General features: G+C 72.0%; 42 protein-coding genes and 2 pseudogenes (1 of these 44 cut by a window edge). 26 read left to right on the forward strand and 18 right to left on the reverse strand.

Annotated elements, in window-relative coordinates:
* Positions 1-180 precede the first annotated feature (180 nt).
* From ACIA8K_RS35805 to mce, 4 genes are all read right to left on the reverse strand, one after another.
* The gene (locus ACIA8K_RS35805; protein ID WP_396067708.1) at positions 181-1,263 is read right to left on the reverse strand and encodes an AI-2E family transporter; all 1,083 of its coding nucleotides are present in this window, start codon (positions 1,261-1,263) and stop codon (positions 181-183) included.
* Between the two features lie 399 nt (positions 1,264-1,662).
* Positions 1,663-3,876 carry a hypothetical protein gene (locus tag ACIA8K_RS35810; protein WP_396067597.1) on the reverse strand — a complete coding sequence of 738 codons (2,214 nt, stop codon included), beginning with the start codon at positions 3,874-3,876 and terminating at the stop codon, positions 1,663-1,665.
* Between the two features lie 156 nt (positions 3,877-4,032).
* On the reverse strand, positions 4,033-5,343 hold the full coding sequence (locus tag ACIA8K_RS35815; protein WP_396067599.1) for a DivIVA domain-containing protein: 1,311 nt from the start codon (positions 5,341-5,343) through the stop codon (positions 4,033-4,035).
* Positions 5,344-5,777: 434 nt separating this feature from the next.
* Positions 5,778-6,239, reverse strand: a complete 462-nt coding sequence (gene mce, locus ACIA8K_RS35820) for a methylmalonyl-CoA epimerase (RefSeq protein WP_396067601.1) — start codon at positions 6,237-6,239, stop codon at positions 5,778-5,780.
* A 60-nt stretch (positions 6,240-6,299) separates the two neighbouring features.
* On the opposite strand from mce, the gene ACIA8K_RS35825 reads away from it, so the two are divergent.
* The 4 genes from ACIA8K_RS35825 (at position 6,300) to ACIA8K_RS35840 (ending at position 10,172) form a co-directional block, all read left to right on the forward strand.
* Complete coding sequence (locus tag ACIA8K_RS35825; RefSeq protein ID WP_396067603.1) at positions 6,300-7,478, forward strand: acetyl-CoA C-acetyltransferase; 1,179 nt, start codon at positions 6,300-6,302, stop codon at positions 7,476-7,478.
* A 253-nt stretch (positions 7,479-7,731) separates the two neighbouring features.
* Positions 7,732-8,697 carry a methylmalonyl Co-A mutase-associated GTPase MeaB gene (meaB, locus tag ACIA8K_RS35830; RefSeq protein WP_396067605.1) on the forward strand — a complete coding sequence of 322 codons (966 nt, stop codon included), beginning with the start codon at positions 7,732-7,734 and terminating at the stop codon, positions 8,695-8,697.
* Between the two features lie 34 nt (positions 8,698-8,731).
* Entirely contained in the window at positions 8,732-9,568 is an 837-nt protein-coding gene (locus ACIA8K_RS35835; protein ID WP_396067607.1) for a GNAT family N-acetyltransferase, read from the forward strand.
* A gap of 10 nt (positions 9,569-9,578) precedes the next feature.
* Positions 9,579-10,172 (forward strand): TetR/AcrR family transcriptional regulator, encoded by a 594-nt coding sequence (locus ACIA8K_RS35840; protein ID WP_396067609.1) that lies wholly within the window; start codon positions 9,579-9,581, stop codon positions 10,170-10,172.
* A gap of 76 nt (positions 10,173-10,248) precedes the next feature.
* On the opposite strand, the gene ACIA8K_RS35845 is transcribed toward ACIA8K_RS35840, so the two are convergent.
* Both ACIA8K_RS35845 and ACIA8K_RS35850 read right to left on the reverse strand, forming a co-directional pair.
* On the reverse strand, positions 10,249-11,619 hold the full coding sequence (locus ACIA8K_RS35845; protein WP_396067611.1) for a GH1 family beta-glucosidase: 1,371 nt from the start codon (positions 11,617-11,619) through the stop codon (positions 10,249-10,251).
* Positions 11,616-13,616: a hypothetical protein gene (locus ACIA8K_RS35850; protein ID WP_396067613.1), complete on the reverse strand. Its 2,001-nt coding sequence runs from the start codon at positions 13,614-13,616 to the stop codon at positions 11,616-11,618. The genes ACIA8K_RS35845 and ACIA8K_RS35850 overlap by 4 nt, the downstream gene beginning before the upstream one ends.
* 91 nt (positions 13,617-13,707) lie before the next feature.
* Between ACIA8K_RS35850 and ACIA8K_RS35855 the strand changes: the two genes are divergently transcribed.
* From ACIA8K_RS35855 to ACIA8K_RS35885, 7 genes and pseudogenes are all read left to right on the forward strand, one after another.
* The gene (locus ACIA8K_RS35855) at positions 13,708-14,361 is read left to right on the forward strand and encodes an ATP-binding cassette domain-containing protein (RefSeq protein ID WP_396067615.1); all 654 of its coding nucleotides are present in this window, start codon (positions 13,708-13,710) and stop codon (positions 14,359-14,361) included.
* Between the two features lie 32 nt (positions 14,362-14,393).
* A complete protein-coding gene (locus tag ACIA8K_RS35860) occupies positions 14,394-16,067 on the forward strand; it encodes a methylmalonyl-CoA mutase (RefSeq protein WP_396067617.1) in 1,674 nt (557 codons plus the stop codon).
* 85 nt (positions 16,068-16,152) lie between these two features.
* Positions 16,153-19,086, forward strand: coding sequence for a hypothetical protein (locus tag ACIA8K_RS35865; protein WP_396067619.1), 2,934 nt, complete (start codon positions 16,153-16,155; stop codon positions 19,084-19,086).
* Complete coding sequence (locus ACIA8K_RS35870) at positions 19,083-22,061, forward strand: hypothetical protein (RefSeq protein WP_396067621.1); 2,979 nt, start codon at positions 19,083-19,085, stop codon at positions 22,059-22,061. Before ACIA8K_RS35865 ends, ACIA8K_RS35870 begins: the two co-directional genes overlap by 4 nt.
* Positions 22,062-22,152: 91 nt before the next feature.
* Positions 22,153-23,031 carry an ABC transporter ATP-binding protein gene (locus tag ACIA8K_RS35875; protein WP_396067623.1) on the forward strand — a complete coding sequence of 293 codons (879 nt, stop codon included), beginning with the start codon at positions 22,153-22,155 and terminating at the stop codon, positions 23,029-23,031.
* 52 nt (positions 23,032-23,083) lie between these two features.
* Positions 23,084-24,001, forward strand: coding sequence for a tetratricopeptide repeat protein (locus tag ACIA8K_RS35880; RefSeq protein ID WP_396067625.1), 918 nt, complete (start codon positions 23,084-23,086; stop codon positions 23,999-24,001).
* A gap of 12 nt (positions 24,002-24,013) precedes the next feature.
* A pseudogene (locus ACIA8K_RS35885) lies at positions 24,014-24,890 on the forward strand (arginase family protein); the annotation flags it as partial.
* Positions 24,891-28,320: 3,430 nt separating this feature from the next.
* Here the strand turns inward: ACIA8K_RS35885 and ACIA8K_RS35890 are convergent.
* Complete coding sequence (locus ACIA8K_RS35890) at positions 28,321-30,216, reverse strand: penicillin-binding transpeptidase domain-containing protein (protein ID WP_396067627.1); 1,896 nt, start codon at positions 30,214-30,216, stop codon at positions 28,321-28,323.
* A gap of 367 nt (positions 30,217-30,583) precedes the next feature.
* On the opposite strand from ACIA8K_RS35890, the gene ACIA8K_RS35895 reads away from it, so the two are divergent.
* Both ACIA8K_RS35895 and ACIA8K_RS35900 read left to right on the forward strand, forming a co-directional pair.
* Complete coding sequence (locus ACIA8K_RS35895) at positions 30,584-35,449, forward strand: NAD-glutamate dehydrogenase (RefSeq protein ID WP_396067710.1); 4,866 nt, start codon at positions 30,584-30,586, stop codon at positions 35,447-35,449.
* A 957-nt stretch (positions 35,450-36,406) separates the two neighbouring features.
* Positions 36,407-37,072 carry a GNAT family N-acetyltransferase gene (locus ACIA8K_RS35900; protein ID WP_396067629.1) on the forward strand — a complete coding sequence of 222 codons (666 nt, stop codon included), beginning with the start codon at positions 36,407-36,409 and terminating at the stop codon, positions 37,070-37,072.
* A gap of 319 nt (positions 37,073-37,391) precedes the next feature.
* On the opposite strand, the gene ACIA8K_RS35905 is transcribed toward ACIA8K_RS35900, so the two are convergent.
* Entirely contained in the window at positions 37,392-37,880 is a 489-nt protein-coding gene (locus ACIA8K_RS35905; protein WP_396067631.1) for an ArsI/CadI family heavy metal resistance metalloenzyme, read from the reverse strand.
* Positions 37,881-37,955: 75 nt separating this feature from the next.
* Here ACIA8K_RS35905 and ACIA8K_RS35910 point away from each other — a divergent pair, with 75 nt between their 5' ends.
* The 3 genes from ACIA8K_RS35910 to ACIA8K_RS35920 all read left to right on the forward strand — a co-directional run bounded on the left by ACIA8K_RS35910 (position 37,956) and on the right by ACIA8K_RS35920 (position 39,577).
* A complete protein-coding gene (locus ACIA8K_RS35910; RefSeq protein WP_396067633.1) occupies positions 37,956-38,399 on the forward strand; it encodes an ArsR/SmtB family transcription factor in 444 nt (147 codons plus the stop codon).
* Between the two features lie 121 nt (positions 38,400-38,520).
* Positions 38,521-38,928, forward strand: a complete 408-nt coding sequence (locus ACIA8K_RS35915; RefSeq protein ID WP_396067635.1) for an arsenate reductase ArsC — start codon at positions 38,521-38,523, stop codon at positions 38,926-38,928.
* A gap of 256 nt (positions 38,929-39,184) precedes the next feature.
* A complete protein-coding gene (locus tag ACIA8K_RS35920; RefSeq protein WP_396067637.1) occupies positions 39,185-39,577 on the forward strand; it encodes an ester cyclase in 393 nt (130 codons plus the stop codon).
* Between the two features lie 96 nt (positions 39,578-39,673).
* On the opposite strand, the gene ACIA8K_RS35925 is transcribed toward ACIA8K_RS35920, so the two are convergent.
* Positions 39,674-41,131 (reverse strand): glycoside hydrolase family 3 N-terminal domain-containing protein, encoded by a 1,458-nt coding sequence (locus tag ACIA8K_RS35925; RefSeq protein WP_396067639.1) that lies wholly within the window; start codon positions 41,129-41,131, stop codon positions 39,674-39,676.
* A gap of 144 nt (positions 41,132-41,275) precedes the next feature.
* Between ACIA8K_RS35925 and ACIA8K_RS35930 the strand changes: the two genes are divergently transcribed.
* Positions 41,276-42,451 carry an ROK family protein gene (locus tag ACIA8K_RS35930; RefSeq protein WP_396067641.1) on the forward strand — a complete coding sequence of 392 codons (1,176 nt, stop codon included), beginning with the start codon at positions 41,276-41,278 and terminating at the stop codon, positions 42,449-42,451.
* A gap of 143 nt (positions 42,452-42,594) precedes the next feature.
* Here the strand turns inward: ACIA8K_RS35930 and ACIA8K_RS35935 are convergent, their stop codons facing one another.
* Together ACIA8K_RS35935 and ACIA8K_RS35940 are read right to left on the reverse strand one after the other, a co-directional pair.
* Entirely contained in the window at positions 42,595-44,208 is a 1,614-nt protein-coding gene (locus tag ACIA8K_RS35935) for an acetolactate synthase (protein WP_396067643.1), read from the reverse strand.
* Positions 44,209-44,238: 30 nt separating this feature from the next.
* Complete coding sequence (locus ACIA8K_RS35940) at positions 44,239-45,012, reverse strand: enoyl-CoA hydratase/isomerase family protein (protein ID WP_396067645.1); 774 nt, start codon at positions 45,010-45,012, stop codon at positions 44,239-44,241.
* Positions 45,013-45,076: 64 nt separating this feature from the next.
* Here ACIA8K_RS35940 and ACIA8K_RS35945 point away from each other — a divergent pair, with 64 nt between their 5' ends.
* Positions 45,077-45,634, forward strand: coding sequence for a DUF6232 family protein (locus ACIA8K_RS35945; protein ID WP_396067647.1), 558 nt, complete (start codon positions 45,077-45,079; stop codon positions 45,632-45,634).
* 25 nt (positions 45,635-45,659) lie between these two features.
* On the opposite strand, the pseudogene ACIA8K_RS35950 reads toward ACIA8K_RS35945, so the two are convergent.
* The 4 genes and pseudogenes from ACIA8K_RS35950 to ACIA8K_RS35965 all read right to left on the reverse strand — a co-directional run.
* Positions 45,660-45,878 (reverse strand): annotated as a pseudogene (locus ACIA8K_RS35950) (hypothetical protein); the annotation flags it as partial.
* A gap of 1 nt (position 45,879) precedes the next feature.
* Entirely contained in the window at positions 45,880-46,356 is a 477-nt protein-coding gene (locus ACIA8K_RS35955) for a DUF6232 family protein (RefSeq protein ID WP_396067649.1), read from the reverse strand.
* A 116-nt stretch (positions 46,357-46,472) separates the two neighbouring features.
* On the reverse strand, positions 46,473-47,366 hold the full coding sequence (locus ACIA8K_RS35960) for a ribokinase (protein ID WP_396067651.1): 894 nt from the start codon (positions 47,364-47,366) through the stop codon (positions 46,473-46,475).
* Between the two features lie 17 nt (positions 47,367-47,383).
* Entirely contained in the window at positions 47,384-48,181 is a 798-nt protein-coding gene (locus ACIA8K_RS35965; RefSeq protein ID WP_396067653.1) for an ABC transporter ATP-binding protein, read from the reverse strand.
* 139 nt (positions 48,182-48,320) lie between these two features.
* On the opposite strand from ACIA8K_RS35965, the gene ACIA8K_RS35970 reads away from it, so the two are divergent.
* The 3 genes from ACIA8K_RS35970 to ACIA8K_RS35980 all read left to right on the forward strand — a co-directional run bounded on the left by ACIA8K_RS35970 (position 48,321) and on the right by ACIA8K_RS35980 (position 50,860).
* On the forward strand, positions 48,321-49,301 hold the full coding sequence (locus ACIA8K_RS35970) for an ATP-binding cassette domain-containing protein (RefSeq protein ID WP_396067655.1): 981 nt from the start codon (positions 48,321-48,323) through the stop codon (positions 49,299-49,301).
* Positions 49,298-50,263, forward strand: coding sequence for an ABC transporter permease subunit (locus ACIA8K_RS35975; protein ID WP_396067657.1), 966 nt, complete (start codon positions 49,298-49,300; stop codon positions 50,261-50,263). The genes ACIA8K_RS35970 and ACIA8K_RS35975 overlap by 4 nt, the downstream gene beginning before the upstream one ends.
* 192 nt (positions 50,264-50,455) lie before the next feature.
* A complete protein-coding gene (locus tag ACIA8K_RS35980) occupies positions 50,456-50,860 on the forward strand; it encodes a hypothetical protein (protein WP_396067659.1) in 405 nt (134 codons plus the stop codon).
* A 56-nt stretch (positions 50,861-50,916) separates the two neighbouring features.
* On the opposite strand, the gene ACIA8K_RS35985 is transcribed toward ACIA8K_RS35980, so the two are convergent.
* Genes ACIA8K_RS35985 through ACIA8K_RS35995 form a run of 3 tightly spaced genes read right to left on the reverse strand, consistent with a single transcriptional unit; the run spans position 50,917 to position 52,036 of the window.
* Entirely contained in the window at positions 50,917-51,282 is a 366-nt protein-coding gene (locus ACIA8K_RS35985) for a PLD nuclease N-terminal domain-containing protein (protein ID WP_396067661.1), read from the reverse strand.
* 45 nt (positions 51,283-51,327) lie between these two features.
* Positions 51,328-51,642 carry a DUF202 domain-containing protein gene (locus ACIA8K_RS35990; RefSeq protein WP_396067663.1) on the reverse strand — a complete coding sequence of 105 codons (315 nt, stop codon included), beginning with the start codon at positions 51,640-51,642 and terminating at the stop codon, positions 51,328-51,330.
* A 16-nt stretch (positions 51,643-51,658) separates the two neighbouring features.
* Positions 51,659-52,036: a YidH family protein gene (locus ACIA8K_RS35995; protein ID WP_396067712.1), complete on the reverse strand. Its 378-nt coding sequence runs from the start codon at positions 52,034-52,036 to the stop codon at positions 51,659-51,661.
* A 64-nt stretch (positions 52,037-52,100) separates the two neighbouring features.
* Here ACIA8K_RS35995 and ACIA8K_RS36000 point away from each other — a divergent pair, with 64 nt between their 5' ends.
* The 5 genes from ACIA8K_RS36000 to mnmA form a co-directional block, all read left to right on the forward strand.
* Entirely contained in the window at positions 52,101-52,916 is an 816-nt protein-coding gene (locus tag ACIA8K_RS36000) for a GNAT family N-acetyltransferase (protein ID WP_396067665.1), read from the forward strand.
* Between the two features lie 587 nt (positions 52,917-53,503).
* Positions 53,504-54,283: an electron transfer flavoprotein subunit beta/FixA family protein gene (locus tag ACIA8K_RS36005; RefSeq protein ID WP_396067667.1), complete on the forward strand. Its 780-nt coding sequence runs from the start codon at positions 53,504-53,506 to the stop codon at positions 54,281-54,283.
* Positions 54,284-54,300: 17 nt separating this feature from the next.
* Positions 54,301-55,257 (forward strand): electron transfer flavoprotein subunit alpha/FixB family protein, encoded by a 957-nt coding sequence (locus ACIA8K_RS36010; RefSeq protein ID WP_396067669.1) that lies wholly within the window; start codon positions 54,301-54,303, stop codon positions 55,255-55,257.
* A gap of 483 nt (positions 55,258-55,740) precedes the next feature.
* Positions 55,741-56,919, forward strand: a complete 1,179-nt coding sequence (locus ACIA8K_RS36015; protein ID WP_396067671.1) for a cysteine desulfurase family protein — start codon at positions 55,741-55,743, stop codon at positions 56,917-56,919.
* A 61-nt stretch (positions 56,920-56,980) separates the two neighbouring features.
* Positions 56,981-57,671, forward strand: partial view of a tRNA 2-thiouridine(34) synthase MnmA gene (gene mnmA / locus ACIA8K_RS36020; RefSeq protein ID WP_396067673.1) — the 5' portion only. 389 nt of this gene lie beyond the right edge of the window; the window shows 691 of its 1,080 coding nt (coding positions 1-691); it begins with the start codon at positions 56,981-56,983; its stop codon lies off the right edge, out of view.

Below are 57,671 nucleotides of genomic sequence, written 5' to 3' on the forward strand. Positions count from 1 at the left end.
TCCGCTGGCGCTCCGCCCGCTCCGCTGGCGCTCCGCCCGCTCCGCTGGCGCTCCGCCCGCTCCGCTGGCGCTCCGCCCGCTCCGCTGGCGCTCCGCCCGCTCCGCTGGCGCTCCGCTCGTCGCTCGGAGCAGGTTCCGCCGTTGGTCAGCGGGCTCAGCGGCGGAACCGGCTCCGAGCGGCTAGCGGGCGGCCTGGCGGGGGATGACGACCTCGCGGATGATGATCTGCACGGCGGCGACCGCGGGAATCGCGACCAGTGCGCCGATCACGCCGAAGAGCGAGACGCCGAGCAGCGCGGCGACGATCGCGGCCACGTCGCTGACCTCGACCGAGCGGCGCATCACCTTCGGGTAGATCAGGTAGTTCTCGATCTGCTGGTAGAGGATGAAGAAGACGACGCAGGCGATGCCGACCGGCAGCGAGGTGGCGAAGCCGACCAGGCTCACCACGACCGCGCCGAGTGTCGCGCCGATCTGCGGGATCAGGTCAAAGATGGCCACCACGATGGCCAGCGCGAACGGGTAGGGCAGGTCGACCGTGAGCGCGAAGACGAACGTGGCCACGCCGCAGAGCAGCGCGACGCCGAGCGCGCCGACCAGGTACGCGCCGACCTTGGCCAGGATCTCGTCGCCGATCAGCTGGACGCGCTCGCGGCGGGAGGCCGGGACCAGCAGGTAGCCGGCCCGCTTCAGCCGCTCGAAGCCGGCCAGGAAGTAGATGGTCAGGATCAGCACGGTCAGCACGTTGAAGACCGTGCCGAAGACCAGGCGGGCGCCGCCGAACACGCCGCCGAAGACCCGGGACGCGTTCTCCGTGCTGACAAGCGTCTGCGCCTTCTCCACCAGGTCGTACTGCTGGATCAGCTCGCGCAGCGTGCGACTGCGCTGCAATGCCTCCACATAGGAGGGCAGCTGCTCGACGAAGCCGCCGACCTGGGTGACGACCGGCGGGACGAGCGCGGTGATGCCGCCGCCGATCAGGCCGACCACACCGAGCACGACAAGCGTCACGGCCAGACCGCGTGGTACGCGCCAGCGCTGCAACGCGACCACTGCGGGATGCAGGCCGACCGCGAGGAACAGCGCGATGAAGATGAGCACAAGCACGGACGAGGCGTTGCGGATGCCGAGGAACAGCGCATATGCCAGCGCGAGCCCGAGCCCGCCGAGGAACGCGGTCAGGAACGGGTTGCGGCGCAGCGGCCGGCCAGGCTGACCGAACTTCTTCGCACCGAACGCGGCGAGCGCATCGGCCCGGTTCATCACGTGGACCGACGCGGCCGCCCCGGTCTCGACGGCCCCGGCCTGTGCCTTGTCTGCTTCAACGGCCTCGGCTTGCGCCTGGTCTGGCGCGGCTTGCGCCTGGTCTGGCTCGGCCCGCGTCGGCTCTCCGGCCGTGGGGCGCACTGCCTGGTCAGCGTCGAAACGGGCCTCGCCGGCCTCGACCAGCGCCGGCTGCCCGGCCGTGGATTGCGCCTGCCCGGACGCGGATTGCGCCTCCGTGGCCTCGGTCTGAGCCTCGCCGCGGGGCTGCGGGACCTCGGTCTTCTCGCTCACCTGCGCACCTCCAGCGCGCAGCGTATCCGCCGCGATCCCGCCGTGCCAGACGGCGGAGGGGCGGCCGTGACCGGCCGCCCCTCCCGTGTCGAGATCCCGGATCCGTCAGACGGTCTTGAGCTCCTCGGCCGCCTTGCCGTCACGTGCGTCCGGCGCGGTGGCCCGCGCCGGCACGGTCGGCATGACCGCGGTCGGCGTGCCGGTCGCGTTGCTCAGCGACGAGGGCGGGCCGTCCGGCTGCTGCGGCATCGCGCTCTGCGCCTTGCGCGCGGCCTCGAGCGTTTCCGGAGTGATCACCTGGGTGGCGTCCGACTCGTTCTTCCCGGACGCCGGCTTCACCGTGGACATCACCTGGGTGGCGTCGGCCGCGGGGGCCTCGCTCCGGTCGGGCGACGGCTTCGTGACGACAGGCGTCTGGGCCCCCGAGCCGGAATTCGCCTCCCTGGCAGCGGCCGCGGCTGCCGCCATGTCCACCGCGGACACGACCTGCGTCTCGTCGGGAGACTTCGCGGCGTCCGGCACCGCCGGGCTGCCGGCCGCGGACTGGCCGTTGCCGGCCGCCGAGCTGCCAGCGCCTGCCTGGCTGCCCGCACCGGCCGTGCTACCCGCATCAGCGGAGCCGCCCGCACCGGCGGAGCCGCCCGCATCAGCGGAGCCGCCCGCACCAGCGGAGCCGCCCGCACCAGCGGAGCTACCCGTAGCGGCGGAGCCGCCAGTAGCCGCCGGGCCAGAAGCAGCCGGGCTGCCAGCCGCGACCGCGCTCTTGGAGCCAGCCGTGCTGTTGGAGCCAGCCGCGCTGTTGGCAGCCGCAGGCCGGCCCGGCGTGGCCGAGTTACCAGCAGCCGAGCTCTCAGAAACGGCCGCACCGTCGGCAGCGGCCGAGCTTGCGGACACAGCCGCACTGTCAGCAGCGGCCGCGCTCTCGGAAACGGCCGCGCTGTCAGCATCGGCCGAGCGTCCGGAACCAACCGCCTCCTTGGAAACGGCAGGAGCCTCGGCAGCAGCCGGCGTCGGCGCGTCCGCCGTGTCGTAGTCCCGGTCCTCCGGGCCCGCGGCCGCCGCGAGCACCGCCGCGGCCGCCAGCTCCGCGACCCGCTTCGCCTCGCGCTGCACCTGACGGCGCACGTCCGACGCGTGCCGCTCGGCCGCCTCGGCGGAACGTTGTGCGTCCGACAGCCGCTTCGTCTCCGTCGCCAGCTGCTTCTGCACCGTGCTCAGCTTCTGGGCGACCTTGTCCGACTCCTGCTGCGAGGTGAGCGACTGCTCGCGCAGCTCGGCCAGCGCGGACTCGGTGGTGGAGATCTCCTCGCGCAGCGCGTTGAGCTGCTTCTGCGTGGCGGTGACCTCCTGCTGGACCGCGGTGAGTCGCTGGTGCGCCTCGGCGGCCTGCTTGTCGGCCGTGCGCCGGGCCTCGTTCAGCTGACGCTCGGCGTCGGCGCGCTGGTCCGCAAGCTGCTTCTCCGCGTCGGCGCGGAGCTGACTCAGCTCCTGCGCGGCTGCGGTCTTGCGCTGGGAGACCTCGTGCTCGGCCGCGGTACGCAGCTCCGCCAGCTCCCGCTCCGCCGCGGCGTTGCGCTGGTTGATCTCCTGCTCGACGCTGCTGCGCCAGTGGCTGAGCTCCTGCTGCACCTGGGTGCGGGAGGACTGCACGTACGCCTCGGTCTCGGCGCGTGTCCGCTGCACGTACTGCTTGGTCTGCTCGGTGAGCTGGCGCGCCTCCTGCTGGGAACGCGCGAGCGCGGCCTGACCCTCGCTGCGGGCCTTGTCGGCCTCGTCGCGTGCGGCCGCGATCTCCGTCTCCGCGGTGGTCCGGCGCTGCGCGTCGACCTTGTCCTCCTCCGCGCGGCGGGAGGCGAGCGCGATCTCGAAGTCGCGGGCGGCCTCGTGCGCGCGGGTGCGGGCGTCGGCGACCATCCGGTCCGCGTCCTCGCGGGCCTCGTTGAGCACCCGGTCGGCCTCGTTGCGCCGGTCCGCGATGTCCTGGGTGGCCTCGGTGCGGATCGCCTCGGCCTGGTCCTCCGCGAGCGCGAGGATCTGCTCCACGCGCGGGCCGAGGTGCCGGTACGACACCCGCTCGGGCGTCGCCGCGCGGCGACGCTGGGTGGCGACCTCGCTCTTCAGCTGCTCGATCTCCCGAGCCATCTGCTGAATCTGGTCGAAAGCTCGTTGGCGCTCGGTAGCGAGCGCGGCGATCTCGTCCTCGGCGCGGGTGACGTACCGATCGACCTGCTTGCGGTCGTATCCCTTGAACTGTGACTCAAAGGTGGGCTCGGGAGCCACGTCGTCGCCGAGATCGAAGATTTGCCCGCCGTGTGACATGGTCTCATCCTCACACACGCTTCGTCCCGTCATGCACGGATACACACCGGCCTGACGGGACGTATGCGTCTCTCAGTCATTTGTCGCTTTTGCGATGGAGCGGTGCGGGTTCTGCCAAACCCGCGGGCCTACCGTATCAACGAGGTGCACCGGGCCTCAGTTGTTGGCCTTGGCCGGCACCTTCTCGTCGGCTCCGTCGCCCTTGTCGTCGGCGGCGTCGGCGTCGGGCTTTGCGGCGGCCGGGACGGCAGCGGCGGTGGGCGCCGGAGCGGCCGCGGCGGGGGCGGCAGCCGGCGTGGGGACGATGCCGGCGAGACCGGAGAGCATCTGGCCCAGCTGGGACGTGACGGCGTCCTTCTGGCGGGTCAGGTCCTCGACCTCGCGGCGAGCGGACTGCGTGGCGTGGTCGGCCTCGGTGCGGGCCTCGGTGACCAGACGGTGCGCCTCGGCGCGCGCCTCGTTTATGGTCTTGTCCGAGAGTGCCTTGGCCTTCTCTACCGTCTCGTTCGCGTTGCGCTCGGACTCGATGCGGCGGGCCTCGGCGCGCTGCTCGATCTCCTTGGCGCGGTCCTCGGCGGCGCGGGCGCGCTCCTCTGCCTCGGCGACCATCTTCTGCGTGGCGGCGACCTGGGCGGCGTGCCGCTGCGACTCCTCGCGCTCCGACTTCTCCCGGCGCTCGGCCAGCTCGAGCGCGAGGGCCTGCAGGTCCTTGTCGCGCTTGTCGCGGGCATCGGTGAGCATCTTCGTCGCCTCGGCGCGCTTCTCCTCAGCCTCGCGGGCCGCCTTCGCCCGGAGCTGGGTGATCTCCCGCTCGGCGGTGGCGCGCAGCGTGGAGACCTCGCGCTCGACAGTGGACTTCAGCTCCGCGACCTCGTGGGCGGTGACGGTGCGCAGCTGCTTGGTCTCACGGTCGGCGTCGGCGCGAAGCGTGTCCGCCTCGCGGCGGGCCTGCACGCGGACCTCGGCGGCCTCGCGCTCCGCGTGCGTGCGGACCTGGCCGGCCTCGCGCTCCGCGGTCGCCTTCATGGCGGCGGCCTCGGCGCGGGCCTTGTCGGTGATCTCCCGGGCCTCGAGGCGGGCGGCGGAGAGGATGCCCTCCGACTCGCGCTTGGCCTCGCTGCGGTGATCGTTCGCCTGCTCCTCGGCGAGGCGCAGGATCTGCTCGACCCGCGTGCCCAGACCGGAGAGCGTCGGGCGGTTGTTCTCTTCGAGCTGCTTGTTGGTGTCGGTCAGTTTCTGCTCGACCGAGCTGAGTCGCTGCTCAGCCTGGCGCAGCCGGCGCTGCGCGTCGTTCATCCGCTGCTCGGCCTCGGCCCGCGCCTGCTCCGATTGGTTCAGGGCGGCGACCAGCCGGCCCAGGTGCGCGTCCACCTGGCCGCGGTCGTAACCGCGGAGAACGACAGTGAAGTCGTGCTCGGATTTCGCGCTCTCGAAGAACGCGAGGGAAGAGTCCTGCTGCTGGGGCATTGGGACATACTGGCAGACGTACCCAGGTGCTTCGCAAGAGCGTGCGGGGCATGTCCCGCACCGCTTTCATGGTCAACTTCGCTGGTCACCGGCCCGGTGAGCCGTTCGGTCCAGTAGGGATCACCCGCTCGGCGAGGTGGGCCGACGGGGCACGTCGATGGCGTCAGATATCGGGCCTAAAGCGGCGCTAACGAGCAATTGCCCCGACTCGTTAAACTTTGTCCTAAAAAGCGGAAAACCGCAGACTGCAGAGCGAGGTGTTGCGCACGCTAGCACACCGTAAGGCAGCAGGTACACGGTGTTGAACCGGGACACTGGTTTATCTATAGGGCCCCGCGGCACCCCGATCCACCCCGAAAATCCCGAAGATCAAGGGCATGCCACGGTACGGCCGGGGCGCACACGCGCCCGGCCGTGTCCCCGCCGCCAGGTGTTCAGCGCGCCGGCTCCACCAACTCGACAAGCACGCCGCCCGCGTCCTTGGGATGCACGAAGTTGATTCGCGAGCCGGCCGTGCCGCGCCTCGGTTCCGGGTAGAGCAGCCGCAGGCCCCGCTCGCGCAGCACCGCGGCGGCGACGTCCACGTCCGCGACCGTGTAGGCGACCTGTTGCACGCCCGGCCCGTTGCGGTCCAGGAACGTCGCGATCGCGGACTCCGGCGTGAGCGGCGCCAGCAGTTGCAGCCGCCCGCCGTCCGGCTCCGGCCCGACCGCGAGCATCGCCTCGCGTACCCCCTGATCGTGGTTGGTCTCCTGGTGCACGCACCGCATGCCGAAGACGCGGGCATAGAACTCGATTGCCGCGTCCAGGTCCGCGACGGCGATGCCGACGTGGTCGATCCGCAGGATGCCGACGTCTCCCTGTGTGACGAATCCGGCATCGGGCTGTGAAGTCATGGGAGATAGTCTGACCTAAATTATCGTTAAGGTCAGCGGCGACCCACAGGGACGGTAGACATGGGCTCGGTAATCGTCGGCGGAGCGCGGACCCCGATGGGCCGCCTGCTCGGCACCCTCAAGGACTTCCCGGCCGTCAAGCTCGGCGGCGTGGCGATCAAGGCGGCGCTTGAGCGCGCTGGAGTCGACCCGGCGCTTGTGCAGTACGTGATCATGGGTCAGGTGCTGCAGGCCGGCACGGGACAGATCCCGGCGCGGCAGGCAGCGGTCGAGGCCGGCATTCCGATGTCCGTGCCCGCGCTCACCATCAACAAGGTCTGCCTCTCCGGCCTGGACGCGATCGCGCTCGCCGACCAGCTGATCCGCGCCGGCGAGTACGACATCGTGGTGGCCGGCGGCATGGAGTCGATGACCAACGCGCCGCACCTGCTGCTCGGTCAGCGGCAGGGCTACAAGTACGGCGACGTGATCATCAAGGACCACATGGCGCTTGACGGGCTCACCGACGCCTGGGACTGCTGCTCGATGGGCGAGTCCACCGAGAAGCACGGCGCCCGGCACGGCATCACGCGCGAGGAGCAGGACGCGTTCGCCGCGGCCAGCCACCAGCGGGCCGCTGCCGCGCAGAAGAACGGCCACTTCGCGGAGGAGATCGCGCCGGTCTCCATCCCGCAGCGCAAGGGCGACCCGATCGTGATCAGCGAGGACGAGGGCATCCGCCCGGACACCACTGCCGAGTCGCTCGCCCGGCTGCGGCCCGCGTTCGCGCCGGACGGCACGATCACCGCCGCCAGCGCCTCCCCGATCTCCGACGGCGCCGCCGCGGTCGTGGTGATGTCCAAGGCCAAGGCCGAGGAGCTGGGGCTCAGCTGGATCGCGGAGATCGGCGCGCACGGGAATGTGGCGGGCCCCGACAACTCGCTGCACTCCCAGCCGTCGAACGCGATCAACGCCGCGCTCGCCAAGGAGGGCCTGACCGCCGCCGACCTCGACCTGGTCGAGATCAACGAGGCGTTCGCGCAGGTCGGCATCCAGTCCACCCGCGAGCTCGGCATCAGCCCGGAGATCGTCAACGTCAACGGCGGCGCGATCGCGCTCGGCCACCCGATCGGCATGTCCGGCGCCCGGCTCGCGCTCACGCTCGCTCTGGAGCTGCGCCGTCGTGGCGGCGGTGTGGGCGCGGCCGCGCTCTGCGGCGGTGGCGGCCAGGGCGACGCCCTGATCATCCGCGTCCCGTGAACTTCCGGCGGGAGCTTCCGTGCTCCGCAGCGCCCGGCCGCCTCCGCATTCCGCGTGTGGTGGCCGGGCGATCGGGCGGCGCGCACCTTTCGCGGGCCGGCGCCGGGCCGGCGCGGAGGCATTGCGCCGGGCCGGTGCGGAGGCGTGGCGCCGGGCTGGCGCGGGGGCGTGGCGCTGGGCTGGTGCGGGGGCGTTGCGCCGGGACCGGCAGCGGTTCCGGCGCGTCAGGCCGTTTCATGGCAGGCTCGGCCGGGTGACCTCCCTGCGCCGCAGCCGCGACATCCCCCTGCTGGTCGGGCACGCCCGCGACGGTGACCCGCGTGCCGTGGCACGCCTGATCACGCTCGTCGAGACCGGTGACGAGTCGCTTCCGGAGATGGCCGTGGCGCTCGCCTCGCACGCGGGGCGGGCCCGGATCGTCGGCATCACCGGCTCGCCGGGCGTCGGCAAGTCCACCACCACGAACGAGCTGGTCCGCGCGCTTCGTAAGCGGGATCAGCGGGTCGGCGTGCTGGCGATCGACCCGTCCAGCCCGTTCAGCGGCGGCGCGATCCTCGGTGACCGGGTCCGGATGCAGGACCATGCCACAGATCCCGGCGTCTACATCAGGTCGATGTCCAACCGCGGCCACCTCGGCGGGCTGTCCGCCGCGACGCCGCAGGCCGTGCGCGTGCTGGAGGGTGCGGGCTGCGACGTGGTGCTTGTCGAGACGGTCGGCGTCGGCCAGGCCGAGGTCGAGGTGGCGTCGCTTGCGGACACCACGATGGTGCTGCTGGCCCCCGGCATGGGCGACGCCATCCAGGCGGTGAAGGCCGGCATCCTGGAGATCGCGGACGTGTTCGTGGTCAACAAGGCCGACCGGGACGGCGCGGACGCCACCTACCGCGACATCCAGGGCATGATCGCACTCGGCGAGCGAGCGGCCGGCAGGTGGCGCCCGCAGGTGGTCCGCGCGGTCGCGTCCCGCGCCGAGGGCATCGAGGAAACGCTCGACGCGCTTGACAGGCATCACGACTGGCTGCGGGCCCACGGCGAGCTCGACCGCCGCCGGGCCGCCCGCGCCGCAGCGGAGGTCGAGGCGATCGCGCTCGGCACGCTCCGCTCCCGCCTTGCGGCCCTGCGTGGCGGCACCGCCCTCACCGACCTGGCCGCCGACGTCGCCGCCGGCCGCCGCGACCCCTACTCCGCCGCCGCGTCGCTGCTTGATCTGCTTGCCTGATCGAACCTTCGGCGTGATCGGCCGTTACTAAGGCATGGATCGTTTCGCCGCGGGGTGGGCCGAGAGGGCCGAGGCCGAGTTCATGTACCGGTACGCATCCGGCGCGCCGGATGCGGATCGGGAGACGCTCGGGATGAGCGCGCACCGGGTCGCCGGCGGCGTGGTGGTGTCGGCGCGCCACGATCCGACGCGGTACTGGAACAAGGCGCTGGGGTTCGGATACGCGGAGCCGGTCACCGGGGACCTCGTCGCCCGGATCCTCGAGGTCTACCGCGGGGAGCGCAACACCGATGCCACGCTGCAGATCGCGCCGGAGGCGCTGCCGCCGGACTGGGACGAGATCGTCCGGAAGTACGGGCTGACGCCCGGTGCCCGGGTCGCCAAGTGGGCCGCGCCTGTCGACAACATCGAGGCCGGCGACGTGTCCGCGCTCCGCGTCGCGCCTGTCGAGCCGGAGCACGCGGTCCGGTGGGCGGAGGCGGTCCTGGACGGCCTGGGCAAGCCGCACGCCGGCTTCGTGGGCATGCTTGTCGCGGCGGCGGCGAGCCCGGCAGCGCACGCGTTCGCGGCATGGAGCGGCGACACGGTTGTCGGCGGCGGTCTGCTGCACGTCCACGGTGACGTCGGGTCGCTCAACCACGGCGCGGTGCTTGCCCCCTACCGCCGTCAGGGTGGGCAGGCCGCGCTGATCGCCGCCCGGGTCGCGGTCGCGCGGGAGCTCGGCTGCCGATGGATCGTGACCGAGACGTTCCAGCCGGACGAGGGCGAGTCGAATTCGTCGCTCAACAACATGCGCCGGGCCGGCCTGACGAAGCTCTACGTCCGCCGCAACTTCCTCTGGCGCGGTGACGACGTGGGAGACGGGCTCTAGGATTCGGGCCGTGCCGAAGCTTGTTGATCACGCGCAGCGCCGGGCCGAGCTGCTTGCGGCGACCTGGCGCGTGGTGCGGGCGCGCGGCGTGGACGGGCTCACCACCAGGGCGATCGCGGACGAGGCCGGGTGCTCGCTGAGCGCGCTTGCGCATTTCCTTGGCGGCCGGGACGACATCCTGGTGGCGGCGCAGACCGCGATGTACGACCGGATCGTGGCCCGCGCGTTCCGGCTGGGCGGTGCTCTGCGCGGGCTGGCGGCGTTGCGGGCGGCGCTGGAGGCCGCGCTGCCGTTCGACGAGGAGCGGGCCGCGGACGCGCACGTGAACGTGGCGTTCGCCGGCGCGGCACTGTCCCATCCTCGGCTGGCCGCGTCGCGGCGGGCCTCGCACCTGGGGATCCGCGCGCACCTGGGGGTGTGCCTGCGGGAGGCGCGCGAGCTGGACGAGATGGCGTCCATCGTGGACGCCGAGGCCGTGATCGACGACTTCATCATCCTGGTGGAGGGCAGCGCGCTGCTCAGTCTGGTCGACGGCTGGGCCGAGGAGGGCCGCGCGGACCGCCTGGCCCGGATCGCCACCTCCTTCGTGGACCGTCTGCGCTGATCCGACACTCAGACGCGGCTGATCGCACTCTCAGTAGAAGACCTGACCCCGGCCTCAGGACCAGCTGATCAGACGCTCACGACGAGGGCTGGGCGGCGATCACCGAACGGAACCAGTGCCAGGAATCCTTGCGGGTACGGGCCAGCGTCTCCCGGTCCACATGGATGAGCCCGAACCGCTCGTCGTACCCGGCCGCCCACTCGAAGTTGTCGAGCGCGGACCACACGTAGTACCCGCGCACGTCCACCCCGGCCGAGATCGCGGAGAGCACCGCCCGCAGGTGCGCGTCCAGGTACGCGATCCGCCGCGCGTCGTGGACCGGCTCCCGGAACGACGCGCCGTTCTCCGTGACGACCACCTGAGGCAGCGCCGGATAGCGCTTACGAAGCGTCGTCAGGATCTCGGTAAGCCCGTCGGGCACCACCGCCCAGCCGAAGTCGGTCCGCTCGACGGCAGGCACCGGCACAGGTGAGAACGGCATCCCCTCCGGAATGTCGACCTCGAGCACGCCGCCGTAGTCCTTGCCCGGCCGTGGCGCCTCGATCCGGGTCGGCTCGTAGTAGTTGACGCCGTAGAAGTCGAGCGGCGCGCTGATCAGCTCCAGGTCGCCGTCGTGCACAGGCAGCAGCCCGGCCAGCGACTCCGGGTACGCGCCACGAAGGATCGGGTCGGAGAACAGCCAGTTGGTAAGCGTCGCGAAGATCTCCGCGGCCTCCCGGTCGGCCGGATCTTCCGACGCGGCCGCGACCGGGAAGTGCTGTGCCGCCACACCGACGGTTGCCGCACCGGCCGCGCGCAGCGCCCGCACGGCCAGACCGTGTGCGAGCAGCTGGTGGTGTGCGGCAGGGAGCGCGCCGAACCCCAGACCGCGACCGGGCGCGTGCGAGGTGAGCGCGTACCCGTAGAGGGTCTGGACGCTCATCTCGTTGAGCGTGATCCAGTCGTGCACCCGGTCGCCGAGCCGGTCGGCAAGGACCGTGGCCAGGTCGGCGAGCGCGTACGAGGTGTCCCGGGACAGCCAGCCGCCCGCGTCCTCAAGCGCCTGCGGCAGGTCCCAGTGGTAGAGCGTCGGAACCGGGCGGACGCCCGCGGCGAGCAGCGAGTCGACAAGCCGGTCGTAGAAGTCCAGGCCGGCCTTGTTGACCTGGCCGGTGCCGGTCGGCAGCACGCGCGGCCAGGAGAACGAGAAGCGGTAGTCGTGAGTGCCTGCCGCGGCGATGTGCGCGACGTCCTCCGCGTACCTGTGGTAGTGGTCGATCGCGACGCGCCCGTCCTCACCGTGCCGGATCGCACCGGGCCGGGCCGCGAACGTGTCCCAGATGCTCGGCCCTTTGCCGTCACTGTCGAAGGCGCCCTCGATCTGGTACGCCGACGTCGCCATCCCGAACCGGAAGCCGGGTGGGAACACCGGAAGGCCCGTCCAGCTCCGGGCCGGCAGCTCACTCATGCGCGCGCCGCCTCCCACATCGCCGTGTACACCTCGGCGCCGTTCATCAGCTGGTTCTTCAGCAGCGCGCCGTCCGGCCCGGCCTGGCGGATCAGGTCGGTGACCCAGTCCGCGTAGAGCCCGTACTGCGCGACGCCGTCCGTGTTCAGGTCGAACGTGCGGGTCCCGAACACCTGCCGGTCGACTGTGGTCCCGTTCGGCGCGGTGAACGGGTACGTCTGCGGTCCGGCCGGCGGGTTCAGCTGCGGCGGCGCCTGCGGCCCGAGCCCGTTGACGTCGCTTCCCACGCCGTACCCGCTGACGGGGTGGCCTTGGGTGTTTGTGCGCCACTCGTCGAGGAACGGGGCCTCGCCGTCGCCCGCGTCGGTTGCCGCGTGTGCGTAGCCGGCGGCGAATCCGCCCAGGTCGAGGATCCGGTGGATGATCGCGGGGTCGGACCAGGAGTGCACGGAGACCACGCCCGGGTAGCCGGCCGCCTCGGCCTGGTCGAGCACTGCGGACGCGGTGCGTACCCCCATGTGGTCGATGTGGATGATCATGCCCCGGTCCATCATCCGCGCGATCAGATAGGCGCCGATCGGGGTCAGGCCGTGGGTGTTGCAGATCGGGCCGCTCGGGTAGACGGGCAGGATCGTGCCGGCCGGCAGGCCCAGCTCGCCGAGCCGGAGCAGGTCCGCGAGCTCGTCGCTGACAAGCGGTTGTTCGTTGTCGGACGGGCCGGTGCAGGACTCGGCCTGCCACCAGTGGCCGGTGGTGAGGAGGTTCCCGATGTTGATCGCCACCCCGGTCGCGCCGGAGTCGAACCGGGTGCCGCCGAACGCGTTGTCGAACTTGTGCACCGGGTAGAGGCCGCTGACGCCCATCGCCGCAAGCTCGTCCAGCCCCGCGTCGACGGCGGCGGTGGTGCAGGAGACGTTGCAGCCGAACAGCTCGGAGCTCTCCACGCCGATCGTGACCGCGAGCTTGCCCTGAGCCGCGATCGCCCTGACCTGCTCCGGCGTGGTCGCGAGCCGGAACCAGCCCCGGCCGGGTCCGCCGCTCTGCGCGTCCACATAGTCCTGCATCGAGCGCAGGTAGGCGGACTGTGCGCGGATCTGCTCCATCTCGTCGCAGGACGTGTCGCGCGTCGGGTAGAGGCCGCAGATCACCCGGTTCGCCACGAGCAGCGTGTTGAGCACCCGCTGCCCGGAGCGCCAGGACCGCTCGATGCCGCGGAAGTAGGACTGCTCGTGCAGCAGGCTGTCGTGCTGCGGCCAGTCGCCGAACGTCGGCCAGCCGTCCTCGCGCGAGTCGATCGGGTCGGTGCCCGCGATGATCGCCTCAAGAAGCGCGCCGATCCCGAGCGTGGCGTGCGACGCGCAGCCCTTGAGCGCGACCTCCGGCCCGCCGGCCGCGAACGCGTCGCCGCAGTGCAGGTCGCCGCCGAACGCATCAGCCGCGGTGACGTGCGCGTGGCCGTCGATCCAGCCGACCAGCCGCCCGTTCGCATCCACGCCGGGCGCGGCAGTGCCGGTGACGCCGGTGGCGATGTCGTTGATCGGCGCGCACCCGGTCGCCGGGGTGGCGGTCCAGCTGATCGCGGTGCCCGCGCCGACCCGCCCGAGGAACGCGCCGAGGCCCTGCCCCGTCCCGGTCGAGGTGAACCGGTGGTGGCCGCCGCCGTCGGTGGTGGCGGTCCAATCGGCACGGTCACCGTAGGTCTGGCCGGGAAGAACGAAACCGAGAACGCTCTGGTACGGGTACGCGCCGGCGGCATCGCGGATCGTGTAGCGGCCGAGCGCGGTGGCGTCGAAGCTGAAGCGCTCCGCCGCGGCCGGGTTCGCGCTGAAGCCGTACCCACCGTTGTTCTTCGTGAGGTGCCCGTCGGCGGCCCGCAACGTCACGCAGGCGTTGTCCAGCCCGTAGTCGGGGGACCAGGTCGCGGCGGCGCGGGCGGGCGCGGGAACCGTGAGGAGGACGAGCGCGGCCAGCGCGGCCCTCGGTGCGAGCCAGGACATGGGGCGCCTCCCTGTAGTAGATCGTTTGATCCACCAAGTGGGCTCAGCATAGGGACGACGGCGGCCTGGCGGAAGGGATAGGGTCCGATCCATGTCACTGCTGCACGTTGACGGGGTCACGCTGGGGTACAACGGAGATCAAGTGCTCCGCGACGTGACAGTGGCCGCGTCCCCTGGCCGGATTCTCGCGGTCACCGGCCCGTCCGGCGCCGGGAAGACCACGCTGTTGCACGCGATGGCCGGGCTGTTGCGCCCGATCGCCGGTGAGGTGCGCATCGGTGACGAGCCGGTGCGCGACCGGGACCACGCGGTGTCCCGGCGGATCGTGCTGGCGCCCCAGGAGAACGGCCTGGCCGCGATCCTCACCGCGGCGGAGAACGTGCAGGTCGCGCTGATGGCGGTCGGCCTCCGCCCGCCTGACGCCCGAGCCTCGACCGCTACCGCGCTGGCCGCGCTGGGCCTCACCGAGCAGGCCGGGCAGCTGGTCGAGGAGCTGTCCGGCGGTCAGCAGCAGCGCACCGCGCTGGCCCGGGCGCTCGCGCTGGCCGGGGACGTGCTTCTCGCGGACGAGGTGACGAGCGAGCTGGACGCGGTGAACCGGCAGCGGGTGCTGGAGCGGCTGCGGGCGGAGGCGGACCGGGGTGCCGCGGTCGTGTTCGCCACGCACGACGCGGAGGCCGCCGCGTTCTGCGACGCGGAGCTTCACCTGAGGGACGGCGTGGCCGAGGTTCTGACAAGGGCTTAGCGATCGTTAAGTTCTGCCCCTAGACTGTCGGCATGGACGCCGAGCAGATCGCCGCCGGCCGTGAGCGCTGGCAGGCCCGGTACGACGCGGCCCGCAAGCGCGACGCGGACTTCACCACCCTCTCCGGCGAGACAGTCGCGCCGCTCTACGGCCCGCCACCCGGCGTCGACCATCCCGGCTTCGCGCGGATCGGCTGGCCGGGCGAGTTCCCCTACACGCGTGGCCTCCACCCGACCGGCTACCGCGGCCGGGCCTGGACCATCCGCCAGTTCTCCGGGTTCGGCAACGCGCGGCAGACCAACGAGCGGTACCGGATGCTGCTCGCGGCCGGTGGCGGCGGCCTCTCCGTCGCATTCGACATGCCCACGCTGATGGGGTACGACTCGGACGACGCCAAGGCGCTCGGCGAGGTCGGGCACTGCGGCGTCGCGATCGACTCCGCCGCGGACATGGACGTGCTCTTCGACGGCATCGACCTGGCCGCGGTCACCACGAGCATGACCATCTCCGGGCCGGCCGTGCCGATCTTCTGCATGTACCTGGTGGCGGCCGAGCGGCAGGGCGCCGACCTGTCGACGCTTGACGGCACGCTGCAGACCGACATCTTCAAGGAGTACATCGCGCAGAAGGAGTGGCTGTTCGCGCCGGAGCCGCACCTGCGCCTGATCGGCGACCTGATGGAGTACTGCGCGGCGGAGATCCCACGCTACAAGCCGCTCTCCGTCTCCGGCTACCACATCCGGGAGGCCGGCTCGACCGCCGCGCAGGAGTTGGCGTACACGCTCGCGGACGGCTTCGGCTACGTCGAGCTGGGCCTGTCCCGCGGCCTCGACATCAACAGGTTCGCGCCGGGCCTGAGCTTCTTCTTCGACGCGCACCTGGACTTCTTCGAGGAGATCGCGAAGTTCCGGGCGGCCCGGCGGATCTGGGCACGCTGGCTGCGCGACGTCTACGGCGCCACCGACGAGCGGGCGCTGTGGCTGCGCTTCCACACCCAGACCGCTGGCGTGTCGCTCACCGCGCAGCAGCCGGTCAACAACGTGGTGCGTACCGCGGTGGAGGCGCTCGCCGCAGTGCTCGGCGGCACGAACTCGCTCCACACGAACGCGCTCGACGAGACGCTCGCACTGCCCACCGAGGAGTCCGCGGAGATCGCGCTGCGTACCCAGCAGGTGCTGATGGAGGAGACCGGCGTCGCGAACGTGGCCGACCCACTCGGCGGCTCCTGGTACGTCGAGGCGCTCACCGACCAGATCGAGGCGGCCGCCGAGGAGATCTTCACCCGGATCCGGAACCTCGGCGCGGACGGCACCATCACGGCCGGCATCCTGCGCGGGATCGAGGACGGCTGGTTCACCTCGGCGATCGCGGACTCGGCGTTCGCGTACCAGGCGGCGCTTGAGAAGGGCGACAAGCGGATCGTCGGCGTGAACACGCACACCGGCACTGTCGCCAAGGAGCTGGAGATCCTGCGCATCTCGCATGAGGTGGAGCTGGAGCAGCGGCGGGTGCTCGCGGAGCGGCGGGCGGACCGGGACGACGCGCTGGTACGGCGCACGCTCGACGAGCTGACCGCCGCCTGCCGGACCGAGACGAACCTGATCCCGGCCATGCTCGGCGCCGCGCGCGCGGAGGCCACGCTCGGTGAGATCTGCGGCGTGCTGCGCGCGGAGTGGGGCATTTATCGGGAACCCGCCCGTTTCTGAGCATTTTCCCCGAGGGCCGGTCCGGCGGCACGGGATCGCCTATCGTCTGTCGCACTGATGGGCGGCGATCAATGGGGGTGGACGCGTGCTGGCACTGCTCGCCGGTCTGATCCGCGGCCACCGTGCCCGGCTGCTCATGTTCGCGCTGCTCAGCGGGCTGGCGATCGCCGCCGCGGCCGCCGTTCCGGCCTGGACCGACGCGGCCCGCGCGGGCACCACCGCCCGGGCGATCGGCGACGCGCCGGACAGGGCGCGGTCCGTGCGGATCTCCAGCCAGGTCTCCGCCGCGCCGAACCGGCTGACGTCCACGTTCCGGGACGCGGCCGGGTTGCTGCCCACGGCCAGGTTCACCCGGCTCGGCACGGCCACCACCGGCATCACCGCGATCAAGTCGGATCTCACAGCCGTGGTGCGGGTCTTCTACATCGAGGACGTCTGCGGGCAGCTGCTGGTCGAGGGCGCGTGCGCGACCGGGCCGGGCGAGGTGACGCTGACGCCCGCGACCGCGGCCACGTTCGGCGTCGGCGTCGGCGACCGGCTCGACGTCCAGGGAGGGAGGACGCCCCCGGTCCCGCTCACCGTCACCGGCCTGCACCGGCCCGCGGACCGGGCCGCCGCCTTCTGGACCTCGCGCACCGCGTCCTACCTGCCGCTCGACGAGGGCGCGCTGATCGGAGACCCCGGCACGTTCCAGCTGGCCGGCGTGGAGACGGTGGAGGCGATCTGGGACTTCCTGCTCCGTACCGACGTGGAGTTCGACCCGGACGCGGTCACGGCGGACCTGGCCGCGATCGACACCACCCCGATCGGCCAGACGATCACCGTCACCAGCCTGCCGGACCTGCTCGTCTCGCTGCACGGCAACGAGGAGTCGCTGATCCGCGGCGCCACTGTCACCACCGCGCAGATCGGCCTGATCTGCGGGTTCGTGCTGCTGCTCGCGGCCGCCCGGCTCGCCGGGGAGCGACGCGACGAGTCCGCGCTCGCGGCGTTGCGCGGCGCCCCGGCCGGGACACGCGCGGTCATCGCGGTCGCGCCGGGCCTGCTCGCGATGCCGGTCGCGGCGCCGCTCGGCTTCCTCACCGGCTACGGCGGCGCCGCGCTCGCCGCGCGCGCCGAATTCGGCACGGTGCCGTCACCGGGACCGTCCCTTGTGTGGTCCGGAATCGCCGCGCTCGGCTGCGTCGCGCTGATCGTCGGCGCGGCGGTGGCGTACCGGCCGCGCGGCCCGGTGCTGGAAGGGCTGCGGCGCACACCGTCACGGCTGCGCATCCGGCCGCTCGACGCGATCACGCTTATCGTTGTCGCGCTCGCGGTCGCGGCCCGTTACGAGATCGGCAGCGTGGGTGCGGCCCGGGCCGAGGGCGTGGCGCTGCTCGGCCCCGCGCTGTTCGCGCTGGCGGGCAGCCTGATCCTGGTGCGGCTGATCCCACCGCTGGCCGGGCGGATCGCCGCGAACCGGTTGCGTGCCGGCCACCTCGGCTCCGGGCTCGCGGCGCTGCAGATCGCCAGGCGACCCGGCGGGCACCTGGTGCTCGCACTCTTCGCAATCACGATTGCGCTGCTGGTCCAGGCCGTCACCGCGACGGACCTCGCGGCCCGCGCGTCAGTCGACCGCGCCCGGTGGGAGATCGGCGCGGACCGGGTGCTCCAGGTCGGCGCGGCCACGCCCGAGGCGCTGCGGACCGCTGTGCACACGGCCGACCGGGACGGGCGGTGGGCGATGCCCGCGCTGCGCACCCGGCACATCGGCGCGCCGTTGCTCGCCGTCGAGCCGGACCGGCTCGTCACTGTCGTCGCCCGGCCCCATGGCCTCGACCTGGACCGGTTGCGCGGGCTGACCGGCGCGCTGCACGCCGACGGCAACGCGCCGGTGCTGTTCGACGGCACGGAGCTGGTGCTTGACGTGGAGGTGATCGAGTCGACAATCGGCGTCATCACGGCGTACCTGGTGGATCCGGCCGGCGCCCGGATCGCGGTGGCGCTGCCCATCCCGCAGACGCCGGGCCGGGTCCTCACCCGGGTACCGGTCTCCGGCTGCGGCGGCGGCTGCCGGCTCAGCCACCTCGGCTTCTACCGGGTGCCGAACGGGTTGCGCCTGTACGAACTCCGCCAGGAAGGTCCGGCCCGGACCCTGCTGACCGCCGCCGAGATGGGCGCGCCCGGCCGGTGGCGGCCCGGCTTCGTCCTCCCGCCCGAGCAGGTCACCCTGGAGCAGGACGGCGACTGGCTGGCCGCCACGTTCCGCAAGGTCGCCGGCCGGACCGAGTCGACGGAGACGCGACTACGGCTGGCCGACGCGCCGGTGCCGGTGCCGGTACTTGCGGCCGCGCCCGCGCTGACCGTCCAGAGCGACCAGGTCCGCACGCTCACCACGTTCGACACCGGCTCCCGGCCGGTGACCGTGGCCGGCGGGCTCTCCGCGCTGCCCGGCATCGGCACGGACGGCTTCATGATCGATTATGAGTACGCGGTCCGGCTGCTGGAGAGCCCGCCGCTGAACACGGCCTACGAGGTGTGGCTCGCCCCGGACGCGCCCGCGGGCCTGGTGGACACGCTTCGCGACGCCGGGCTGACGATCGAGGGCGAGCTCAGCGTCGCGGAGCGGGCCGGCCTGCTCCGGGCGCAGGGACCCGGCCAGGCCACCCGCCTCTACCTCGCCGCGGCCCTGTTCGCGCTGGTCCTGGCGCTGGCCGGCGCGCTGCTCACGGTCACTGTGGAGCGCCCCCGCCGGGCCGCCGACCTGGCCGCCCTGCGCGCGCAGGGCCTGCCCGGCCCGGTCGCCGCCGCGGCCTCCCGCTGGGACCGGGTGGTGCTGGTCCTGGCCGGCGTCGCGGCCGGCGCGCTGCTCGGCGCGCTCAGCCGGGCGGTGCACCTCGGACTGCTGCCCGTCTTTGCGGACCGGGCGAAGGCGACAGTTCCCGTGCAGGGCCTGTGGGCCGCGCTGGCAGTGCTTGCCGCCACGGTGCTCCTGCTGCTCGCGGCGGTAGTCGACGGACGACGGGAGGACCGGTCGTGACCGCGCTCGTGTGGGCCGCGCTGCGCGCCCGATGGCGGGCCGCGCTTGTGGTGGCGCTGCTTGCCGCCGCCGCTGCGACGGCCGCCGCCGCGTCGCCGCTGTACCGGGCTGCCGCGGTGGAGTCGGCGACGTACACAGAGGTCCGGGCCGCGCCGCCGGAGGAGCGGCGGATCACCGCCGAACGGCACCTGGACCCGGCCAGGCCCGACCGTGAAGACCCCATGCTCCTGTACCCGCCCGAGCTGGCGAAGGAGCTGCCGGCCGCGGACGGCTTCGACACGATCGGCGGGCTGTGGCTCAACGGCCGGATCCTGACGCCAGGCGAGCCGCTGCCGGACGCCTCCACACCTGAGGGCGCGATCAAGGGCGTCCGCGGCTCGGTCGTGTACCGCGACGGCGTCTGCGGTCAGGTCACCATCTCGGCCGGCCGCTGCGCCACCGGGCTCAACGAGGTGATGGTCAGCGCGCGCGTCGCGGACCTGGTCGGGCTGGACACGGCGCAGGTCGTCACGTTCTTCACCGGCAAAGGGCTGCGGATCTCCCGGTACACAGTGGTCGGCATCTACACGCCGCGGGACACCACGGCGGACTACTGGACCGGGCGCACCTACTTCGCCGGGTTCGGCGCGCGCGACCCGATCGCGGACCCGCTGCTCGCCACGCGGGAGACCGTCGCCCGCACGCCCGGCACGGACTACCTGGAGTCGGCCGACCTGATGGCACTGCCGGGCGCGTTCCCGGAGCGGGCCCGCGCCGCCGCGGCCGCCACGCGTGACTACTCCCGGGCGAAGGAGCAGTGGTCCACCCGGACCGGGATCACCGCGCTTGACGAGCGCATCCTCCGCAGTCATCGGCAGCTCACCGATCAGCTCGCGCTGGCCGGGCTGCCGCTGGTGCTGCTCGCCTGGTTCGTCCTGTACTTCGCGATCACGTTCGGCGCCGGGCTGCGCCGTGCCGAGGCGGGCCTGCACGCGCTGCGCGGTACCCCGCCCGGCGTGCGGTGGGCGCTTGCCTCCGCGGAAGCGGCGCTGCCGGTACTGGCCGGCGCGCCGATCGGCTACCTCGCCGCCTGGCTGATCATCGCGGTCACGGCCGCCAACACGCTGCCCGGCGCGCCGGCGGTGACGCCCACCGCGGACTCGCTCGGCTACGCGGCCGCAGCTGTCGGCGGCGCGCTGCTCATCGGCCTGATCGCGCAGTGGCGTACGGTCTCCGCGCCGGTCGCGGTGCTGCTCCGGTCCACACCGCCCCGGCACCGCCCGATCGCGCTCGGCACCGGCGAGGCCGTGGTGGGCGCGCTCGCCGCGGCCGCCGCCTACCAGGTCGGCACCGGCGACGGGCCGGGCGGCGGGCTTGAGCTGCTGGTCCCGCTGCTGATCGCGCTCACCGCCGGGCTGCTCGGCGCGCGACTCGCCGGACTGCTCGCCGGGTGGCTGGCGAGCCGGTCGCTGCGCCGCGGCCGTCTCGTGCGCGGGCTGGCCGCGGCCGAGTTCGCCCGGCACCCGGTGCAGCTGCGCGTGGTGGCGCTCACAGTCATCGTGTTCTCCCTGGTCGGGTTCGCCGCGACCGCGTCCGTGGTGGCGTCCGAGGCGCGCGCGGACCGGGCGCTCGTCGACGTCGGCGCGCAGCGCGTGCTCTCCGTCGAGCCGGTCGGCGAGCGGGACCTATTGCGGGCCACCCGCGCCGCCGACCCGGAGGGCCGGTACGCGATGGCGACCGCCCTGCTCACCCGCGCCGAGCTGTCCGGACTCGCGGTGGACAGCACCCGGCTGGCCGCGGTCGCCGCCTGGAACCCCGGCTTCGGCCTGGACGCGGCCACCGTCGCCGCGCTGATCCGGCCGGTCCCGGCCACGCCGGTGCAGATCAACGGCACCACCGTGACGGTACGGGCGACCGCTGTCGCGCCACCGGACGGGACCAGGATGTGGCTGACGCTGCTGCCGGAGACCGGGCCGGTGTCCCGGGCGGTGCTCGGCGACCTCACCGACGGCGCCCACGACTACACAGCGGACGTGCCGGCCTGTGCCGCCGGTTGCACGATCGGTTCGATCGAGATGGAGACGACTGTCAGTACGCGATACACGATCGACATCACGATCTCCGCGATCCTGGACGCGTCCGGGCCGGTTGAGACCGGGCTGACCACCCGGGACCGATGGCGCCCGGCCCAGGGCTCGCTGCTCGGCACGCCCGCACTGCGCGCTACCGACGGCGGCACCCGGCTGACCTACGACGACCGCGCCCGGCCCGACCTGCGGCTGATCCCGGTCTCCACGGCGATCCCGCTGCCGGTCGTGTCCAACGGCGAGCCCAAGGCGCTGCCGGCCGCCACCGGGCAGACGCCTGTCGCCCGGGTCGGCGCGATCCCGGTCGGGCCCGGCGGGAACAGCACGCTCGCCGACCTGGAGTACGTGGACCTCGCCGCCTACGACGCCGCGGTGGCTGTCGACCCGCAGGTCTGGCTGAGCGCGGACGCGCCCGACTCGGTGATCGCCGCGCTCACCGCGAACGGGCTCACGATCCTCGGCGAGACCTCCATCGAGCGGCGCCGGGCCGTGCTGGCCGGGCAGGGTCCCGCGCTTGCACTGCGGTTCCACCTGCTCACCGCGGCCGGGGCGGTGCTGCTCGGCGTGGGCGCGCTGTTCGTACTCGGCGCGGACCGGCCCCGGCGCGTGCGGCAGTTGCGTGCGCTGCGGGTGCAGGGGCTGCGCGCCGGTCCCGCCTGGCGCAGCCAGCTGATCGCGCAACTGGCGGTGATCGTCGCCGGGGCCGTGCTCGGGCTGAGCGCGGGCGCACTGGCCTGGTGGATGACGCGCGGCGCGATCACCTACTACGTGGACGGCTGGGCGCTGATGCCGCCACCGGCGTGGCCCGGGCCGCCGGCCGCGCTCGGCCCGGTCGCCGCGCTGCTGTTGTTGTCGCTGGTGGCGACCGCTTCGGCGGTGTCCCTGCGGCGCGCTGTGGAGGAACGATGATCAGCCTGCACCGGTACGGGCACCGCATGGGCGTTCTGCGCGCCGGCGGCGTACCCGCTGACTGTGATTTTGATCTTGATGGGGTGGTGGCGTGAACGGCATCGCTGTGGTGTGCCGGCGGGTGGTGCACATCTACCGGGTCGAGGGGAACGATGTGGTCGCGCTCTCCGGCGTCGACCTGGACATCCCGCCCGGCAGCACTGTGGCGCTGGTCGGGCCGTCCGGCTCCGGCAAGTCCACGTTGATCGCGCTGCTCGGCGGCCTGATGCGGCCGTCCGCCGGGCGGGTGCAGGTCGGGCTGGTCGACCTCGGCAAGGCGGCCGACACCGAACTGGCCCGCATGCGCGGCACCGACATCGGCGTGGTGCTGCAGGGCGCCGCCCGCAACCTGCTCCCGCACGCCACGCTCGCCGCGAACATGTGGCTCGCCCAGCGCCGCGCCGCAAAGGTCCGCCCGGCCGACACCGAACCGGCCGAGCGGATTCTCGGCCTGGTGGGGCTGGGCGGGTTCGGCGAGGCCCGGGTCGGTGAACTGCCGCCCGGCGCCCAGCAGCGCGCCGCGCTCGCGATCGGCATGGCCGCCTCCCCGGGACTGCTCCTGGTCGACGAGCCCACCTCCCGCCTGGACCGGTCCGCCCGGGACGAGGTGCTTGACGCGCTGGAGACAGTCAACCGCGAGCGCGGCACCACGATCGTCGTGGTCACGCACGATCCCGAGGTCGGCGCGCGGCTCGGCCGGGCGATCACCATCCGGGACGGGCGGGTCGGCGCGGAGGGACGCGACGGCCAGGAGTTCGCAGTGGTCGCCGGCGACGGCACGGTGCAGCTGCCGCCCGCGATGCTCGAGAACTATCCGCCCGGCACGCTGCTCGCGGTCGAGAACGTGGACGGGCAGGTGGTGATGGTCTCGGCGACCGGGGCGACCAGCTCGGCGGCCACGCACGCGCCTGTCGGGGACGGCACACCGTGAAGGGCGTGCGGTCCGGGCAACCGCGCACCTTCGCGTGCGAGACTAGACAACCATGAGCGACCCACGGATCACCTCGTCGATCTTCACCCGCGGCGCGGTCGACCTCGGCGCGCTGCGGGGCACCCCGCAGCCGTCCGCCGCGCCTGCGCCCGCCGCGCGTCCCGCTGCTCCCGCGGCCCCCGTCACCTCGCCGTCCGGCGCCGTCACAGTCATCGACGTGACCGACGCGGACTTCCGCACCGACGTGCTCGAGCGGTCCATGACCACGCCGGTCATCCTCGACTTCTGGGCCGAGTGGTGCCAGCCCTGCAAGCAGCTCTCCCCGGTGCTGGAGCGGCTCGCCGAGGAGGGTGGCGGCTCCTGGATCCTGGGCAAGGTCGACGTGGACGCCAACCCCGGGCTGGCCCAGGCGTTCCAGATCCAGAGCATCCCGATGGTCGCGGCAGTGGTCGGCGGCCAGCCCGTGCAGGGCTTCGCCGGCGCGCTCCCCGAGGCCCAGGTCCGGCAGTACGTGGACGCGGTCCTCAAGGCCGCCGGCGTCGAGGCGCCGCAGCACGAGGACCCGCGGCTGGCCGGCGCGGACGACGCGCTGATGGACGGCGACCTGGACGCGGCCGAGGCCGCCTACAAGAAGATCCTCAACGAGTCCCCCGCTGACCAGGCCGCCGAGTCCGGGCTCGCCCAGGTCGCGCTCTTCCGCCGGGTGGAGGGCATCGACCCCGGGGCCACGCTCTCGGTTGCGGCCGGAGCCCCCGACGACCTCCCGGCGCAGCTGCTCGCCGCGGACGTCGAGGTGCTCAGCGGCAACGCCACCGAGGCGTACAACCGGCTGATCAAGCTCATCCGGCGGGTGTCCGGCGACGACCGGGAAAAGGTGCGCCGCCACCTCCTCTCGCTCTTCGCTATCGCCGGCCCGGACGACCCGGCCGTCGCAGGTGCCCGCCGCTCCCTCGCGAACGCGCTCTTCTGATCGGACCCCGCCATGCGCCGGATCGCCGTCCTCGACGCACCCTCCAATCTCGGTCTGCGCCCGCCGACCGAGACCTCGGTGCCGGGCGTCGCGAAGGCGCCGGGCGCGTTGCGGGACGCGGGGCTGCTCCGTCGGCTCCGCGCCCGCGACGCCGGCTGCCTCACCCCGCCGCGGTACGACCCGGGTGACTGGCGGCCCGGCGACGGCGTCTGCCACGCGCCGGAGATCGCGTCGTACTCCGTACGTCTCGCCGACCGGATCGGCGCGATCATCGACAACGGCGAGTTCCCGATCGTCCTGGGCGGCGACTGCTCCGTGTCGATCGGCTCCGCGCTCGCCATGCGCCGCCTCGGCGAGTCCGTCGGCGGCCACGTCGGCCTGGTCTTCGTGGACGGCCACTCCGACTTCCGGCACCCCGGCAACGCGTCCTACGTGGGCGCGGCCGCAGGCGAGGGCCTGGCGCTGATCACCGGCCGCGGGCAGTCCGACCTGACCGCGCTTGAGGACCGCAAGCCCTACTACCGGGACATCGACGTGGTGGTCGTCGGCATCCGCGCCACCGACGAGTACCGCCTCGACCTGCAGGCCGCGGGCATCGTCACCCGCCCGGTCCCGGCACTCCGCGCGGAGGGCGCGCCGCGGTCCGCACAGTGGGCACTGGACCAGATCTCGGACTGCGCCGGCTTCTGGGTGCACATCGACGTGGACGTGCTCGACCCGGCCGTGATGCCGGCCGTCGACGCGCCGGAGCCCGGCGGCATCGCGTTCACCGAGCTGGAGGCACTGCTCGAACACCTGGTGGGTACGCCGCACTGCCTGGGCATGGAGATCACCGTCTTCGACCCGGACTACGACCAGGACGGGACGTACGCGGCGGAGATAGTGGCCATGGTGGGCGAGGGCATCGAGGCGGCCGCACGGCTGCTGGCGACGCCCCGGGCCAACGCGTCGGTCGCGGAGGACGATCTGGCGGCGGAGTCCGCCGTGGAGCCCGAGGCACCGGTCGTGGCGCCGATGGGGACGTACGAGACGTTGGTGGCGCGGGCGGCGGGCGCCCGGGTGGTGGCGCTTGACGCCGCGCGCAGAACTGGTGCGGGTTCCGGTGCTGCCGGCGGGGTGGGGTCTGTCGCGTCAGTGGGCGGCGGGCCTGCGGGCGGCGAGTCTGACCCGGTCGTGGGTCGTGGACTTGCGCGGCCCGCCGGAGGTGATTCCGTCCCGGCTGTTGATCATGGCTTTGCGCTGCCCGCGGAGGACGATTCCGCTCTCGGCACGGAGCGCTCCGCGGTCGGTGAGGCCGTTCCGGCCCTGGCCGGCGAGGTTGTGCACGTCGACGGTGACTCTGTTCCGGCCGTCGATAGTGAGTCTGAGCCGTCCTTGGGTGGTGAGGCGGTGTCGCGGTTGGACGACGGTGCCGGGCCAGCAACGGCTGGGCGGGGAACCGTGACGCCGCTGGGCGGCACTGCCGGATCCGCGCCCGCCGGGCGAGGCGTCGGATATGTGCCGTCGGCGCGGGGCGAGGCGCGGTCGACTCTGTATGACGGCGCTGAATCGGTCGCGCGGGGCGAGACCGGGTCGGCTTTGCGTGATGGCGTGGGATTGGGTGCGCGGGGCGAGACCGGGTCGGCTTTGCGTGATGGCGCTGGATCGGGTGCGCGGGGCGAGACCGGGTCGGCTCTGCGTGATGGCGCCGGATCGGGTGCGCGGGGCGAGACCGGGTCGGCTCTGCGTGACGGTGCTGGGCCGGCCGCGCCGAGCGGGGCCGGATCGGCTCCGCGCGATGATGCGGAGGCGGCTGCCCGGGGCGGCGCGGTCTCCGTGCCGGTCCAAGGCGGCACCGGATCCGCATCGGCGGGCCGCGAGCGGCCGGAGGAGCCGCAGGCGCCGACCGTGTCGAACACGATAAGAGAGGCGCTGGCCCGGCGCGAGACGCAGTCCCGCAGGCAGACGCCGACCTCCATCGCGGAGGCCGCTGCCGCCGCGAAGGCCCGGTTCGCCGCCGCGGCCACCGCCGCCGCGAAGCCCGAGCCGGGCAGCGACGATCCCGACCTGCCGCTGTCGGTGAGCGGCCCGGCGGGCGGCGTGATCCCGTCGCCGCTGACGATCAGCGGTCAGCACGTCGACGCGGCACGCCGGACGCCGACGCGTAGCACCGGCGCACAGGACAAGCCGGCGCCGAACCGCACGGAACCGCCCGCCCGCCGTAGCGGCTGGGACCTCGACGACCTGACCAGCCGTTCCGGGCTGCTGTCACCGCGCCGCCCGGCCGCGGGGGAGTCGCCCGACGCCCCGAGGCCCGGTGGTCTGCGCCGTCGTTCCGCCGCCGACCAGCCGCCCGTCGAGCCCACCACAAGCACAAGCCTGACCAACCCCGACGTGGTACGCCCCGGCGGTCTCCGCCGTCGCCCCCCGAAACAGGCCGGTCCCGAACGTCGGTCATCCTCCGGCGGTGGAGTGACCGGGAGCGATCCGTCGGTCGTTGAGCATGCGGACCTTGAAGACCCCGCTCCGGTCCCACTCGCGCCGTCGAGCCGACCCGCGCCCGAAATGGTCGACGTATCGTATTTGCGAGTCGATGACCGGACGCCGCCCACCACGCCTGCACACGGTGACGATCCGGCGCCCGCCGACGCGCCCACGCCGACTGATGCCCCGGTTCCCGCTGATCACCTCGCGTCCGTCTCCGACGACGGTCCGGTTCGCAGCGACGAGCCGACGCCCGTGAGTGCGCTGGCTTCCGGTGGTGCGCTGGCTTCCGGTGGTGCGCTGGCTTCTGGCGGTGCGCAGGCCTCTGGCGGTGCGCTGGCTTCTGGCGGTGCGCAGGCCTCTGGCGGTGCGCTGGCTTCTGGCGGTGCGCTGGCCTCCCGCGGTGCGCAGGCCTCTGACGGTGCGCAGGCTTCCGACGGTGCGCTGACGTCCGATGATGGGCTGGATTCTGGTGGTGAGTCGGCGTCCGGCGACGACTCGGCGTTCAGCGGTGAACTGGCCCCCAGCGGTGAGTCAGCTTCGCGGGACAAGTCAGTTTCCAGCGAAGACGTGGCTTCCAGCGGCAAGTCAGTCACCGACGGCGAGCAGGCGACCATCGAACCAAAGCCCATCGGCACGGCTGATCGGCTTGCGGGGAACGACGTCGCCGCACCCGCAGGGGATACGTCGTCCGTGGATCTGGCCGGCGACGGCTTGGCGGGCGAGGCCGAGGCCCTCGACCCAGCCTTCGATGGTGTGACGGGCACGGCCGAGGTCCGCGGCCCGGCATCCGATGGCTCGGCAGGCGATGCCTCCGTTCCGGCATCTGATGGCTCCGCGGGCGACGCCTCCGTTCCGGCATCTGATGGTTCCGCGGGCGACGCCACCGATCCCGCATCTGACGGCTTGGCGGGCGGGGCCACCGTCCCCGCATCTGACGGCTCGGCGGGCGAGGTAGATCCCTCCGACCCGAGCGACATCGTCCCGGATCCGCTCGCCGGAATGTCTGTTGATGAGCGAGCCGGCGAGTCCGCCGCCGAAGCGGTCACCGACGAGCCCACTAAGGACATGATCAGAGGGCCTGCCACCGATGATCCCGCTGACCTGACCGAGGTCCCAGACGGGTATGACACCGTCGGGGAGGAGACCGAGGCCGAACTGGAAGCCGAGGCCGAACTGGAGGTCGGGGCCGAACTCGAGGCCGGGGCCGAGAGCGCCGAGTTCGACGAGAGGCCGCCCGCCCCCCGATTCCGCGCCCACGAAGACCACGATGCCGGCCTGACCATCGTCGTCGGCGAGGATGATGCCGCCTTCGACGGTGACCGCATCGACGCTGAGCCACGAGCCGAGGCCGACCGGCTCGTGACCGACGAGGACAACGAGCCCTCGACGGTCCCGCAGCAGGAAGGGGAGCTGACCGAGGATGAGGCGACCGGTGAGCCGGTACCGCCCACGGTTCTCGGCCGCCTGCGACGTCTCATAGGGTCTTACCCGGCACCGGTCGGCCAACCTCCGGCGACCGGAACGGGCCGCCTCCGCCGCGCTACCCCTGAGAGCGACGACCCGAGCTGAGCCGGCATGCGCCGCCACGTTTCCGCGGTCTCCGCCGGCGACTGGCTGCGCACGCTCCTGACAGCGCGAGCGCCGACCGCGCAAGCAGCAGGCACAGCGCCCGAGCCGGGGCCCGAGCAGCAGGCGGCTCCAAGCCGAGTAGCTGCCGCCGCCCAGAGACCAGACCGCGCAAGCAGTAGGCAACCCAACCTTCACACGTCGAGAGCGTCGAGAACGTCGAGAACGCCGACGCTAAACCACCCCGAGGCCTGGCGGGAACCGGCGTCCTGCCAGGCCTCAGCGGCTCACACGGCGGAGAAGAACGACTTGACCACAGGTACGGCGGCTCCGACGCCCGCGCCCCCGTCCTCGACGAACGCGGCGACCGCGATGTCACCGCGCCAGCCGATGAACCAGCCGTGCGTCTTGTCCAGGTGGGCGTCGTCGTATTCGGCGGTGCCGGTCTTGCCGTAGACCGGGTCGCCCTTCACCGAGGCCAGGTCCGCCGCGGTCCCGGCGGTGACCACCTCGCGCATCAGCGCCTTGAGCGCGGTCACTGACGTGTCCTTCAGTGGCGCGGCCGGCGCGGGTGATCCGGTCGGGGCCGGGTCGACGACGAGCTTCGGGCCGACGAACGCGCCGCGGGCGACCGCGGCGGTGGCGGCGGCCATCGCGAGCGGGCTGACCACGGTCTTGCCCTGGCCGAACGCGGCGGCGGCGAGTTCGGCGCCGGGGGTGCCGGGGGAGGGCTTGCCGGTGAAGGCCTCGGCGCCGACGTCCCAGGTGCCGCCGATGCCGAGTTGGGCGCTTGCGGAGGCGAGTCCGGCGGCGCCGAGCTTGGTGGACAGTGAGGCGAACGCGGTGTTGCAGGAGCGGGCGAAGTCGGTGTGGAACGGGACCGTGCCGAGCTGCATGTCGTGCGCGTTGTTGAAGGTGCGGCCGTCGACAGTGAAGGTCTTGGGGCAGTCGACGGGGCTGTCCAGGCCCACGATGTTCGCGTCGAGGACGCCGAGCGCGGAGACCATCTTGTACGTCGACCCCGGCGGCACCTGCGCGGTGAACGCGAGGTTCTCCGCGCCGCCGTTCGGCCCGTTCGCGACCGCGACGACGGAGCCGTCCGAGATCTTGATGGCGACCAGCGCGGTGCGCAGGGTCTGCGTGCCGACAGCGGCGTCCGCGGCGTTCTGGATCTTCGGGTCGAGCGTCGTCTTGACCGGCGTGCCCGCGGTGGGTTCGCTGCGCCACACCTCGGCCTCGGTGGGCTCGCCGATCGGTTCGGCCTGGGTGATCACGACGGCGGCGCCGGCCGTGCCGCGCAGCTGCTTGTCGTAGCGTTCCTGGAGTCCGCCGTGGCCGGTCTCGTCGCCGATCTCGAAGACGCCCGGGTTGTCGTCCATGTCCTCCTTGGTGACCTCGCCGACCGTGCCGAGCAGCGCGCGGGCGAAGACGCGGGTGGGGGCCAGGACGCGGGTGTCGGCGCGCGTCTGCAGGCCGGGGAGGTTCTCCACCGCGGCCCGGATCTTCTCGTAGTCCTCGGTGCGGAGCGTGGCCACGACGACCTCGCTGTCCGGCTCGGCCGCCTCGACCTCGGCCTTGAGACCGCCGAGGTCCGCGCCGAACTGTTTCATCTCGGCGCCGAGCGTGGCGACCGTCTTGTCCAGGTCGGTGGCGAGCTTCGGGTGCAGGCCGACCACGATCACGTTGCGGTCGCTGAAGATCGGCTGGCCGGTCGCGTCGAGGAGGCCGGCGCGCGTACCGCTGAGGCGTTTGACCTGTAGTTCGTCGCCCTCTTTGAGCTGCGGGTGGACGACTGCGGGCTCCCAGACCACGCGCCATGCGTCGTCACCCTTGGTGAGCCGGACCGGTGTCTGGTACTCCCACACGCGGCCGCCGGGCAGCGGCCAGGAGACCTTGACGTCACCGGTGGCGAGCGTGTCGTTCTCGGCCGGTTCGGGCGCGGACAGCTCCGGCGGTGTGTCCTTGAGCTCGCCGGAGAGCGCCTGGATCGCGGTGACCACCTCCGCGGCGGGCATCGCCTGACCGGCGGCGGAGACGATGCCGACGCCGTCCAGGTTGCCGGAGCGCCAGCCGGCCAGGAACGCGTTGAGCGTGGTGCCGGGACCGTCGGAGTCGGAACAAGCGGTGAGGGACGCGCCCGCGAGGAGCAGCATCGTGACGGCGGTGGCGCGGTGCCTGAGCATGGTTACCTTCCAACAGACCGTATCGATGCCGAGACGGTAGCGGAGACCACTGTCCGAGTGGGGGACCCCGTTCGGTGTACCGCCCGCTGTAACGACCGACACGTCGTACCCTCGATGGCGTTTGAAGGTTTTGAGCTGCGGTAATCCGAGGGTGACCGACGATATGACGGGGTGAAGCCGCCCTGATTTGCGGTTCTGTGACCTGAACGCGCGCCGGAAGCGCCGGTCGGAGGGCCTAGGCTCAGGGCGAGAAAAACCCACAACGTCGTGGGGCGAGGGGAGCTGCACCGTGGATCGGCGCCAGGTGACCGGCGGGGACGACACCACCGACGAGGAACGGGCCGTCCAGGCCGCCGGGTCGGAGGCCATCGAGTCGGGGGTGAGCGCCCGCGAGGTGGAGGATTCCGAGCTCGAGGAGCCGCTCCCCAATGCGGAACGGCTTGTCGCGCAGGCGGTCGCGCTGGCCGCGGACGATCACGACACCGCGAGCCTGGTGGACCGTTTCTGGCGGTTCGCGGCCGACGAGGAGCTGGTCGGCTACACGCCGAAGGCGCTGCTCGACGCCGCGCTGACGCACCGCGCGCTTGCCGCGCAACGCGTGCCGGGCGAGCTGAAGTTGAGCATCGAGGAGCTGTCCGAGCAGGGCCGCACAGTCATCCAGGTGATCACGGACGACATGCCGTTCCTCGTCGACTCCGTGACCTCGCTGCTTGAGGGCTACCACCTGGACATACATCTTCTGGCCCACCCGCTGCTTGTGGTGCGCCGGGAGCCGCTGGGCGCGCTTACCGAGGTTGCGGCCGACGTCGAGCCGGACGAGGGCATCGACGGCGACCTGGTCGAGAGCTGGATGCGGATCGACGTCGACCCGGTGCGCGACACGGTCACCCGCGACAAGCTGCACCACGAGCTGCAGCGCGTGCTGACCGACGTGCGCGACGCGGTCGAGGACTGGCCGCGGATGGTGCAGCGCGCGCTTGACATCGCGGGTGAGCTGGCCGCGGTGCGCGACACGCCGGATCAGCCGCCGGTGCCGGAGAAGGACCTGACCGACTCGATCGAGCTGCTCACCTGGCTTGCCGAGGAGCATTTCACGTTCCTCGGCTACCGGGAGTACGAGCTTGTCGACGGCGAGGGCGGCGACAAGGTCCTCAAGGCCACGATGGGCAGCGGACTGGGCATCCTGCGCGCGGATCAGCAGGCGCCGCGGGTGCTGTCCACGATGACGCCCGAGGCGTACGCGAAGGTGCTTGAGAAACGCCTCCTGATCATCACGAAGGCGAATTCGCGGGCCACAGTGCACCGCTCCACCTATCTGGACTACGTCGGCATCAAGATCTTCGACGCGGCCGGTGAGGTGATCGGCGAGCGCCGCTTCCTGGGCCTGCTGGCCACTGATGCGTACCGGACCAGCGTGACCGAGCTGCCGGTGGTCAAGCGCAAGGTCGCCGAGGTGCTTGAGCGCTCCGGCCTGTCGCCGCGCAGCCACTCCGGCAAGGACCTGATGGCGATCCTGGAGACGTACCCCCGGGATGAGCTCTTCCAGATCAAGGTGGACGACCTCTACCACGCGGTGATCGGCGTGCTGCGGATGGCGGGCCGCCGCCAGCTGCGCCTGTTCCTGCGCCGCGACGGTTACGGCAGGTTCATCTCCTGCCTGATCTTCCTGCCGCGGGACCGGTTCACCACTGTCAACCGCCTGCGCATGCAGGAGATCCTGCTCCGCGAGCTGAACGGCGTGGGCGTCGACTACACCACCCGGGTCAGCGAGTCGATGCTTGCCCGCGTGCACCTGATCGTGCGCACCGACCCGGCGAACCCGCCCGGCCCGGTCAACGCGGACGCGCTCGCCGAGGATCTGGCCTACGCCACCCGCCTCTGGGACGACGACTTCCGCCTGGTGCTCGACCGCAAGCTCGGCGACGGGCAGGCGAAACGGCTCTACCAGCGGTACGTGGACGCGCTCCCGGAGAGCTACAAGGACGAGTACAACCCGTACGAGTCGGTGCAGGACATGGCCAAGCTGGAGCTGCTCGAAGAGGCCGGCCAGCTGGAGATGCACCTGTTCCCGAAGGACGACGAGGTCCGGTTCAAGGTCTTCCGGTACGGCGAGCCGATGGTCCTCTCCGACGTACTCCCGGTGCTTCACTCGCTTGGCGTGCGGGCGATAGACGAGCGGCCGTACGAGATCGCCCTCGAACCCGCGTCGATCTTCCTCTACGACTTCGGCCTGCAGCTGCCCGCCTCGCACCGGGCGCTGGCGGAGGTCCGCCCGCACGTGGAGAACGCGTTCGCGGCCGCCTGGCGGGGCGAGACCGAGGTCGACGGCCTCAACGAGCTGGTGCTGCGCGCCGGGCTCACCTGGCGGCAGGTGGTGGTGCTCCGGGCGTACGCGAAGTACCTGCGCCAGGCCGGTGCGCTCTACTCGCAGGAGTACATGGAGTCCACGTTCGTCGCGTACCCGGCGATCGCGACCGCGCTGGTCCGGCTCTTCGAGGCCCGGTTCTCCCCGTGGCTGCAGCTGGGCGAGGCCGAGCGGGCCAAGCGCGCGGACGCGCTTGTCGCCGAGATCACCGAGCAGCTTGACGAGGTGAGCAGCCTCGACCAGGACCGGATCATGCGGTCGTTCCTGACCATGGTGCAGGCGACCCTGCGCACCAGCTTCTACCAGCGCGGGCGGGACAACCGGCCGAAGTCGTACGTGGCGTTCAAGCTGGACCCGCAGGCCATCCCGGACCTGCCCGCACCCCGCCCGATGTACGAGATCTTCGTCTACTCGCCGCGCTTCGAGGGCGTGCACCTGCGCTTCGGCGCGGTCGCCCGCGGCGGCCTGCGCTGGTCCGACCGGCGTGAGGACTTCCGCACCGAGATCCTCGGCCTGGTCAAGGCGCAGATGGTGAAGAACGCGGTGATCGTGCCGGTCGGTGCGAAGGGCGGTTTTGTGCTGAAGCAGGCGCCCACCGACCGCGAGGCCTTCCTTGCCGAGGGCGTCGCCTGCTACCGGCAGTTCATCTCCGCGCTGCTCGACGTCACTGACAACATCTCCAACGGCAAGATCGTCCCGCCGCGCGAGGTGGTCCGGCACGACGGCGACGATCCGTACCTGGTGGTCGCCGCGGACAAGGGCACGGCCACCTTCTCCGACATCGCGAACGAGATCTCGGTCGGCGCGGACTTCTGGCTCGGCGACGCGTTCGCGTCCGGCGGCTCGGCCGGCTACGACCACAAGAAGATGGGCATCACCGCGCGCGGCGCCTGGGAGTCGGTGAAGAAGCACTTCCGCGACCTCGGCCTGGACACCCAGACCCAGGACTTCACAGTGGTCGGCGTCGGCGACATGTCCGGCGACGTGTTCGGCAACGGCATGCTGCTCTCCGAGCACATCCGGCTGGTGGCCGCGTTCGACCACCGGCACATCTTCATCGACCCTTCGCCTGACGCGGCGACCTCGTTCGCGGATCGCCGGCGCCTGTTCGCGCTGCCGCGCTCCTCGTGGGCCGACTACGACGCGTCGCTGATCTCGGCGGGCGGCGGCGTCTACCCGCGGACCATGAAGTCCATCCCGGTCTCCACTGAGGCCCGCCGGGCGCTCGGCATCCCGTCCCCGGTCGACGGCCCGGTCGCGATGAGCCCGCAGGAGCTGATGCGCGCGATCCTGCAGTCCCCGGTCGACCTGTTCTTCAACGGCGGCATCGGCACGTACGTGAAGGCGTCCACCGAGACGCACGGCGACGTCGGCGACAAGGCCAACGACGCGATCCGGCTCAACGGCGGCCAGCTGCGCGTGCGGGTGGTCGGCGAGGGCGGCAACCTGGGCCTGACCCAGCGCGGCCGGATCGAGTTCGCGCTCAAGGGCGGCAAGATCGCCACGGACTTCATCGACAACTCGGCCGGCGTGGACTGCTCCGACCACGAGGTCAACATCAAGATCCTGCTCGGCGGCGTGGTCGCGGACGGGGAACTGACAGTCGAGGACCGGGACACACTGCTCGCCGAGATGACCGACGAGGTCGCCGCGCTTGTGCTTCGGGACAACTACGAGCAGGCCGGCGCGCTGGGCACCGCGTGCGCGCAGTCCGCGTCGCTGCTGCCCGTACACCGCCGCATGCTCGACGACCTGGTCCTGGCCGGCCACCTCAACCGCGAGCTTGAGGCGCTGCCGAGCGACGCCGAGCTGGACACCCGCGAACACGGCCTGTCCGCGCCCGAGTTCGCGGTGCTGCTGGCGTACACCAAGATCGTCCTGGAGAAGGAGCTGGAGGACGACCCGATCTCGGACGAGCCCTGGACAACTGAGGTGCTCACCCACTACTTCCCGACCGCGCTGCGCGAGCGCTACGCCGACCGCATGCCCGGCCACCGCCTGCGCCGCGAGATCGTCACCACCTCGCTTGTCAACGAGGTCGTCAACCGCGGCGGCACGTCCTTCGTCTACCGCGCCATGGACGAGTCCGGCGCCTCCGCGGCCGACGTGATCCGCGCCTACACGGTCGTCCGCGACGTCTTCGGCCTCCGTGACCTGTGGGCCGCGGTCGAGGCCCAGGACAACAAGATCCCCACCCGGGCCCAGATCCTGGTCTACCTGGAGGGCCGCCGTCTCCTCGACCGCGCGGTCCGCTGGATCGTCGGCAACCGGCGCTCCCCGCTTGACGTACCCGGCGAGACCGCCCGCCTCCGCGCCGGCATCGCCGCGCTGCTCCCGCGCCTGGAACGCCAGCTCCAGGGCGCCGAACGCGCCGCCTTCGAGGCACACGTCGCCGCAATGACCGAGGAGGGCGTCCCCCGCGACCTGGCCGTCTGGGCCACCCGCCTGGTCTACAGCTTCGGCCTCCTCGACATCGTCGAGACCGCCTCGGTCACCGGCCGCGACGTCAACGAGGTCGCCGAGGTCTACTTCGTCCTCTCCGACCGCCTCCGCGTCGACTCGCTCCTCTCCAAGATCTCCGACCTCCCGCGCAACGACCGCTGGCAGACCCTCGCCCGGATGGCGCTGCGCTACGACCTCTACGCGGCCCTCGCCGCCCTCACCGCCGAAGTCCTCCAGTCCTCCGCCGACTCCGACTCAGACGCCGCCGAGGACCGCGTCAAGGCCTGGGAACAGGACAACGCGTCCGCCCTCACCCGCGCCCGCCGCTCCATGACCGACTTTGACGAGTCCCAGGGCGACCTGGCCGCGCTCTCCGTCCTGCTCCGCCAGATCCGTACCCTGGTCAAAACCTCAGCCTCCGGCTGACAGATCAACCGCCGCCGGGGGTACGCGCGTCCCGCGCGCCTACCCCCGCACGGCTTCGCCGGACCGGTGGCTGGACGGCTCAGCGAGGCGGCACCTCCCGCCGTGCTCCCGCTGCGCCGCGCGCTGCCGGATTCGGTGGCCTTGCGGTTCAGCGAGGCGTGGGCTCGCGCCGTGTTTCCGTTGCATCGTGCGTTGCCGGGTTTGGTGGTCAGGCGGTGTGGCCTCGTGCTGTGTTCCGCTGCTTCGCGTGCTGCCGGGTTTGGTGGCTGGGCGGTTCAGCGAGGCGGCGGTTCGCGCCGTGTTTCCGCTGCATCGTGCGTTGCCGGGTTTGGTGGTCAGGCGGTGTGGCCTCGCGCTGTGTTCCGCTGCATCGTGCGCTGCTGGATTTGGTGACTGGGCGGCTCGGCGAGGCGGCACCTCCCGCCGCGTCCTTGCCGCACCTCGCGCCGCCGGATTTGGCGGCCGGACTGCTCAGGACGGTGGCGGCTCCCCTGCGGCATCGCGCTGCACCCCGGCGCCAGATTCGATGGCGGCCGTCTAGACCGCGAGGGTTGCCGGGCGCTCCGCGCCCGAAATTTCACAATAAAAACGGTTGCGCAAGTCGGCAGCAAGATCCTTGCGGCTCTGGAGGCCCTTTCCGGCGCGCTGAATGGGCATTCGGAGCCGCAAGGATCTTGGCAGCGTCCCCCAGCATCTCGACGCGCCCCAGGGGTCCCGGCGCTCATCCGCCATCTCCGGTGTTCCTTGTCTCAGGGAGGGCGGCGCCGCTGCCGATCAATGTCTGTGATCATCCCGGCTAGGGCATGCGGCGACCGGTTGCCGGATCACGACGACTATCGTCGCTTTTCTGTGGTCTCCGTCAGCTTCGCTTGCATCGCCACCGCGGTGTCGGAAAGCTGATTTCCTTGACCCGCGGACCGTCCCGCACTCCGTTCGAAAACCGGCAAGGAGCGCCACATGCTGGACAAGCGCCTCTATCACCACCTGGTGGCGTGGCTCGGCCAGTGGCCGCCGCGCCAGCCGATGGCGGTCGTGGGCTCCGAGCGCCGCACCCTCCCCGGCTGGGACGGCAAAATCCATCCCTTCCTCGGCGTAGGTTCCCCGGCGACCGGCACCGTGCTCTCCGCGCCGCTCCCGCGCGTGCCCGGCCTGCGCGCGCTCGTCGACCTCCCGACCGAGGATCTGCTGGCCAAGGTGCCGGCCGCGGTCGGCACCCCCGACCGTGAGGCGTTCCTGGGCGTGTTCCGCTGGTCCACCGACCCGGCCCCGTTCGCGGACGCAGGCGAGTGGGTCCCGGTCGACGACCCGGTGGTCCCGGAGTGGCTGCGCGTCTTCGCCCCCGAGGTCTTGATCCATCGCGACCCGGAGACCGGCGCCTACCTGGCCGGCGTCGGCATCAAGCGCCACGACAAGCACGGCAACGAGATCTCCGTCGGCACCGAGCCCGAGGCTCGCGGCAAGGGCCTGGCCCGCCGTCTGGTAGCCCAGGCCGCCCGCCGCATCCTGGACGAGGGCGCCATCCCCACCTACCTGCACGACGTCACCAACATCGGTTCCGGCAAGGTCGCCGACAACGCGGGATTCCCGCACCGCGGCTGGTCCTTCTACGGCCTCGAAGACTGATCCATCCCGCTTTACCGGCGCCGTCAGCGCTGCTGCGGCGTCGGTAACAGCCTGGCGGCGTTGCTGCGGCGTCGGTAATAGCCTGGCGGCGTTGCTGCGGCGTCGGTAACAGCCTGGCGGCGTTGCTGCGGCGTCGGTAACAGCCCGGCGGCGTTGCTCCGGCGTCGGTAACAGCCTGGCGGTGCCGCTGCGGCGTCGGTAACAGCCCGGCGGTGCCGCCGCGGCGTCGGCAACAGTCCGGCGGCGTTGCCCCGGCGTCAGCACCAGCCCGGCGGCGTTGCTCCGGCGTCAGCAAGAGCCCGGCCGTGCCGCCGCGGCGTCAGCAACAACCCGGCTGCGCCGCAGCAGCGGCTGGCACCGGCACAGCGGCCGGCGCCGGCACGGAGGCAGCATCGTCGGCGCAGCAGCCCTCCGCGGTGGCGATCGGCTTGTCGCCGACGTGCGAGTCGCCCTTGACCACGTACACCTCCCACGGCTCGTTGCCGGGCCCGCGGACCCACACCTTGTCCTGCAGCGCGTAGCAGCACTCGGTGTCGCCCTCGGTCAGGGTGATCAGGCCGGACTCGGTGAGCCGCGTGGTCGCGGCGTCGACCTGCTCGGACGTTTCGACTTCGACGCCGAGGTGGTCCATCACGGTCGGCCGGCCGGGCTCGCCTTCGAGCAGGACCAGCTTGAGCGGCGGCTCGGCGATCGCGAAGTTCGCATAGCCGGGGCGGCGCTTGACCGGCTCGGCGCCGAACAGCTTCGCGTAGAACGCGATCGACGCTTCCAGGTCCGAGACCCGCAGCGCGAGCTGAACACGGGACATGAAACACCTCCACCTTGTCTAGATGACTCTCTATGCAGCTTGCACTTCTGCCTAAAGAGCTGTCAACCTAGAGAAGTGTCTAGGCAAGAGAAGGTACGGTCGGCCGGTTCCGAGTGCTGCGAGCCGATGGTCAGCGAGGCGCTGTCACCGGACGGTGCCGCCGAGTTGGCCCGCTCGTTCAAGGTCCTCGGTGACCCGGTCCGGTTGCGGGTCCTGTCGCTGATCGCGGCCCGCAAGGGCGGTGAGGTCTGCGTCTGCGACATCACCGACGCGTTCGACCTGACCGGCCCGACGATCTCCTACCACCTGCGCCAGCTGCGCGAGGCCGGCCTGGTCGACTGCGAACGCCGCGGCACCTGGGTCTACTACTGGATCCTCCCGGCCAAACTCGGCCTGCTCTCACAGTTCCTGGATCCCGCCGACGCCGCCGACGATCCCGACGCCGACGCCGACGCCGACGCCGACGCCGACGCCGACGCCGACGCCGCCGACGCCGCCGACGCGGCGGCCCCGGCATGAGCCCAGCCCGGCAGGCCGGCGCGGAGCCGCACCGCCGGTGTATCGGCTCCGGGCCGGCGCGACGTCATCCTCGCCGACCGGCGCAGCCCTGCCATCGACTGATCACCGGAGAAGAAAACCCGTGACCGCCACGCCAAGCGTTCTGTTCGTCTGTGTCCACAACGCCGGCCGCTCCCAGATGGCCGCCGGATGGCTTCGCCACCTCGCAGGTGACCGCGTCGTCGTCCGGTCGGCCGGCTCCGAGCCCGCCGACCGGATCAACCCGGTCGCCGTCCAGGCCATGGCCGAGGCCGGCATCGACATCACCGCCGAGCAACCCAAGAAACTTGACCATGCCGCCGCGGAGGCCAGCGATGTCATCGTCACGATGGGGTGCGGTGACACCTGCCCGGTCTTCCCCGGCAAACGCTACGAGGACTGGAAACTCGACGACCCCGCCGGTCAGGGCATCGACGCCGTCCGGCCCATCCGCGACGACATCCGCACCCGGGTCCAGCAGCTCCTCACCGAGCTCGACATCACCGCCTGACGCCCGCAGCGGTCGGCCGACGGCTCTCGAACTCGCGGACATCGATCATGCGCACCGCCCACGCCGAAGCCGGCAGACGGCTGCCGGCTTCGCGAGCGGACCCGAGTCGCCGCGCCGGCCGGTGACGTGAGGGTGGCGCAACGATGTGGGCGTCACCCCTCCGCAGACTTGCGTACCGATCGGTGTAGATCTGCTACGGTCCACTTGTGCACCGATCGGTGCAGAAAAGCGTGCGGTGCGTAGAGGGAGAAATGCGATGACCGAGAGTGATCTACGCGGGTGGTACATGCGCTACATCGCGGCGCTGAACGCCCATGAGCTGGACGGCATGGACGAGTTCATCGCCGACGAGGTGCTGCTCGGCGGCGAACCCGGCACCCGGGACGCCGTCGTGGGGGTCCTGAAGGGAATCGTCGACGCGGTCCCGGACATCCACTGGGAGGTCAAGGAGCTGCTGTTCGACCGGGACGGCATCGCCGTCCGCGCGATCAACACCGGCACGCCCGCCAAGGAGTGGCTCGGCGTCGCCCCGACCGGTGCCTCGTTCACGATCGTCGAGTACGCCATCTACAAGGTGCGTGCGGGCCGGTTCGTCCAGATGACGAACCTGCACGATTCCGCCGAGCTGCGTCGTCAGCTGACCGCTTGACCCCGGGCCCGCAGAGGACTGACGCCCGCCCTCGGCACCGGCGTGGAAAAGCGGCCGGAACCGGGGCGGGCGCGGAGGCGTACCCGCGAAGGGGTTTCAGGGTGTGAGAAGCTCCGCCGCGGCCTTGGCCAGCGGCTGGGTCGCGCCGTGGGTGCGGATGACCGCGCGGGCGCCCGCGGGGTCCCAGGCGAGCGACGGCCAGCCCAGCTCCACGATCACCGTCGGGTGGGACGCGGCAAGCGTCTCGGCGAGCGCGCGGCTGGCCGGGTAGCGGTGGATGTGCCGGCCGACCAGGACGATCGGGCGTCCGGCGGCCCGATCGCAGAGGGACTGGGCGGTGACCTCGGCGGCGGCGACGTGAAGCAGTTCGGCATTCGGCAGGTACGGGCCGAGGCCCCACGGCACGCGACCCTCGGCCAGGTTGGACGCGGAGCCGAGTTGGACCATCAGCGGCGCGGTCAGGTCGAGGCCGGTGAGCGTGCCGGTCAGGGTCACCGCGCGGCGGGCCACCGACAGCGGCAGGTCAGGGTCGACCGGGCCGGCGGCGGCGGGCTGGGCGGTCCAGGCGGCGAGCGCGGCGTTCGTGGCGGCGGCGTCGGCCAGGCGGTCGGGGTCGAGGCGGCCGTCGCCGATCGCGGTGACGATCTCGGTGACGACCTCCTCGACAAGTGCGGCGTCGACGTCCGCGCCGATGCAGAGCAGGTCGGCGCCGGCGGCGAGGGCGCGGACCGCGGCCGGGGCGGTGCCTCCGGCGGCGACGGCGGCGCCCTTCATCTCAAGCGCGTCGGTGATCACGCAGCCGGTGAAGCCGAACTCGTGGCGAAGCAGATCGCGAAGCACGGCGGGGCTGAACGTGGCCGGGTCGTCCCCGGTCAGCACCGGCACCCGGATGTGCGCGGTCATCACCGTGCGGGTGCCCGCGTTGATCGCGGCCTCGAACGGTGGCAGCTCGCGTGCGCGCAGCACGTCCAGCGGAACGTCCACAGTGGGCAGCTCGGTGTGCGAGTCGGCGACGGTGTCGCCGTGGCCGGGGAAGTGTTTGGCGCAGGCGGCGACGCGCGCCTCCTGCAGGCCGGCGACCGCGGCGGCGGTGTGCGCCGCGACCAGCGCGGGATCGGCGCCGAACGAACGGGTGCCGATCACCGGGTTGTCGTCGGCGGAGTTCACGTCCACGCTGGGCGCGAGGTTGACGTTGATGCCGAGCGCGGCCAGGTCCAGGCCGATCGACCGGTAGATCGCGCGGGTGGCCTCGACGTCTCCGGCGGCGCCGAGCGCGGCGGGCCCGGGGTACGGGCTGCCCGTCGCGTGCGCGAGCCGGGTGACGTCGCCGCCCTCCTCGTCGATGGCGAGCAGCACGGACGGCCGAATCTCGCGCAGCGACGCGGTGAGCGCGGCCAGCTGGTCCGGCGTCTCCACGTTGTAGCCGAAGAGCGTGAACCCGGCGAGGCCCTCCGCGGTCAGCTCGCGGGCCCACTCCGGCGCGACCGGGCCGCGGAACGCCGCCAGCAGGGTGCCCAACGCGAGTCGCCGCAGACCGGGATCGATGGTGGCCATGAAAATCCCCCAATGCCAGCCGGAGATAGCGGCTTCCTGACCGTACGTGGGACCAGGGTGTCAGGGTGTCACAGCTACGCTACGGCTACGTCAGTCAAGGCTTGCCACAGTAATTGGAAAGTTTCCTAAATACTAGGGGGACGCATGGCCGTCACGCCGAGGCCCGGCACTCCGCGCCTGCTCCGTGCCTTGAACGATCGGGCGGCGCTTGAGTTGCTACTGTCCCGCGGCCCGCTCACCCGGGCCCAGCTCGGTGAGATGACCGGTCTGAGTAAGGTCACCGCGTCCCAGCTGGTGGAACGGCTTGAGGAGCGTGGCCTTGTCACCCGGGTCGGCGAGCAGGCCGGCGGCCGGGGACCGAACGCTCAGCTCTACGCGGTCACGCCTGGTAGCGCGCACGTGGTCGGCGTCGACTTCGGCCCCGATCGGGTGGTGGCCGCCTGCGCGGACATCACCGGCACCGTGATCGGCCGCGTCGAACTGTCCACGAAGGACACCGACGACCCGGTCGGCGTGGTGCACGCCGCTGTCGTCCAGGCGGCCAGCAGCGCGCATGCGGAGATGGGCACGGTGCGCAGGGTGGTGCTCGGCACGCCCGGCCTGGTCGAGCCGGACACCGGGGACATCCGGTTCGCCTGGGACCTGCCACGCTGGCGGCACGGGCTGCGGGACACGCTCGGCGAGGATCTGCACCTGCCGATCGCGTTCGCCAACGACGTGAACCTGGCCGCGATCGCGGAGGCGCACGTCGGCGCGGCCCGCGGCGTCGACGACTTCCTGCTGCTCTGGGCCGGTCGCGGCGTCGGCCTCGCGGTCGTGCTCGGCGGCCGCCTGCACCAGGGCAGCGCCGGCGCGGCCGGGGAGATCGGCTACCTGCCGGTGCCCGGCGCGCCGATCCCGCGCGACGCCAGCAAGCGCAATGTCAAGGGCCCGTTCCAGCAGCTCGCGGGCGCGGAGGCGGTCCGGATGATCGGCCGCGACCACGGCTTCCGGGGCGCGTCCGCGGTCGACGTGGTCCGGGCCGCGGTGGCAGCCGGCGCCAAGGGCGGCCCGTTCCTCGACGAGCTGGCCGGGCGGCTCGCGCTCGGGGTGGCCAGCGCCGCGATCGTGCTCGATCCGCCGATGGTGGTGCTGGCCGGCGAGGTCGGCCAGGCCGGCGGCAGCGCACTCGCGGAACGCGTCCAGCACGAGGTCGCCGCCACCACCCTGGTCTCCCCGAAGGTGGTGGTCACCGAGGTGACGGAGGAGCCGGTGCTGCAAGGCGCGCTGCGCACCGCGCTTGACGCGGTCCGCGACGAGGTGTTCGGCAGCACGGTCTGAGACGCACTCCACTGGCGGATCAAGATCAAGATCAAAATATGCCGAGTTGATCGCGCATCACCGCCCGAGGCCTCCCGGCGACACCGGTCGTCGCCCGGGGGGCTCCTCCCTGCCTGGTCCGTGGGGGCAAGAGCAGACCCAGGTCAAGCAAGATTGCTTGACCTGGGGTAGGCGTCGGCGGGGTCGGTGAGCACGTTGACCAGGTACGGCACGCCTGACGCGAACGCCCGCTCCAGCGCCGGTGCCAGGTCACCCGCCTTCGCCACCGTCTCGCCCGCGCCGCCGAGCGCGCGCACCACCTCGTCGTACCGCAGCTCCGGTTGCAGGTCGGCGGCGACGTCGTAGCCGTACATCGCCCGCATCGGGTGTTTCTCCAGGCCCCAGATGCCGTTGTTGCCGACCACGATCACCACGGGCAGGTGCTGCCGGGCGAGCGACTCCGCGTCCATGAGCGAGAACCCGGCGGCGCCGTCGCCCATCAGCACGCAGATCTGCCGGTCGGGATAGGTCACGCGCGCGCCCATCGCGTAGCCCAGGCCGGTGCCGAGGCAGCCGTAGGGGCCGGGGTCGAGCCAGGTGCCGGGCTGCGCGGGTTCGAGGTAGCGGCCGGCGTAGGAGACGAAGTCCCCGCCGTCCCCGATGGTGATCGCGTCCGGCGCCAGGATCCCGCGCAGTTCGCCGTACACGCGGGAGGGTTTGATCGGGTCGGTTTCCGCCGCCATCTCCGCAGCGTGCGTTGCGGCCGCCGCGTCCTCGGCGTCGCGCAGGCCGGTGATCCACTCGCGGTGGCCACCGGACGGGTGATCCGCAAACCCGCGCAGAGTCGTCCGCAGATCCCCGGCGGGTGACGCGGCCGGCGTGACGTGCGTGGCGCGCTGCGACGGCGCGTCCACCACGTGCACGACTGTGGCGGACCCGAAGTCGCCGAACCCGAGCCGGAAGTCGAGCGGTGTGCCGATCACCGCTACCACGTCCGCGCCCTTGAGCGCGGCCCGCCGTGCCTTGGAGAACGCGAGCCGGTGGCCCGGTGGCAGCGCGCCGCGGCCCATGCCGTTGGTGAACACCGGCACGTCGAGCGCCTCGGCCGCGGCGCGGAGCGCGTCCACCGCGTCGCCGGCCCACACGTCCGACCCCGCGATGATCACCGGCTTCTCGGCGCGGGCGAGCAGCGCGGCGGCCTTCGACACCTCGTCCGGGTCGGGCTCGATCGGGTCGGCTGCCGCGACGTCGACCTCGGCGGAGGCCATCGAGAAGACCACCTCAAGCGGCAGGTCCAGGAAGGCCGGCCCCCGGTGCGGCGTGAGCGCGGCCCGTAGCGCGGCCCCGATCGCGGCGGGAATGTCCGAGGCCGCGCCGATGGTGGCCGCGTGCTTGGTCACCGGCGCCACGATCGGCACGTGGTCGATCTCCTGAAGCGATCCGGAGCCCCAGCGGAACGACGGCGCCCGCCCGCCAAGCACCAGCACAGGTGAGCCGTTGAAGAACGCGCTTGTCAGGCCGGAGACGCCGTTCGTCACGCCGGGGCCTGCGGTGAGCACGGCGAGGCCGGGCGTGCGGCGCAGTTTCGCCACCGCCTCGGCCGCGAACACCGCTGACTGCTCGTGCCGCACGTCGTAGATCGGGAAACCGGCCCGGTGTGCCGCGTCGTAGAGCGGGAAGACGTGGCCGCCGGAGAGCGTGAACATCTCCGTGACGCCGTACGCCCGCAGCGCCGCAAGCGCCAGATCGCCGCCGTGCCCCTCGATCGTCTCCGTCATGTGACGCACGTTACCCCGAGGTAACGTCGCTCAGGAACCGGTGAATCGAGGTTTCTCCTTGGCCGTGAACGCCTCCATCCCGATCGTCTGGTCGGCGGTGGCGAAGAGCGACGCGAACAGCTGGCTCTCCCAGGCCAGCCCGGACGCGAGGTCCATCGCCAGGCCGCCGTCGATCGCCGCCTTCGCCGCGCGCAGTGCCAGCGCGGGCCCGTCCCGGTACGCGGACACCAGCTCCACCGCCGTCGTGTAGACGTCGGCGGCCGGGACGACGCGGTCCGCGAGCCCGATCCGGAGCGCCTCGTCCGCGTCCACCATCCGGCCCGTGAAGATCAGGTCCTTGGCGCGGGCCGGGCCGATCAGCCGGGCGAGCCGCTGGGTGCCGCCCGCGCCCGGGATCACGCCGAGTTTGATCTCCGGCTGGCCGAGCTTCGCGTCGTCCGCGACCACCCGCCAGTCGCAGGCCAGCGCCAGTTCGCAGCCGCCGCCAAGCGCGTACCCGGTGATCGCGGCGACGACAGGCTTCGGGATGCGCGCGACCGCGTCGAACGCGCTCGACAGCGCGCCGGCCCGGGCGCTCATCCCCGCGTAGTCCATGCCGGCCATCTCCTTGATGTCCGCGCCGGCCGCGAAGACGCGCTCACCGCCGTAGACCACCACCGCGCGCACCGCGGCGTCAGTGGTCGCCGAGGCCGCTGCCGCCCGCAGCTCCTCCTGGACCTGAATGTTGAGCGCGTTCATCTTCGGCCGGTCCAGGCGGATCGTCCCGATGCCGTCCGCGATCTCGAGCCGCACGAATTCACCCATCTGACCTTCCCTCCGTCGGGTACGGATCAGACTACGGAACGGAGTTTCGGGTAAACATGAAGTCATGGTCACGTACTACCGGGACGCAGAGGTCGAGGTCACCTCGGACCGGCTGCTGCTCGGCGGCCGCGTCTACCCTCTCGCCGCGCTCGATCAGGTCTGGCACCGGCGCGGCGCGCGGCAGTGGGGCGGCCTCGTCAACCGTGGCGCGCTCGGCATCATAATGCTCGGCCCGCTTGTCGCCGCCACGTTCGGCCTGATGATCGCGCTGCTGCTGCACACGTCGATCGCGGTCACCGCCGCGATCGTCGCCGGGTCCGTGCTGATCGGCCTGGCCGCGGTGCCGGTCGCGGACCTGCTGCTGGACCGCGTCGACCGCTCGTACGACCGCGGCTCGCACGAGCTCGAGCTGTGGGCGATGATCGGCGGCGCACAGGTCCGGCTCCTGCACCTCGCGGACGCGCGCCGCTTCAACCAGATCTACCGGGCCTTGCAGCGCGCGGTCGAGCACGGTGCGGCCGCGCCACCCGCCACGCCCACAGCACCAGCGGGACCTGCATCGGCAGTCGCGCGAAGGCGAGCGCCCGGTGCGGCGAGTGCCGCAGGTCCACCGCCATCGTGACGTTGGCCGGAAAGACCGCCACGAACAGCCCGGCCGCCGCGTAGCCGCCAAGCGTGCGGGTGCGCGGGTGCGCCACCGCCGCGGCCGTTGCCAGCTCCGCGACGCCGGACGCGTAGGTCCAGAACCGCCGCCCGCCCGGCAGCGCGGCCGGGATGATCGCGTCGTACATCCGCGGCCGGGTGAAGTGCGTGACGCCGGCCGCGGCCAGCAGACCGGCGAGCGCCCACGCGCTGTGACGTCCCATGTCAGCCAGTCTCCTCGACCGCGCGCTGAAGCGCCCGGTAGATCTGGCCGAACCGCAGCCCGTCGTGGGTCTGCAACAGCATCACCTGCTCGCCGACCACCTGCGCCCACAGCTCGTGCTGCTCGAGTCCGCGGTCGTTGATCCGGTCCAGGACGGTCAGCGGCACCTCGAGCAGCGGCGCGAGCGCGATCGCGAGCACCACGCCGGCCACGATGCCGAGGACCAGCACGCCGACCCGCAGCTCGCCGTCGACCTGGATGAACGGCAGGCCGATCACGCAGAGCGCGAGCAGTACGCCGGGGAGCGTGAGCGCGGTGACGATCAGCCAGCGGACCAGGCGCCGGGCCGCGCCACGCGAGGTGAAACGGGTCTTCTTGTGCCAGACGTACTCCAGTTGCGAGATCGGGTACGCGGCCGCGTCCACCCGGAGCAGGGCGGAGGTCACCTCGACGCTGTCGTCCCGGTAATAGACGGTCACGTCTATAAGGGAACCCCATCGGCATACCGGCCGGAAAGTCTTGCGAACTCCCATCATGGAGACGTCGGATCGCGCACCATTCTCCTGAACGCGCTTTCCCACCCGATCGTCGCGGGTCAGGACACCGTCGCATAGAGCGCGTCGATGTCCGCGCGCATCGGCAGGGAGTTGCTGGCACCCAGACGGCGCACGCAGGCGGCCCCGGCCGCGGCAGCCCAGCGCACCGCGTCCGGCAGATCGCGCCCCTCGCCCCAGGCGACCGCGAGCGCACCGGTGAACGCGTCGCCGGCCGCGGTCGAGTCCACTGTCTCCACCGCGAACGCGGGCACCCGCAGGTCGGCGCCGTCCCGGTCGCCGAACCAGACGCCCTCGGCGCCGAGCGTGAGCACGGCGCGGGCCACGTGGTCCAGGAGCGCGCGCGGCTCGTCCCGGGTGCGGCCGGTGATCACGGCGGCCTCGCCCTCGTTCACCACAAGCAGGTCCACCGCGTCGAGCAGCTCGCGGGGGAGCGTCTGGGCCGGCGCCGCGTTGAGGATCACCCGGGTGCCGGCCGCGTGTGCCGCGACCGCCGCCTCGATCACCGTGGCGACCGGGATCTCCAGCTGGCAGACGAGCACGTCCGCGTCGCGTACCGCCGACAGCTCTTGATCTGTGAGGTTGGTGAACGCGGCGTTCGCGCCGGGGGTGGCGATGATCGAGTTCTCACCCTTGGTGTCGACCATGATGACCGCGACGCCGGAGGTGCCGTAGACGATGCGGACCCGGGACGCGTCCACGCCCGATGCGCCGAGGCGCGCCTTCAGCGTCACGCCGAACGCGTCCGACCCGATCGCGCCAAGGAAGCACGTCTGCGCGCCGGCCCGGGCGGCCGCGATCGCCTGGTTCGCGCCCTTGCCGCCCGGCATCTGCAGGAACTCGGTGCCGAGCACTGTCTCGCCGGGCTGCGGCAGCCGGGGCGCGATGCCGACCAGGTCCATGTTCGCGCTGCCGGCCACGACCACTCGGGTCATCCGGGGTACCTCCTGAGTCAGGCCGCGCGGGCGGTGTAACGCCCCGCGGTGCGGTCCACCACCAGCGGCAGGCCGAAGGCCTTCGACAGGTTGTCGCCGGTGATCACGTCGGGGAGCAGGCCCTGGGCCACGACCGAGCCGTCGCGCAGCAGCAGCGCGTGGGTGAAGCCCGGCGGTATCTCCTCGACGTGGTGCGTGACAAGCACTGTCGCCGGCGCGTCCGGGTCCAGCGCGAGCGTGGAGAGGCGGCCGACCAGTTCCTCGCGGGCGCCCAGGTCCAGCCCGGCGGCCGGCTCGTCGAGCAGCAGCATCTCCGGGTCGGTCATCAGCGCGCGGGCGATCAGCACCCGCTTGCGCTCGCCCTCGGACAGCGTGCCGAACGTGCGGTCGGCCAGGTGGCCCACGCCGAACTGGTGAAGCAGCGCCCGGCCGCGCGACTCGTCCTGCTTCTCGTAGCTCTCCCGCCACCGGCCGACCACCGACCAGGCCGCGGTCAGCACGGCGTCGACCACCCGCTCCTCGCCCGGGATCTGCTGCGCCAGGTGCGCGGTCGAGATGCCGATGCGGGTGCGCAGCTCGTTGACGTCGGTCCGGCCGAGGCGCTCGCCCAGCACGTCGACAGTGCCCGTGGACGGGTGCAGCCGGCCCGAGGCCAGGTTGAGCAGCGTGGTCTTGCCGGCGCCGTTCGGCCCCAGGACCACCCACCGTTCGTCCAGCTCGACCTGCCAGCTCACGTCCCGGAGCAGGTGCGTGCCGGAACGAACGACGCTTGCCGAATCCAGGGCGATCACGAGATCTTCAGACACGCTTCCCATCCAACCACGAGAGCCCTCGGCCGCCCGCCTGCGGTGTGCCGGGTGGCGACGATCACGCCACGGTAGGACGACGCGGCGCGCTTGCCGATCCGGCCGGGAACGGGCCTTAGGCTGCCCGCGTGACGACGAGGGGACACGGATGCCACCGGTGATCGAGATCGCGGGGCTCCGCAAGGAGTACCGCAGGCTGCGCGGGGGTACGCATCGCGCGCTGGACGGGTTCGACATGGTGGTGGAGCCGGGGCAGGTGCACGGCTTCCTCGGGCCGAACGGGTCCGGCAAGACCACCACGCTGCGGGCGCTGCTCGGCCTGGTCCGGGCGGACGCGGGCGAGATGCGCATCCTCGGGCAGCAGTCCCCGTCCGCGTTGCCGCGGGTGATCGGCCGGGTCGGCGCGATCGTGGAGAGCCCGCAGTTCTTCGGCAACATCAGCGGGCGCCGCCTGCTCACGCTGCTGGCGACCGCGGGTGGCGTGCCGGTGGCCAGGGTCGACGAGGTGCTGACCCAGGTCGGACTCCGGGACCGGGGCAAGGACATCGTCAAGACCTACTCGCTCGGCATGAAGCAGCGGCTCGCGGTCGCGTCCGCGCTGCTCAAGGCGCCGGAGCTGCTGATCCTGGACGAGCCGGCGAACGGGTTGGACCCGGCCGGCATCCGGGAGATGCGTGACCTGGTCCGGCTGCTGGCATCGCAGGGCGTCACCGTGCTTGTCTCAAGCCACATCCTCGCCGAGATCCAGCTCATCTGCGACTCGGTCACCATCATCTCGCGGGGGCGGCGGGTGCTGGCCGGGCCGGTCAGCGGCGTGCTCGCCAGCTTCGACGCCGGTGACTTCCGGGTCCGCGTGGCCGAGCTGTCCCGGGCCGTGGAGGTGCTGCGGGCCGCCGGGATGCGGGTCACGCCCGCGCCTGACCACCTGGTCGCGCACGGCCTCGCGGAACCGGCCCGGCTGACCGAGCTGCTCGGCGGCCAGGGCCTGTGGATCTCCGAGCTGGCTCCGCTCACGCCCGACCTGGAGAGCGTCTTCCTGCAGCTCACCGCGACCGGAGCGCAGCCGGGCGGCGACAAACAAGTCACCGAGCCCGCCCCGAACCAGTTCGCACCGGAGGTCCCGCGATGAACCTGCTCCAGGCCGAGCTGATGCGCCTGGCCGGGCGCCGGTTCGTGCAGGTGATGACCGTGCTGCTGATCGGCGCGTGCGTGATCGCGGTGCTCAGCACGGTGGCCGGCTCGCACACGCCGACCGACGCCGAGATCCAGCAGGCGACCCGGGACGCGGCCACCCAGTACGCGGACATGCAGCGCTACTACGAGACCTGCCGGGCCGAGCAGCGGTTCGAGGGCGAGTGCACCCGCCCGGACCCGGCCGACTACCGGATGGAGAGCCAGCTGGTCGGCGTGTTCGTGTTCGCGAACGAGATCACCGACCTGTTCTACTTCGTGGCCGTCTTCCTGGCGCTGTTCGGCTTCCTGGTCGGCGCGTCGTTCATCGGGGCCGAGATGACGTCCGGCGGCCTGACGAACCTGCTGCTCTGGAGGCCACAGCGGCCGGTCGTGCTCGGCGCGAAGCTGCTCACCGTGGTGGTGTCCGTGTTCGTGCTCTCGGCGCTGGTGATCGTGGCGTACCTCGGCGCGTTCTGGGGTGTGGCCGAGGTCGGCGGGTTCGCCGGTGACCTGTCCGGGGAGTTCTGGCCGGGCCTGCTCGCGCTTGTCGGGCGCGCCGTGCTGTTCGTGCTCGGGTGCACGGTTATCGGGTTCTCGATCGCCGCGATCGGGCGGCACACGGCGGCGGCGCTGGGCACGATCGCGGCGTACGCGGTGCTCTGGGAGGTGGGCCTGCGGATCGTTCTGGACACGGTCGACGCGGTACGGCTGGACCGGTGGATGTTGAGCACCTACATCGCCGCGTTCCTGGACGGCTCGGTCGACTTCTACGACGGGTCCGCGAACTGCACGCTCTATGCGGACTGTTCCAGCACGTACACGGTGATGTGGGGCGAGGGCGCGCTGGTCCTGGGCCTGCTCACGGTCGTGCTCGCGGCCGCCGCGTTCGTGCTGACACAGCGGCGGGACATGTCCTGAAGAGGCGATACGGCCCCCACCTCATATGTCCGGATATAAACCTCAAAGACGGTTGTCTGACATGACATCAACCGTTCGGTTATAACTGTGGGTCATTGCACGATTTCAGCCAGTTAACGCCCAGGCAAGCGACATGATCCTCCCGTAGCCCTTTTCGGGGCACATTGGAAGGAGATGTCTTAAATGCGTAGTGTGAAGCGTTCTGTTGCCCTTGCCATCGTTGCGATCGCGGCCGGTGGCGCCGTCAGCCTGAGTGCGGCAGGTGCCGCCCAGGCCTCCCCGCACGGCGGCCAGACCGTCAGCATCACCAGCCACAACGCCGGCTGGGACAAGAAGGCCGGCTGGGGCGACGACGACTGGGACAAGGGCCACGGCAAGGGTCACGACGGCTGGGGCAACGGCAAGGGCTGGGGCCACGGCAAGGGCTGGAACAAGAGCGTCAAGTGGACGTACGCCGGTTCGTACCACAGCAACCGGATCTGCCAGAAGGTCGCCCGCGCGGGCGAGCTCACCAACCGCTGGGACGACTCGAAGTGCGTCAGCAACGGCTGGGGCGGCGCGAAGCTGTTCGTGAAGAAGTACCGCTGGGGCTGGTGATCCCGCGGCCGGGCGCGACAGCTCTCAGTCGCGCCCGGCCGTCTCTTCGCCGGGGATCAGACGTCGTCGTTCGTCTCGTTGCGGCGCAGCTCGTCCTCGCGGCGGCTGAGATCGTTCTCCCACTGCTCGAACAGCTCCCGGTCGCGCCGGGCCTTGTCCGCGTTGAGTGAGCGCAGGAAGTCGGGATCGTCGTCCGGGGCGGGCGGGCGCTTGGGTCCTGCCCCCGGCCCGGTGTCCGGCCGGGGTCGCCCGGCGAGGAACCACAGGATCGGGCCGGCGACCGGGAGCAGCACGATCACGGCGGCCCAGAGCAGCCGCGGCAGGTTGCGGATCTCACCGGGCTCCGCCGAGAGGCAGCCGATCAGGGCCACGACCGCCATCGCGATCTGCAGCAGGAAGATGAGCGCGAACAGTCGAGCCATCTCGCAATGATGCCGCGTGGATCGGCGGATCGGCAGTCGGTGGCCTCAGAGGATCATCAAGACGGTCCCGAGCATCGCATATCCGACCGTCAGAACGGCGCACAGTAAGAGCGCGCGGCCGTTCAGTGAGGTACGCCCGTGCTTGAGATCGCCGACCCGCAGCCACACCACCCGCAGCGCGATCGCGCACGCAACGCCCGCGGCGAGCACGCCTGCAAGCGCGACCGGCCAGGCCATATCGCCGGTGAGCGCGAGCCGGGTGGCCAGTAGCGTGACCGCGGCGAACGACATCGCGGTCCGGCGCCAGGCCAGCCCGGTCCGGATGATCGGGACGCCGGGGCCGTGCACCGGCTGGGTCACCGGGTCACCTGGTAGATCACCGGGTCACCTGGTAGATCAGCACGGCGGCCAGCGCCAGCGCGCCGAGCGTCACGCCCGCGGCAAGCAGCGCCGGGAAGTGCGACGGCGGCAGATCCTGGTCCAGTCGCATCGCCCGCTCGGTGCGGGTCCAGTGGCGCACGGAGTGGAACGCGACCGCGCCGCCGAGCAGCAGCAGCACCACCGCGATCAGCTCGCGCAGGTGGTTCAGCGGCATCCGCGGCAGGAACTGGAACGCGGCCAGCCCGCCCGCGATCAGCGCCAGGCCGGTGCGGATCCAGGCGAGGAAGGTGCGCTCGTTCGCGAGCGAGAAGCGGTAGTCCGGCGTCGATCCGACCCGCCGGACATCGCCGGGATCGAACCAGCTTTTCCACAGCGCGCGCACGACACCGACCCTAACCGGCTCGCGGACGTGCGGTCGCTGTGATGGGCTGGTCATCATGACCACATCTGATCTCGACGCCGCCGCGCTGCTCGCCACCTATGACGCCCAGCTCCGCGCGCACATGCCGGATCCGCTGCCGGCCGGTGCGACAGTCGAGCGTGACGGCCCGCTGATCCGGCTGCGCGGCCTGGACGAGGGCGGCTTCCTCACCTACACCGACCTGGGCGGGCTCGACGGCGCGGAGCTTGACGCGCTGATCGCCCGCCAGACCGCCTACTTCACCGAGCGCGGCGAGAGCGCCGAGTGGAAGCTGCACGGCCACGACCTGCCCGCCGATCTGGCGGACCGGCTCACCGCGGCCGGGTTCGTACCCGAGGAGACCGAGACCGTCGTGGTGGGCGCGGTGGCGCCGCTCGCCGCCGCGGTGCCAGTGGTCCCCGAGGGCGTGCACCTGCGCGAGGTCTCCACCCGCGACGAGCTAAACCGGATCGCCCGGCTCGGCGAGGCCATCTACCCCGGCACGTCCCGGGACTGGTGGGCGGACGGGATGGAGCGGGAGATCGCGGCCGACCCGCAGTCCGTCACCATCGTGATCGCGGAGACCGACGACGAGGCCCGGACGCTTGTCTGCGCCGGCTGGATCCGGTACATCGCGGGCACCGCGTTCGGCACGCTGTGGGGCGGCGGCACGCTCCCCGAGTACCGCCGGCGCGGCATCTACAAGGCGCTCGTCGCCTACCGCGCCCGCCTTGCCGACCAGCGGGGTTACGCGTTGCTGCAGGTCGACGCGTCCGACGAGAGCCGCCCGATCCTGGAGCGCCTCGGCTTCACGCCGCTGACCACCACCACGCCGTTCATCTTCCGCGCCTAGAAAAGGCCGGAATCACGATCCAGTTCCTCTTCCCGCTCTGCGGGTGGTTGCGGCCCGCACGCTGCCGCGGGCACCGGTCGGCCGCGGGCGGCCTCCCTTCCGGTTCCGCGGGGGCCGGGGAAAAGCCACCCCCGCCCGGCTCACTGCTCCCAGAGGGCGCGGACCGCGGCGCGAACGCACTCGTCACGCAGGCGGCCGCAGACGCAGAGATGGTCGTCGGGACGTTTCCGGCGGTGATGACCGAAGGCGATCATGTTGCCGGGGAACCAGCGTTCCGCCGCGGGTGGCGCCGTCCGGACAGGCTCCCGCACTGCGGCGATTTGAGATGACATATCACGACTCCTCCCGCCTGCTCGACTGTAGCGTCCTTCGGGCGCGGCCGGGTGAGGTGTGTCACTCTCCGTGGCGATATTCTAGAACCTACCAGTGGGTAACATGGGCCGTGGCCAAGTCCACACACACGGTGGTTGACCTCGCGACGGCGGCCGGGCAAGCCTGAACGAGCCCCGGATGCGCCCTGGACTTGGTCCGGACGAGAATTCACACGTCGGGCGAGAACCGTTTAACAGGAGGGTCGTCGAAGCGCGATGAACATTGTGGTACTGGTCAAGCAGGTGCCGGACTCCGGCGCGGAACGGTCTCTGCGTGCTGACGACAACACCGTGGACCGCGGTTCGGCGAGCAACGTCATCAACGAGATGGACGAGTACGCCATCGAGGAGGCGCTGAAGATCGCCGAGGCGCACGGCGGCGAGGTCACGGTGCTGACCATGGGACCGTCCGGCGCGTCCGACTCGATCCGCAAGGCGCTCTCCATGGGCCCGGCCAAGGCCGTGCACATCGTCGACGACGCGCTTCGCGGCTCCTGCGCCGTCGCCACCTCCAAGGTGATCGCGACCGCGCTCGGCGGCCTGAACGCGGACGTCATCTTCTGCGGTGCGGAGTCCACAGACGGCCGCGTCCAGGTCCTCCCGCACATGATCGCGGAGCGGCTCGGCGTCGCCGCGCTCACCGGCGCGCGCAAGCTCACGGTGGACGGCGGCACGCTGACCATCGAGCGGCAGACCGACGAGGGGTACGAGGTGGTCACCGCCGCCACGCCTGCCGTCGTCTCGGTGTGGGACACGATCAACGAGCCGCGGTACCCGTCGTTCAAGGGCATCATGGCCGCCAAGAAGAAGCCGGTGGAGACGAAGTCCCTGGCCGACCTGGGCGTGGACGCCTCCGAGGTCGGTTTCACGGGCGCCACAAGCACCGTCCTCGACCACGCGCAGCGGCCGCCGCGCTCGGCGGGTCAGAAGGTCGTCGACGAGGGTGACGCCGGCGTGAAGCTGGTCGAGTACCTCGCCACCGAGAAGTTCGTCTGAGAAGGGGCTGCAGAGACATGGCAGAGGTACTCGTCGTCGTCGAGGCCGCGGCCTCCGGCGTGAAGAAGGTCACCCTGGAGCTGCTCACGCTCGCCCGTGAGATCGGCACCCCGGCCGCGGTCGTGCTCGGCGGCCCTGGCGCTGCCGAGGCGCTCACCCCGCGGCTCGCGGAGTACGGCGCGGAGAAGATCTACGCGGCCGAGAGCGAGGAGATCGACGGCTACCTGGTCGCCCCCAAGGCGACAGTGGTTGCCGAGCTGGTCAAGCGGGTCTCCCCGGCGGCCGTGCTGCTCGCCTCCACCCAGGAGGGTAAGGAGATCGCGGCCCGGCTGGCGATCAAACTGGACAACGGCGTGCTCACCGACGCGGTCGGCCTGGACGCGGACGGCACCGCGACCCAGGTGGCGTTCGCCGGCGCCACGATCGTGAAGTCCAAGGTTACCCGCGGTCTGCCGATCGTCGCGCTCCGGCCGAACTCGCTGACCCCGACGCCGGCCCCGGCGTCCCCGTCCGTCGAGTCGCTCACGGTCACCGCGACCGAGTCCGACAAGCTGGCGAAGGTCGTCGAGCGGGTCGTGGAGCAGAAGGGCGCGCGCCCGGAGCTGTCCGAGGCGTCGGTCGTCGTCTCCGGCGGCCGCGGCGTGGCCAGCGCGGACAACTTCAAGCTGGTCGAGGAGCTGGCCGACCTGCTCGGCGGCGCGGTCGGCGCGTCCCGCGCGGCTGTCGACTCCGGCTTCTACCCGCACCAGTTCCAGGTCGGGCAGACCGGCAAGACCGTCTCCCCGCAGCTGTACATCGCGCTCGGCATCTCCGGCGCGATCCAGCACCGGGCCGGCATGCAGACCTCGAAGACGATCGTCGCGGTGAACAAGGACACCGAGGCGCCGATCTTCGAGCTGGCCGACTTCGGCGTGGTGGGCGACCTGAACAAGGTCGTGCCGCAGGCCGCGGACGAGATCCGCAAGCGTAAGTAGCCTCTCCAGGTAAGGGCCGGGCATCGGATGCCCGGCCCTTACCTGTCTGCGGCACTCCCGGCGAGCGCGCTCCCGGGCACCGTCCCGCGCCGAGCCACCGGGCACCGCCTCGCGCTGCGGTAGCGGTCGCCGCCTCGCGCTGCGGTAGCGGTCGCCGCCTCGCGCTGCGGTAGCGGGTCGCCGCCTCGCGCTGAGATAGCGGGTCGCCGCCTCGCGCTGAGATAGCGGCCACCGCCTGGCGCTGAGATGCCGGCCGCCGCCCCGCGCTGGGGCAACTGTCGCCGCTGAGCTTCTCCGGCTCGGCACGTGATGGCGGACGGTAGACGGCGGTTTCGGGCGAACGACGGGCAAAAGCGTCATCTGTGGTTGGCACAGCACGCCGTACCGTGGCGGGATTGTGGTTTTGATGGGGTTTGAGTGACGGTGCTCAGACTGTGGTCAGGGCCGATGGAGCGGGCGGTAAGGACCGGTAGGCTGGGGGTAATGGCCTACCTGGATCACGCCGCGACCACGCCGATGCTCAGCGAGGCGCTCGAGGCATATGTCGCCACCGCCCGAGAGGTCGGCAACGCGTCGTCGTTGCATGCCGCCGGGCGCCACGCACGTCAGCGCGTCGAGGAGTCCCGGGAACGGATCGGGGCCGCGCTCGGTGCGCGTCCCTCCGAGGTGATCTTCACCAGCGGCGGCACCGAGAGCGACAATCTCGCGGTCAAGGGCATGTTCTGGGCGCGGCGCAGCCGGGACGCGGCCCGCACCCGGGTCGTCGCCAGCGGGGTCGAGCACCACGCGGTGATGGACGCGGTCGACTGGCTTGTCGCGCACGAGGGCGCCACCGCGGGCTGGCTGGACGCGGATCACATCGGCCTGATCACGCCCGAGACGCTCGCGGCCGAGCTGGACGCGCACGGGGACCGGGTGGCCATGGTCACCGTGATGTGGGCGAACAACGAGGTCGGCACGCTGCAGCCGGTCACCGAGCTGGCCGCGCTCGCGGCCGCCCGCGGGGTGCCGTTCCACACCGACGCGGTGCAGGCGGTCGGGCAGGTGCCCGTCGACTTCGCCGCGAGCGGCGCCTCCGCGCTCACAGTCACCGGGCACAAGGTCGGCGGCCCGGTCGGCGTCGGCGCGCTGCTGCTCGGCCGGGACGTGGCGGTCACGCCGCTTCTGCACGGCGGCGGCCAGGAGCGCGACGTGCGCTCCGGCACGCTTGACGCGGCAGGCATCGTCGCGTTCGCGGTCGCGGTCGAGACCGCGGTCAAGAACCAGCAGGAGTACGCGGCGCGTGTCGGCGGACTCCGCGACCGGCTCGTCGCGGGCGTGATCAAGGCCGTGCCGGACGCGATCCTGAACGGCGCGGCCTCGCACCGGCTGCCCGGGAACGCGCACTTCTCGTTCCCCGGCTGCGAGGGCGACGCACTCCTGCTGCTGCTTGACGCGCAGGGCATCGACTGCTCCACCGGCTCCGCCTGCTCGGCCGGCGTGGCCCAGCCGTCGCACGTGCTTGTCGCGATGGGGGCGGACGACGACCGGGCACGCTCGTCGCTGCGGTTCACGCTCGGCCACACCTCCACCGACGCGGACGTGGACGTGCTGCTCGCCGCGCTGCCGGCAGCTGTCGAACGCGCGCGCCGGGCCGGCGTGATCAAGTCCGTTCTCGGCTGAATACCGGCTTTACCGGCGGCGTACCGTTGATCTGAGCTTTTACCCGGGGAGGGGCTTTCACGTGCGTGTTCTCGCGGCGATGTCCGGCGGTGTCGACTCGGCGGTGGCGGCGGCCCGTGCCGTCGAAGCCGGGCACGACGTCACCGGCGTCCACCTGGCCCTCTCCCGCAACCCGCAGACGTTCCGGACCGGCGCGCGCGGCTGCTGCACGGTCGAGGATTCACACGACGCCCGGCGTGCCTCGGACGTGCTCGGCATCCCGTTCTACGTGTGGGACATGGCCGAGCGCTTCCATGCGGACGTGGTCGACGACTTCGTGGCCGAGTACGCGGCCGGCCGCACGCCGAACCCGTGCCTGCGCTGCAACGAGAAGATCAAGTTCGCGGCCGTGCTGGACCGGGCGATCGCGCTCGGCTTCGACGCGGTCGTCACCGGCCACCACGCCCGGCTCGGCCCGGACGGCCTGCTCCGGCGCAGCGTCGACCTGCCGAAGGACCAGTCCTATGTGCTTGCGGTGCTCAACCGCGCGCAGCTGGACCGGTCCTACTTCCCGCTCGGCGACTCCACCAAGACCGAGGTGCGGGCGGAGGCGGCGGCCCGCGGCCTGGGCGTGGCGGAGAAGCCGGACTCGCACGACATCTGCTTCATCGCGGACGGCGACACGCGCGGGTTCCTCGAGTCGCGGCTCGGCTCCGCGCCCGGCGACATCGTGGACTCGTCGACAGGCGAGGTGGTGGGCGCACACGGCGGGG

Source organism: Catenuloplanes sp. NPDC051500 (genome assembly GCF_044454585.1).
GTDB lineage: Bacteria > Actinomycetota > Actinomycetes > Mycobacteriales > Micromonosporaceae > Catenuloplanes.

What these genes read in the sequence shown, in the direction of transcription:
- ACIA8K_RS35960 (WP_396067651.1), bottom strand. Translation starts at nt 47,366, where the DNA reads ATGACCCGAGTGGTCGTGGCCGGCAGCGCGAACATGGACCTGGTCGGC.
- ACIA8K_RS35810 (WP_396067597.1), bottom strand. Translation starts at nt 3,876, where the DNA reads ATGTCACACGGCGGGCAAATCTTCGATCTCGGCGACGACGTGGCTCCC.
- ACIA8K_RS36000 (WP_396067665.1), top strand. Translation starts at nt 52,101, where the DNA reads ATGACCACATCTGATCTCGACGCCGCCGCGCTGCTCGCCACCTATGAC.
- ACIA8K_RS35975 (WP_396067657.1), top strand. Translation starts at nt 49,298, where the DNA reads ATGAACCTGCTCCAGGCCGAGCTGATGCGCCTGGCCGGGCGCCGGTTC.
- ACIA8K_RS35855 (WP_396067615.1), top strand. Translation starts at nt 13,708, where the DNA reads ATGTCACTGCTGCACGTTGACGGGGTCACGCTGGGGTACAACGGAGAT.
- ACIA8K_RS35815 (WP_396067599.1), bottom strand. Translation starts at nt 5,343, where the DNA reads ATGCCCCAGCAGCAGGACTCTTCCCTCGCGTTCTTCGAGAGCGCGAAA.
- ACIA8K_RS35880 (WP_396067625.1), top strand. Translation starts at nt 23,084, where the DNA reads ATGAGCGACCCACGGATCACCTCGTCGATCTTCACCCGCGGCGCGGTC.
- ACIA8K_RS35935 (WP_396067643.1), bottom strand. Translation starts at nt 44,208, where the DNA reads ATGACGGAGACGATCGAGGGGCACGGCGGCGATCTGGCGCTTGCGGCG.
- ACIA8K_RS35940 (WP_396067645.1), bottom strand. Translation starts at nt 45,012, where the DNA reads ATGGGTGAATTCGTGCGGCTCGAGATCGCGGACGGCATCGGGACGATC.
- mce (WP_396067601.1), bottom strand. Translation starts at nt 6,239, where the DNA reads ATGACTTCACAGCCCGATGCCGGATTCGTCACACAGGGAGACGTCGGC.
- ACIA8K_RS36005 (WP_396067667.1), top strand. Translation starts at nt 53,504, where the DNA reads ATGAACATTGTGGTACTGGTCAAGCAGGTGCCGGACTCCGGCGCGGAA.
- ACIA8K_RS35850 (WP_396067613.1), bottom strand. Translation starts at nt 13,616, where the DNA reads ATGTCCTGGCTCGCACCGAGGGCCGCGCTGGCCGCGCTCGTCCTCCTC.
- ACIA8K_RS35920 (WP_396067637.1), top strand. Translation starts at nt 39,185, where the DNA reads ATGACCGAGAGTGATCTACGCGGGTGGTACATGCGCTACATCGCGGCG.
- ACIA8K_RS35930 (WP_396067641.1), top strand. Translation starts at nt 41,276, where the DNA reads ATGGCCGTCACGCCGAGGCCCGGCACTCCGCGCCTGCTCCGTGCCTTG.
- ACIA8K_RS35985 (WP_396067661.1), bottom strand. Translation starts at nt 51,282, where the DNA reads ATGGCTCGACTGTTCGCGCTCATCTTCCTGCTGCAGATCGCGATGGCG.
- ACIA8K_RS35845 (WP_396067611.1), bottom strand. Translation starts at nt 11,619, where the DNA reads ATGAGTGAGCTGCCGGCCCGGAGCTGGACGGGCCTTCCGGTGTTCCCA.
- ACIA8K_RS35965 (WP_396067653.1), bottom strand. Translation starts at nt 48,181, where the DNA reads ATGGGAAGCGTGTCTGAAGATCTCGTGATCGCCCTGGATTCGGCAAGC.
- ACIA8K_RS36010 (WP_396067669.1), top strand. Translation starts at nt 54,301, where the DNA reads ATGGCAGAGGTACTCGTCGTCGTCGAGGCCGCGGCCTCCGGCGTGAAG.
- ACIA8K_RS35825 (WP_396067603.1), top strand. Translation starts at nt 6,300, where the DNA reads ATGGGCTCGGTAATCGTCGGCGGAGCGCGGACCCCGATGGGCCGCCTG.
- ACIA8K_RS35890 (WP_396067627.1), bottom strand. Translation starts at nt 30,216, where the DNA reads ATGCTCAGGCACCGCGCCACCGCCGTCACGATGCTGCTCCTCGCGGGC.
- ACIA8K_RS35835 (WP_396067607.1), top strand. Translation starts at nt 8,732, where the DNA reads ATGGATCGTTTCGCCGCGGGGTGGGCCGAGAGGGCCGAGGCCGAGTTC.
- ACIA8K_RS35925 (WP_396067639.1), bottom strand. Translation starts at nt 41,131, where the DNA reads ATGGCCACCATCGATCCCGGTCTGCGGCGACTCGCGTTGGGCACCCTG.
- ACIA8K_RS35805 (WP_396067708.1), bottom strand. Translation starts at nt 1,263, where the DNA reads ATGAACCGGGCCGATGCGCTCGCCGCGTTCGGTGCGAAGAAGTTCGGT.
- ACIA8K_RS36015 (WP_396067671.1), top strand. Translation starts at nt 55,741, where the DNA reads ATGGCCTACCTGGATCACGCCGCGACCACGCCGATGCTCAGCGAGGCG.
- ACIA8K_RS35970 (WP_396067655.1), top strand. Translation starts at nt 48,321, where the DNA reads ATGCCACCGGTGATCGAGATCGCGGGGCTCCGCAAGGAGTACCGCAGG.
- ACIA8K_RS35905 (WP_396067631.1), bottom strand. Translation starts at nt 37,880, where the DNA reads ATGTCCCGTGTTCAGCTCGCGCTGCGGGTCTCGGACCTGGAAGCGTCG.
- ACIA8K_RS35945 (WP_396067647.1), top strand. Translation starts at nt 45,077, where the DNA reads ATGGTCACGTACTACCGGGACGCAGAGGTCGAGGTCACCTCGGACCGG.
- ACIA8K_RS35860 (WP_396067617.1), top strand. Translation starts at nt 14,394, where the DNA reads ATGGACGCCGAGCAGATCGCCGCCGGCCGTGAGCGCTGGCAGGCCCGG.
- ACIA8K_RS35900 (WP_396067629.1), top strand. Translation starts at nt 36,407, where the DNA reads ATGCTGGACAAGCGCCTCTATCACCACCTGGTGGCGTGGCTCGGCCAG.